Below are 43601 nucleotides of genomic sequence, written 5' to 3' on the forward strand. Positions count from 1 at the left end.
CAGCCGAATCGGCCGGAGCTCGAGAGGTCTACCTGATCGAGGAACCCATGGCTGCCTCCATCGGCGCCGGACTTCCGATCACCGAGGCGTCGGGCAACATGATCGTCGATATCGGCGGCGGCACGACGGAAGTCGCCGTGATTTCACTGGCCGGGATCGTTTATGCCCAGTCTACTCGCATGGGTGGCGACAAGATGGATGAAGCCATTGTCCAGTACATTCGTAAAAAGTACAACCTGCAGATCGGCGAGCGCATGGCAGAATCGATCAAGATCGACATCGGTGAAGCCTATCCAGGTCCCGATGTACTGACAAAGCTGGTTAAGGGGCGCGACCTGGTTTCAGGTATAAAGTCGAGGCACGTTTGCGCAGCGCCAGCGTGTCTCGACTTCGCTCGACACGAACGGGGCATCGGGATCAGACGCGCCCAACAAAAAGGCCGGGAAGCTTGCGCTTCCCGGCCTTTTCTGTGTCTTGAATTGATCAGATCAGCCGGCGTAAACTTCGGCGACGTCGATCTTGAGGCCGGGGCCCATCGACGAGCTGAGTGAGATCTTCTTCACGTACTTGCCCTTGGCGCCGGCCGGCTTGGCCTTGACGATCGCATCGACGAACGCATCGAAGTTGGCGCGCAGCGCCGCGTCCGAGAAGCTCATCTTGCCGATGCCGCCGTGGATGATCCCGGCCTTTTCGACACGGAATTCGATCTGGCCGCCCTTGGCTGCCTTGACCGCTTCGGCGACGTTGGGGGTGACGGTGCCCAGCTTGGGGTTCGGCATCAGGCCCTTGGGACCCAGTGTCTTGCCCAGGCGCCCGACCACGGCCATCATGTCGGGCGTGGCGATCACGCGGCCGTAATCGAGATTGCCGGCCAGCATGTCTTCCATCAGATCTTCGGCACCGACCCTGTCAGCGCCTGCCGCCAGAGCCGCTTCGGCCTTGTCGCCGCGCGCGAACACCGCAACCTTGACGTCCTTGCCGGTGCCCGAAGGCAGCGTGACCATGCCGCGGACCATCTGGTCGGCGTGGCGCGGATCGACGCCCAGGTTGAGCGCGACTTCGACCGTCTCGTCGAACTTGGTGGTCTTGAGATCGCGCAGCGCCTGCAGCGCTTCGCCAATGCCATAGAGCTTCATGTTGTCACCAAGCTTGGTGCCGAGCGACTTTTGCTTCTTGGATTGAAATACCATCGGATCAGCCCTCCACGACCTGGATGCCCATCGCGCGGGCGGAACCTTCGATGATCTTGACGGCGGAGTCGAGATCGTTGGCGTTGAGATCGACCATCTTGGCGGTGGCGATATCGGCCAGTTGCGCACGCGTGATGGTTCCGGCCGAAATCTTGCTCGGCTCCTTCGAACCCGACTTTATGCCCAGCGCCTTCTTGATCAGGAAGGTTGCAGGCGGGGTCTTGGTCTTGAAGGTAAAGCTGCGATCCGCGAACACGGTGATGACGGTGGGGAGCGGGGTGCCCTTGTCCACGTCCTGCGTGGCAGCGTTGAACTGCTTGCAGAATTCCATGATGTTCACGCCGCGCTGACCCAGCGCCGGCCCGATCGGCGGCGCGGGCTTGGCTTCACCTGCAGGAACCTGCAGCTTGATATAGCCTTCGATTTTCTTGGCCACGAAGGGCCTCCTTTCTTCCTGTTGCCCGTCAAGCGAGCTCAGAGTGAGCGGTCAAGCAACGAACCGAAGTTCGCCTCCCGCGGAGATTCGCCAGCGAAAATCGTCAGCGAAGTGCGCGCCGTTAGCGACAGAAGCCGCAAATGGCAAGCTTACTTGGAGAGTTCGACTTCCTCGAAGCCGAGTTCGACCGGGGTCGCGCGGCCGAAGATCGAGACCGAGACCTTGACGCGGTTCTTGTCGAAATCGAGTTCCTCGACCACGCCGGTGAAGCTGGCGAACGGGCCGGCGTTGACCTTGACCGAATCGCCGATCTCGTAATCGACGCTGACCTGGCGGCGCGGTTCGGCTGCGGCCTGGTCGCGCGCGCCGAAATAGCGGGCGGCTTCACGGTCCGAAATCGGCTGCGGCTTGCCCATCGAACCCAGGAAGCCGGTGACCTTCGGCGTGTTCTTGATCAGGTGGTAGACATCATCGTTCATCGCCAGCTTGGCGAGCACGTAGCCAGGCATGAACTTGCGTTCGACCTGGACCTTCTTGCCGCGCTTGACCTCGGTGATCGTTTCGGTCGGCACTTCGACGTCTTCGACCAGTTGGGTCAGGCCCATGCGTTCGGCCTCGGACAGGATCGATTCGCGGACCTTGTTCTCGAAGCCGGAATAGGCGTGGATGATGTACCAGCGGGCCATGGACAGTCTCTCGGCGAAAGGCGTTGAAAGGGTAAGCTGCGCGGGTTACGCGAGCTTGAGCAGGAAGCTGACAATCGCGCCGAACAGCGTGTCGATGCCAAGGAAGAACACCGAGAGGACAACCATCATCAGTCCCACGAAGATCGCGGTGGTGGTGGTTTCCTGGCGGCTGGGCCACACCACCTTGCGCGCTTCGGCACGCACCTGGTTGACGAATTCGCCGGGGCTGGTCTTGGCCATGACTTGTCGGGTTCCTGACAGTTGCAAATCGCGGCTTCCGGCTAGGGGTCATCGCCGCCCCGGACAGATCCGGGAGGGGCTTGGCGATTTTCCGATGTCAGAAGACGAATGTGATCTAGGCCGAGTGCCACAAAAACGCAAGAGGGTGGGGAACACGAGCGCCTGACCTGAAATTCAGCGCCGGTTCCACCAGCCAGGCGGCAGCTTCTCATCGTCGATCCGCCAGCGTTCACGATAGCGGGCGCGGCGGCTGAAATAGTATTGCAGTGCCAGTGCCACGGCGCTCAGCACCAGCACCAGCAGCACGCCGTAACCGACGATCAATCTCATTTCCACAGGTTCATTACCATCGCGCGACCATCGCTTTCGTCTCGGTGCCAATCATGCCGCAGCGCGCGAACATCGTTGCAGCAACGCTTGCGCGCGCAACTCGGCCCTTAAATCTTTTTGGCGAATCTTGGTGATTTTGGCAGGAGTGGAGGGACTCGAACCCACGGCCCTCGGTTTTGGAGACCGATGCTCTACCAACTGAGCTACACTCCTGTGCGGGAGCGTCCCTAGTGGCTTGGTAGGGAATGTGCAAGCGGCGAGGTTGGCACGGCCATCAGGCTGGCCCTTCGACAGCGTAAATCGCGCAAGCCGTTGCCCGCCCACGCACGCGGATGCGATCGACCAGCCGCACCTTGAACCGGCCTTCGACCAGCGAAGCCGTCCGTTCGCATACCAGCAGGTCGATGCTGTAATCGCGCGTCAGTTCCTGGAGCCGCGACGCCAGGTTCACGCTGTCGCCGATCACGGTGTAGTCCATCCGCTTGGGGCTGCCGATCGTGCCCGCGACCACCTCGCCGGTAGTCACGCCCAGCCCGAGCCGCAATTCGGGCGCGCCGCGCGCGCACCGCCGCGCATTGATCGCCACCAGCGCATCGATCATCGCCAGCGCGCTCGATACCGCGTTGACCGCATCGGGCCCGCGCGACAGCGGCGCGCCATATACCGCCATCACACCGTCGCCGAGGAACTTGTCCAGCACGCCATCGTGCGCCGCCACCGCCTCGAACAGTTCGCCGAACAGTTCGTTAAGCGTCTCGACCGTTTCGCGCGCACTCAACCGTTCGGCCAGGCCCGTGAAGTTGCGCACATCGGCGAACAGCACGCTGGCGGTGCAGGCGGTGCCGAACAACAAGCCGTCCTCGCGCCCCATGACCTGATCGACCACATCCTGGGTAAGGAACCTTCGCATTGCGCCCTGGAGGCGTTTTTCGCTGCTGAGGTCCTCGATCACCACCAGCACACCCGACCGGCCGTGGTTCGGCGAATCGCCTTCGAGCGGAACGATCGAGAGGTTCACCGCGCGCACGCCCCCATCGGCGACCACCAGATCGTAATCGAGCAACAGTTTGGATTCACCGCCGCCCAGCACGGCATCGACCTCTTCGACCAGCACGGGGTTGGTGCGGGCCACGAACGGCCGCGCATCGCTGCCCGCAAGCACCGTTTCGTCAAGACCCAGGATCGTTCCTGCGGCGCGGTTGATCTTGGTCACGCGCCACGCCGCATCGATCGCGACCACCCCGCCGGCCATAGAGCGCATGATGTTCTCGTCGAAATTGCGCTCGGCGATCAGTTCGGAAAACAGCCGCGCATTGTCGAGTGCGATGGCGGCCTGCGCACCGAATGCGGCCATCCTCACCACATCGTCTGCGTCGAACGGCAGCCCGTCGAGCCGGTTGAGCGCTTGCATCACCCCCAACCGGCGCCCGTCGCGCGTGGTGATGGGGATGCTCAGCGCGCTTTTGGTGCGATAGCCGGTCTGCGCGTCGATTGCCGGGTTGAAGCGCGGATCGGCATAGGCATCGGGCACCGCGACGATCTCGCCAGTGCGGAAGCTGTGCCCGGCAAGGCCGGTGCCCGAGGCAAAGGCGATCTGCCCGGCGCCGACTCCTTCGGCCACGAGGGCGGCCAGTTCGTCACCCTGAACGGGTCTATTGGGCCCCAGCCGGTGCGGGCCGGTGGCGACATCATCGCCCAGGTCGCCCGCCAGGAACAGCGAGGTGCGATCGGCATGGATGATCCGCGTGGTGACATTGACGATGCGTTCGAGCAGCGGGCGCAGTTGCAGGTCGCTTGTAATGGCGGTGTTGACCGCGATCAGCTCGCGCAGATCGGCGTTGCTGTCCTCGGCGCGCATCACGGCAAGGCTGAACCGTTCGGCCATCAGCAGCATGTGCGAATAGAGCACCATGAGCACGCCGAGCGAGATGAATTCGTAAGCCTGCGCGCGATCTGCCGCGACCCAGCCTTCGACCACCACCGCCTCGACCGCGAACGATGCCACGAACAGTGCGATGCCGAACAGGAACAGCAGAGCGCCCTCGCGCCCGCGCGAGACGGCCCGGACAAGGATCCCCACCACCCAGAACAGCGTCGCCAAAGTCAGCACAATGAAACCGCGCTGGATGTGGCTGGCGGTCAACGTATCACCCAGCACGCCGAACAGCACGATCTGCGCGAGCAGGAAGGCCAGGAACATGCCGATGATCAGGCCGAACATCCGGCGCGGACTTTCGCGCGGATACAGCGTGTTCGCGGTAGCAAGGAAGAACATCATCGCGATCGTGCCGCCCAGATACTGGGTCGCCATCATGGTCGGGAATGTCAGCCCCGGGAACGCGATCAGCAGCACGTTGTCGAAGCCGATGATCGCCGAATTGGGCAGGTAGGCCAGGCAAGCCAAGCCGAAATAGAGCGAAGCACGATCGCGCGGCCGATAGAGAAACAGCGCGATGCCCAACGCCGCGATCAACAGCAGCGAAAGATCATACAGCATCATCCGCGCCCATTTCAGCGCATACCAGTCCTCCATGGGCTGCGTGGCGCCGATCACCGGGCTTTCCTGCAAGCCGTTTTCGCGGTGGAGGATCGAGGCCATCTCGATCCTGACATTCAGATCGCGTCCGATGGACACCAGCGGCACTGTCTGCGAACGAATGTCGTAACGGACAGTGGCCTTGGTCGCGCCGAGCGTGCCGCGCGCCGATTGCACTTCGCCATCGACGATGATCCGGCTCGCGGCGGTGATCGGCGCGAGGTAAAGCTGGTACCGCCCCGGCGGAAGCCCCCGCAGCACGGTCTCGAACCGCACGACGCCCGATTCGGGCAGCCGGCCGCCCGGATAAGCGGCGCCCCGCCACGGACCGGGCACCCGCAGCACGGTCTGCGCGCCAACCACGGGCCGGTTAGCGCCTGTCCCCCCGCCAAGCCAGGTCACCACCCACGAACCGCTCAGTTCGATCGGGCGGTTGAACGCACCATACCCGCTGAAATCGGCGATGCCGGCATGCACCGGCATCGCCGCACGGTCGACCGGATCGTGGAACAGCGGCGCCACCAGCGCAATCATCATGGCCAGCGCGGCCATGGCCAGCAACAGCCGGCCGCGCGCGGTACGGGCTGGCTGGAACCCGGCCAACCTCGACCGCAGGGGCTGTAGCCAGTCGATGACCCTTTGCATGCCCCCAGTCCCTATGCTTGGCCCCTTGCACGGCCGCGCCCGCCGCGCTTGCCCGCGTAACCTATCTGCACGCGCGACGTGCGTCGACCAGGCAATCGGCCACCGCTGGCGAGCGCGATCGAGGCTGGTCCGCACGCCCCCTAGCTGCCGTTAGCGCAATCTTAGCTTTACCGTGTCTAAACCTTTGCAATATTTGACGCTGCAAGAGGATCAGGTCAGCTTGACCGCCCACGCGACCCGCATCGAGAAATCTCGAAAGCGACAGCTTCTGCTGCCGATTGCGGCGCTGACGCTTGGCGGCCTGATCCTGCTTGTGGCGCTGGCGATGTATCTTGTGACACGCTTCGATCGCACTGCGGCAGAGCGCGAGAGCGCCGTCGTGGCGCAGGGCTTCTCGCGCCAGATCGAACAATACGAACTGGGCATGGCGCCCCAATCGGACTGGGACGAGGCCGTCCAGAAGCTCGATCACAACTTCGATGCCGCTTTCGCCGACCGCGATTTCGGCGCTCAGTTCTTCACGTTCAACGGCATCACCCACACGTTCATGATCGATGGTGGGGGCGTGCCGATCTACGCCTCCGTCATGGGCCGGCAACGACCACCGAAGAGCGCTTATCCCGATTTCGCTCCGCAGTTCGGCGCGCTGGTTCGCGAATTGCGACAGCGCGAGGCGCAGCGGCCGCCGATCGTGCCGACGGCCGCAAAAGATACGGTTACGCACCCGATCCAGGCGCATGGCCTGGTCAAGATCGATGGGCAGATCTGCATTCTCATCGCCACATTGATCCAGCCTGACATCGGGCTGATCCTGCCCAAGGGGCCGCGCGCGCCGATCGTGCTGACCGCAATGCCCGTGAACAAGCCGATGATGCGGGGTTTCGCTGCGTTCTACCTGCTCGACGATCTCGATGTTGTCACCTCGGCGCAAGCAGCCCACGGCAAGGCTTACGTCCCGCTGCGCGATATGTCCGGCAAAGAGATCGGCGGATTCGCGTGGACCCCGCGCCAGCCGGGTTCTGCGCTCTACAACCAGATGCGGATCTGGCTTGGCGCCGCGGTGCTGCTGTTCGGGCTGGTCGGCTGGATGATCATGCGGCGCAGCGCGAAAGTGGTCGACGATCTGATCGCAAGCGAGGCTCGCGCCCGCCATCTCGCGTTCCACGACATGCTTACCGGCCTGCCCAACCGTGCGATGCTGTTCGAACAGATGCCCGAACTGCTTGCAGAAGCTGGCCGCAGCCGGCGGGTTCTGGTGGTGATGGCCATCGACCTCGATCGCTTCAAGGAGGTCAACGACACGCTCGGCCACCAAGCCGGCGACGAGCTGCTCAAGGCCGTGGCAAACCGCTTGCTGCAACTGAAGCCCGATCGCGGCAATGCTTTCGCGGCTCGGCTTGGCGGCGATGAATTCGTCCACATGCACCTCGCGCGCGATCCGCAAGCGGCGCGCGAATTTGCCGACTGTGCGCTGGCGCTGATCCTCAAGCCGGTCGACAGCGATTTCGGCCGGCTGGACGTGGGCTGCTCGATCGGGCTGGCGATCATTGCCAGCGGCGCGATCGAATCCTCGAACCTGCTGCGCCAGGCCGATCTCGCGCTCTACCGCTCGAAGGCCCAGGGGCGCGCATGCGTGACCGTGTTCGAACCCGAACTCGAAACCGAATTCCACACCCGCCGCGTGATCGAAGCCAGTTTGCGCGCCGCGCTGAGTGCCCAGGCATTCCACATGGTCTACCAGCCGCAAGTCGATGGCAACGGCACCGTCATCGCGTTCGAGGCGCTGCTGCGGTCGTCGCAGCCACTGCTCAACGACATCTCACCCAGCACGTTCATCGCGCAGGCCGAAGAGTGCGGACTGATCATGGCGATTGGCGAACTTGTGCTGCGGCTGGTGTTCGAGGAAACCCGCCACTGGGCCGGCATGCGCATCGCGGTCAACGTGTCGGCGGTGCAGATGCGCGCGCAGGGGTTCGGCACCCGCATCGCGCAGATGGCCGCGCACGCGGGCATAGACCCCGCGCGCTACGAGATCGAACTGACCGAAACATCTCTGCTCACCGACGAGCCGACGACGGTCGAAAACTTCGCGATCCTGCGCGGGCTGGGCTTTTCGATCGCGCTCGATGATTTCGGCACCGGCCATTCGAGCCTCAGCCTGCTCCACCGCTTCAAGGTCGACCGGATCAAGATCGACCGGTCATTCATCAATGATCTTGGTGCCAGTGATCCTGGTGCCAGTGATCTTGGTGCCAGTGATCTTGGTGGCCCCGGTGGCGAGGCGGTGGTCAACGCGATCATCCAGCTTGCGCACAGCTTCGGGCTCGGAGTGATCGCCGAAGGGGTCGAAACCGAGGAACAACAGCGGCGGCTGGTCGAAGCAGGCTGCGTCGAATTCCAGGGCTATCTGTTTGGCGTGCCGATCCCCGCGTCCGAAGTTGAAGCCCGCTACCTTGGCGCGCCGATGGCGCTGCGGGCGTGAAAGACTGATTGGAAACTCCGCTTGATCTTCGCAACGTGGCGGGCAAGCTGCGGGCGCAATGACAGATTTTTCCACCCCGGCGATCATCCCCCCGGCGCTGCTGATGCAGGCTTATCGCAGCGGCATCTTCCCGATGGCCGATGCGCGCGATGACACCGAGATCTTCTGGGTGGAGCCCAGGCGCCGTGCAATCCTGCCGCTCGACCGATTCCGCTGTTCGCATTCGCTGGCCAAAGTGCTGCGCCGCGATCGTTTCCGCGTGACTTGCAACACCGCCTTCGACGCCGTGGTCAGCGCTTGCGCCGCACCGCGCCCGGCCGCAGATGAAAGCTGGATCAGCCACCGCATCCAGGCCAGCTACGCCGAACTGCACCGTATCGGCCTCGCGCATTCGATCGAGTGCTGGCACGGCGAAGATCTCGTCGGCGGACTCTATGGCGTGGGGTTCGATCGGGTGTTCTGTGGCGAAAGCATGTTCAGCCGCATGACCGACGCCAGCAAGGTCGCGCTGGCATGGCTGGTTGCGGCACTGCGCCAGGCGGGCGCCGAACTGCTCGATTGCCAGTTCCTCACCGATCACCTCGCCTCAATGGGCGCGATCGAGATCACGCAGGCGCAGTACCTCAAGCGCCTGGCAAAAGCTCAGTTGGTGGCGGTGTCCGGCGCTTCGGCAGCCGCCGGACTGGAAACCGGCGCCGGCGCGACTGCGGGCTTGGCGGGCGAAGGTTTCTTGCCGCTGCCGCTCGGTTTCGCGGCCTTGCTCGATGCGGCATCGCCCGGGAGCGCTTCGCCCGGGAAGTGCATCGCGCAATCCTTTACCCACACATCGTAAACCGGGTGCTCGACCACGTTGAGCGAAGGCGAATTCAGGAACAGCCAGCCCGAAAACACTTTGTGCCACGCCAGCTTCTCACGCACCGTGGCGCGTTCCTCGACAAAAAGCTGGACGAAAGCCCCGGTTTCCTGCGGATCTTCCCACGGCGCGGTACGCTCGCAACTCGCCAGCCGCACCACGGTATTGCCGAAGCGCTTCGATTCGCCGGGCTTCAGCGTGAAGGTCTGGGTGATGTTGTTGCGCTTGTTGAGCAGGCCCAGCGTCGCCACCCGGTCCTTGAGCGGGGTTGCGCCTTCGACTTCCATCGCCCCGCCGCTGGCGCTGCCCGCGGGCAAGGCTCTGGAGGCGGTCGCTTCGGGCGGCGGCGGCACGTCCTTGTTGCGGTCGCACCCGCCCAGCAAAGCCAAGCCGGCCAGCGCAGCAATGCGAAGGCTACACCGCAACATCAGTCTTCCGGCGACTTCGTCAGAATGTCGCCATCCGGCGACCAGGCATCGTAATCGCCGGTCGCAGCCGCACGATGTCCGCCCCGTTCAAGCGCGCCTTGGGGGCGATAAGCGCCCACGGTGCCCGTAGCGTTGGGGGTATAATCGACCTCCCAGATGCGTGCTGGCGGCAGGTTGCTTTCGGGCGTGCCGTCGAAATTGCCGTGCAGCCAGCCGTGCCATTCGGCCGGAACGCGGCTGGCATCGTTGGCGCCGTTGTAGATCACCCAGCGGCGTTCACGCCCATCGAACGGACCGCCGTTGGCGGTGCGTTTCTTGGCGCGGAAATAAGCGTTGCCTTGCGCATCGGTGCCGACTTTTTCGCCCGTCCGCGCGCTGTGGAGCAAGGTGCCGATGGTCGCACCATCCCACCACGTGAAGATCTTGCCCAAAAAGCTCATAAAATCTTGACCACTCGTCCGCCGGATTGCCGCCCGCCCTCACGCGCTGCGCTTAGCCGCACAGCGGGGTGAAGGGCAAGCTCGGAACCGATTGCCTACCAGGCCACCGCGTCACCAGTGCCGATCCCGAGCTGCGCAGCCCGTCCCCCGGCAAGTTCGAGCACGCCGATCACCGGCCCCACCGAATAAAGCGGTGTCAGGTCATAAGGCCGCGCGTTGACAGCAATGTTCGCGATCCGGTGATCGGGCCCGATGAAGATGATATCGAGCGGGATCACGGTGTTCTTCATCCAGAACGCCGCGGGACGCGCCGGGCTCATCGGAAAGATCATCCCCTCGGTCGGCCCCAGCGTCTTGCGGAACATCAGGCCTTTTTCCTGCTCGTCGAAGCTGCTCGCCAGTTCGACGCGGAATGCATGCGCTGCCGCACCGTTGCCGACGCGCAATGGGATGACCTTGAGGCCCGAAACAGGATGGCGCGATTCGGCCACGCGCTGCACGGCCGCATTGTGATGAGCCGGCGCCTTCGCCGAAACCGGCGCCGCATTCACGATCATCGCCACCGCCGCGATCGCTGCCGCGATGCGGACATGTGCCTTCATCCGTTCATTCGTCATCGTCTTCGCCAACCCAGTTTTCTGCCGCGGTGATCGTTGCTGCATCGACCAATTCGCGTGCGCTGGCAAGCGGATGACCAGCGCGCAACATCGCCGATAGCTGCTTTTCACGGGCGGCCGGGTCAAGCCGCTGGCCCGGCTGTGCGCTGCGGCTGAACGGCCCGAACCCGCGTTTGCGCGCCATTGTCAGCGCAGCCTCGCGCCGCTCGCGCTCGCTGCCGCGCGCCGATCCGCGCAAATCCTCGTCCACGTCCGCAGCGCGCAGCGTTTCGTCGATCCGCCGCGCACCATAGCCACGCCGCAACAGGCTCGAACCGCGCGCGCGAGCGAACGCTTCATCATCGACGTATCCTGCACGCACCATCCGTTCGACTACGCCATCGATATCGGGCGGAGGTGCGTCCTCGTCGCCGGCCCAGCCGCGCAGAGCCACCTTGCGGCGCAGATATGTACGCAACTTGCCCGCGCTGGTCGCAAAGCGCGCGGCATAAAATAACGCCAGTTCGTTCAGCTTGGCCGGATCGAGCGGGTTGGGCACGCGTTCGCGAGGCTCCCGTTTCGCCGGCTTGCGGTCCGCACGCGAACCGCCTGGTCGGCCCGATGCTGGTGGCGCGCGTTCCATTGCGCCACATTCGTGCCACACTCGCCGCACAATGGAAACATTCGCACAATTTGCCCAAAACCCTCGACGGGCAAAAGCGGGTTGGGCGAATGGCGCGGGCCGGCGCATGAAGACAACTTATGGTGGGTACTTGATGAATCTGGTTTCCAGCGTCCTCGAACACGCTTCTGCGTACGATATGGTCGATATCGGACCCGTCGCGACCCCCAATGACGATGGCGTGCCCCGACGTTACGCCGATTTCGTCACCTTCGGCGAAGCACTGGATTTTGCCGCGGCCGGCGCCAAAGGCCTCAATTTCCACGATCCGCGCGGGCGCCTCACCCGCCCCTACCCGTTCAGCGAATTGCGCGAAGACGCCCTCGCCACCGCGCGCCGGCTGATCGCGCGCGGCTTCGTGCCAGGCGATCGCGTCGCGCTGGTGGCCGAAACCGGCCCGGATTTCGCGGCCCTGTTCTGTGGCGCGGTCTATGCAGGCGTGTGGCCGGTGCCGCTGCCGCTGCCGACCAGCTTCGGCGGCAAGGAAAACTACATCGACCAGTTGGCAGTCCAGCTCGCCAGCTCGGACCCCAAGACGTTGCTTTATCCCGCCGAACTGGCCGAAATGGCCGGCGCCGCTGCCGCCCGCCAAGGCTGCGAAGGCCTGACGTACGAGGATCTCGCCGCCGAAGCAGCGCCGCAAGTGTCGCTCCCCGCCGCCGATCCCGACGCCATCTGCTACCTGCAATACTCCAGCGGATCGACGCGCTTTCCACACGGCGTTGCCGTCACTCACCGCGCGCTGCTGGCGAATCTTGCTGGGCATGCTTACGGCATGGGCTTCCAGGACGGCGATCGCGCGGTGTCGTGGCTGCCATGGTACCACGACATGGGGCTGGTCGGCTGCTTCCTCTCGCCAATCGCCAACCAGATGTCGGTCGATTACCTCAAGACCGAGGACTTTGCTCGCCGCCCGCTGGCGTGGCTCGATCTGATCAGCCGCAACCCCGGCACCACGCTCAGCTATTCGCCCACCTTCGGCTACGACATCTGCGCGCGCCGCATCTCGAGCCAGACCAGCGTGGCCGAACGATTCGACTTGTCGCGCTGGCGCGTGGCCGGCAACGGCGCCGACATGATCCGCCCCGACGTGATGCAGGGCTTTGTCAACGCCTTCGCGCCGGCCGGTTTCAAGGCCGCCGCCTTCCTGCCGAGCTACGGCCTGGCCGAAGCCACGCTGGCGGTCACGGTCATGCCGCCGGGCGAAGGGATCCGCGTCGAACTGGTCGAGGAGGAACGCCTCTCGGGCCAGCCGCGCGACTTGTCGCGCCCTGCCCGCTACCGCGCCATCGTCAACTGCGGCGTGCCAGTGCGCGGCATGGAAGTCGAAGTGCGCGGTGAAGCCGATACCCCGATCGCCGATCACAACATCGGCAAGGTCTGGTGCCGCGGATCATCGGTCATGCATTCGTACTTCCGCGATCCCGAATCGACCGCCGCCTGCATGGTCGGTGGTTGGCTCGACACCGGCGACATGGGCTACATGGCGCAAGGCTACCTGTTCATCGTCGGCCGGGCGAAGGACATGATCATCATCAACGGCAAGAACCACTGGCCGCAGGACATCGAGTGGGCGGTCGAACAATTGCCCGGCTTCCACCAGGGCGACATCGCCGCGTTCTCGGTCGAAGCCGACAACGGTGAGGAAACCCCCGCCGTTCTGGTCCATTGCCGCGTGTCAGATCCCAAGGAACGCATCAAGCTGCGCGAAGCGATCCGCGACAAAGTCCGCGCGGTCACCGGCATGAACTGCGTGATCGAACTGGTGCCGCCGCGCACGCTGCCGCGCACGTCGTCGGGCAAGCTCAGCCGTGCGAAAGCGAAGAAGCTGTATCTGTCCGGTGAAATCGCACCCTATCGGCTGGCGGCCTAGAAGGGCAGCGCGCGTCCGGCGAAGATCAGCGCAAAGGCGCAGCCCAGCACGATCGACGAGCGCGCCAGATCGACCAGCGGCAGTGGCGACGATTCGATCAGGGCGAGAGCTTTTGAGGCCATCCCCGTACCATGGCCCCCAGCCCTTAACGGCTCGTAAAGATCACGCCTTGCTCGCCAGCCATTCGTCGAGCGCAGCCAGGCATTCGCGGCCCAGCAGCATCGAGCGTTCGGGGCTCCAGCCGTAAACCGGATCGGGCAGATCGGCGTTGTCCTTGAACGGCATTTCCAGCGTCATCGCCACGCAGCCATGGCCCAAACCATTGCCCGCTCCGAAGCGTTCGGCGAGCTGGTTGGTCGACATCGACAAGTTGGCACTGCCGGGCCGGGCTTCGGGGTAACCGCGCCGGGTTTGAAAATCGGGCGTGCGGCGTTCGAGGATCGAACGGTAGCGGCGATATTCGGAGCCCTGCTGCTCGGTCCACGACGGGATGCCTTCAAAGCCCGCCAGGAACACCGCCGGAATTGCCTCGTCACCGTGGATATCCATCGCGAAATGCACGCCGGTTTCATCCATGGCGTTACGAATCGCCAGCACTTCGGGCGAGCGTTCCGCGCTGGGAGCATTCCATTCGCGGTTGAGGTTCACGCCGATGGCATTGCAGCGCAAGTGGCCACGCCGCGATCCATCGGGGTTGGCATTGGGGACAATGTGGAAGCGGCATTTCTGCCGCAACCGCCGCGCATGCGGATCGGCCGGGTCGGTCAGCATCGACAGCGCGCCTTCCATCCACCATTCGGCCATCGTTTCGCCCGGGTGCTGGCGCGCATAGAGCCACACTTGCGTCTCGCCCTCGCCCAGTTCGAGGCAATCGATCGGCTGTCCGTCGAGGCTGGTGCCCAGGCAACGGTGCGTGACGCCCTCGCCACCCGCCGCTTCGCTGACCAGATCATGATGCCGTTCGATCGAATAGGGCGCGAAATAGGCGAACCAGGCGATGCCCGAAACGGGAGCGTGACGGATCGTCAGCGTGCCACCGTCCTCACCCGGCTCCCACGCGGTTTCGGCACGGGTCCAGACCTGTCGGTCCTCGGAAACACAGGCCGCATAGTCGGTCCAGCCACCCGGATAGGCCGAAGCGCAAAGGCCCGTAATCCGCAACACCATCTCCTGTCCCGCCGCCGCGCAGGCGCGGAAATGGAACCACTGGAAAAAGTCCGATCCGTTGTCCTTGCGGATTGCAAGCGTGGCGGTTGCAGCATCGATGCGCAGGACTTCGATATTGCCCGAATCGAAATTGGCATCGATGCGGATTGCGTCAGTTACATTTGATGTCATGCCACTGCGATAGACTCGCGATGCCGACCGGGAAAGCCCTTCATCACCGCGCCGCGACCACGGTGGCGCTATTGGGGAAGCCTGCGAACAGCGCCTCGCTCAGCTTGGCCGCGGTCTTGCTGTTGTCGAGGCCGTCTGCGGTTTCATAGGCGGCGGTTTCGGCGTGGCCTTCCCACAGCACCGCGTTGGTTACACGGTCGCGGATGCGCACGTCGAGGCGGGTCGAAATGACCGGGCCCTTGGGCTTGGAAAAATCGAGGTTCAACGCCAGCCCGAAGCCGCTGCCGCGATTGCTGACATAGGTCTCGGCTGCGCCGCTGACCGGCTTGTGGCGCTGTTCGGCGGGGCGGACTTCGGCGTGGCTCAGCGCAATTTCAGCGACTTGGCCCCCGCTTGGGGACTGGCCCTGCGTATCGTAGCCCGCGTGCGCGAGTTGGCTGGCCACTGCCGCTTCGTAGATCGGCAGCCCGTCGGACAAGCCTGTGTTGGCCGGATCGCCCGCGCCGATGACAATGCTGCCGTGTGCGAGCACACCAACGGCTTCGGCCGAGCGCAGCCGAGTGACGGTGACGCGACCGCTCGGCCGTGAACTGTCGGTGCGATGGTCCCGCGCGCTCCAATCACCGCGGCCCATCGAGTCGCCGTGCCCCATCGCTTCGCCACGCCATTGCGCCTGCGCCGGGCCAGCGAGCAGCAAGCCGACAAGAGCCAGCGGGCCAGCGACTGCCATCTGAAGGGTGTGGCGCAGGGTCATGGGGAGCCTTTCGGAATGGAATCAACGGCAAGGCTAGGGCGGATCCGCTTGCGCCATGCTGAACGGTTTGACAGATTTGCACGACCCGCACGCGCGTTAACCACTTTTGGGCGGGGGCGTGATAGCGGATTGCGCATGACAGACCCGAATCCTGCACGCGCTAAAGTTCCCGTCCTCGTAACCGGCGGCGCCGGCTATATCGGCAGCCACGCGGTGCTCGCGCTGCGCGATGCCGGCTGGCCGGTGACGGTGATCGACAACCTCACCACTGGCTTCGGCTGGGCGGTGCCCGACGATGTGCCGTTCTACGAAGGCGATATCGAGGATGCCGCGCTGCTGGCCCGCATCTTCGCCGAGCAAGGCACGCAAGCCGTGATGCATTTCGCCGGATCGATCATCGTGCCCGAATCGGTTACCGATCCGCTCAAATACTACCACAACAACACCGCCAAGAGCCGGGCGCTGATCGCCGCAACGGTCAAGGCAGTGGTTCCGCATTTCATCTTTTCATCGACCGCCGCCACATATGGCGCGCCCGAAGTATCACCCGTCACCGAAGACACCCCGCGCGTGCCGATCAACCCATACGGCATGTCCAAGCTGATGACCGAGGCGATGCTGGCCGATGTCAGCCACGCGCATCCGATGAACCACTGCGCGCTGCGCTATTTCAACGTGGCGGGCGCCGATCCGCAAACGCGCACCGGACAATCGACCGCCGGCGCAACGCACCTGATCAAGGTCGCAGTCGAGGCGGCACTGGGAAAGCGCAGCCATGTCGGCGTGTTCGGCACCGATTACGCCACGCCCGACGGCACGGGCGTGCGCGATTACATCCACGTCTCCGACTTGGCCGCTGCGCATGTGCTGGCGCTGGATGCACTGATCGCCCAACCGGCACGCTCGCTCACCATGAACTGCGGCTATGGGCGCGGATTCTCGGTGCTGGAGGTGCTCGACGCGGTCGACCGGGTGACCAACCTCAAGATCGAGCGCAAGGTCGAAGGGCGCAGGCTGGGCGATTCGGGTTCGCTCGTCTCAGACAACACCCGCATCAGGGCAACCTTGCCGTGGGTGCCGAAATACGCCGATCTCGACACGATCGTACAGCACGCGCTGGCGTGGGAGCGCAAATTGGGCGAGATTCGCGGAGAGTGAGCACCGGCACCGGCCGCGCAATGGTTGACTTTCACCTGTCGTCCCCTTAACCGCGCGGCTTCAATTTTCTGCCGGACCAGCATCCGGCGTGAGGGATATCATGAAGATTCGCAACAGCCTGAAGTCGCTCAAGGACCGCCATCGCGACAACCGCGTGATCCGCCGTCGCGGCCGCACGTACGTGATCAACAAGACCAACCGTCGCTTCAAGGCACGCCAGGGCTGATCTGCGGGTAATGGAGTCGGCGTGCTGACTCCTTCTCCCAGTCTTCCCGCATTGGGCAAGATCGATGCGGTCGTGTTCGATATCGGGCGCGTGCTGGTGAAGTGGTCGATTCGTGATCTTTACGCCAAGCTGATCGATGATCCCGCCCGGCTCGACTGGTTCCTGGCCCATGTCGCCACCGAGCAGTGGAACTTCGAGCACGACGCGGGCAAGCCGCTTGCGCAACTGGTCGCCGAACGCACCGCGCTGTTTCCCGATGAAGCAGAACTGATCGCGATTTACCCGCAGCGCTGGCTCGAAACCGTGCCCGGACCGATCCCCGGCACCGCCGCGCTGGTCGAGGCACTGGCCGCGCGTGGCCACCCGCTTTACGCGATCACCAACTTCGGCGCCGAGACCTGGGCGATGTTCCGCCCGACATTTCCGGTGCTCGACCACTTTCGCGACATCGTCGTCTCGGGCCGCGAGCGGATGGTCAAGCCCGATCCGGCGATCTACGCGCTCGCGCAAGGCCGCTTCGGCCACGATCCCGCACGGATGCTGTTCATCGACGACAGCTTGCCCAATGTGCTGAGCGCGCGCGCCTGCGGGTGGAACGCGCACCATTTCCATGATGCCGAAACGCTCGAAACCGAGCTGCTTGCCTGGGGCCTGCTGGACTGAGCGCCAACGGTACCGGCGCTATCCCCGCAACCCGATCACCGAAATCTGCCGCCCATAGCCCGGCTCGCCACGATGCGTGGCGCGGCGGAAGCTGAAGAAGCGGTCCGCTTGGGTGTAGGTGTCTTCGTCCAGCCGCACGGCATTCTGCACGCCTGCCGCCTGCAACCGCGCCACGACATAGCCCGAAAGATCGAACCACGCGTGCCCTTCGCGGCCGGTGCGAAAGAAGCGTGCATTGAGTGTTTCGGCCATGACGAAGTTGGCCTCGAACGCGTCGTCGACTTCATAGCTCGGCTGCTGAATGCATGGGCCGACCACCGCAGCGATGCGGTCAACGCTCGCGCCCAATTCCACCATCGCGGCCACTGTAGCGTCGGTCACGCCGTCAATCGCGCCGCGCCAGCCGGCATGGGCCGCGCCGATCACACCTGCTTGCGCATCATGGAGCAGCACCGGCACGCAATCGGCGGTGAGCACGCCGAGCAGCAGCCCGGGCCGGTCGGTCACAAGCGCATCGCCCCTGGGGCGATCATCGTCTGGCCACGGCTCGGTGACAGTGAGCGCAACGGCCGAATGGATCTGAAAGGGCGTCACCAGCACCGCGCCAGACAACACCGCATCGCGCGCGCGAGTGCGGTTTTCGGCAATGGCGGCGGGATTATCCTCCGACCCCAACCCCACGTTCAGGCCGTGCATCAGCCCCGCGCTGACACCTCCGCGCCGGCCGAGGAAACCGTGCGCGGCGCCGGCCAGCGAAGGGTGCGTGAGGACTTCGAATCCCTCGATCATGACAACCTCAGGCCAGGCTCTTGGTCACCTGCTCGGTCACGTCGCGCGACAGGCCAGGGGTGGCGGCGATCCGTTCGAGTTCAGCGCGCATCATTGCGGCACGCGTCGGCTCGATCTTCTTCCACCTACCGAGCGCGGGCACGAACTTGGCCGCGGTGTTCGAATTGATCGGATCGAGCGCCAGGATCAGGTCGGCGATCATGCGATAGCCCTCGCCATCGGCCTTGTGGAACGCGGCGGTGTTCCCGGTGAACGGCATGTACAGCGAATAGAGCCGGTTGGGGTTGGTCAGCGCGAAATCGTCGCGCTGCGCCAGTGCCTTGACCTGCTCGATCACATTCGGGTGGAGCGAGCCGGCCTGGAGCATGAACCACTTGTCGATCACCAGCGCGTTGCCGTCGAAGCGCGCGTGGAAATCGGCCAGCGCGGCCTCGCGCTCGGGGCTGTCGAAGCCGACGAGCACGCCCAATGCGCCCTGCCGGTCGGTCATGTTGGTGGCGGCATCGTATTGCGCCTTGGCACGCCGCGCGGTCCCAGGCTTGTCGGCCGCGGCGAGCATGACCAGCGCTTGCGTTTTCAGCGACCGCGCGCCGCGCCCGGCCGCATCGAGAACATACGGAACCGCGCTGCAACGGTCATGCAACGCTTTCCATCGATCGGCCAATGTAGTTGCCAGCATGCGCTTCAACGTCTCGCGCTCCTCACGGATGCGTGACGGGTCGGCCGGGGCGATCTGTTCGAGGATGAAGGTTTCGGTCGGCAAGGACAGCAGCAGCGAGCGCATCTGATCATCGAGCGCGGGATCGGCCAGCACCGACGTGACGGCATTGACGATTGCCTGGCCGAGCGGTTCGCGGCCCGCTTCCGAGGTCTTGCCCGTCACCGCGCCGACCAGATATTGGACCACAAGCTGCTGCATTGCTTCGTAGCGCGCGAATTCATCGTCATCGTGCTGCGCCAGGAAGATCAGGTCTTCGAGCGACTGCGGCGTGGTGATGATGATCGGGGCGGAAAAGCCGCGGTTGATCGACAGCACCGGCGGCCCATTGGAGCCTGGGTCGAAGCCTTCGAAAGTGAAGCTCTGCTCGGCCTCGGTCAGCACCAGCAATTGTTCGGGGTGGTGCTGACCCGTCGCGCGGTCGAACAGCGCGGTCCGCAGCGGGATCACCATCGGCTGCTTGACGGGCTGGCCGGGGGTGGGCGGCACGGTCTGCTTGAGCGTCAGCGTGACCTTGCCCGAACCCGCATCATGCGCCACCGCCACTTCGACCTTCGGCGTGCCCGCCTGCTCGTACCAGCGGCGGAACTGCGTGAGATCAAGCCCGGCGCCGTCCTCGATCGCCTTGACGAATTGCTCGCACGTCGCGGCTTCGCCATCGTGGCGGTCGAAGTAGAGATCGGTGCCCTTGCGGAAGCGTTCCTTGCCCGCCAGCACGGTCATCATGCGGATCACTTCGGCACCCTTGTCATAGACGGTCGAGGTGTAGAAGTTGCTGATTTCCTGGTAGCTGTCGGGCCGGATCGGGTGCGCCAGCGGCCCTGAATCCTCGGAGAACTGGCCCGAGCGCAACGATCGCGCCTCGTCGATGCGGTTGACCGGTTCGCTGCCCATGTCGGCGCTGAACTGCTGGTCGCGCAGCACGGTGAAGCCTTCTTTCAGGCTAAGCTGAAACCAGTCGCGGCAAGTCACGCGGTTGCCCGACCAGTTGTGGAAATATTCGTGCGCGACGACCGCTTCGATCCCGTCATAATCGCCGTCGGTCGCGGTTTCGGGATCGGCCAGCACGTAACGCGTGTTGAAGACGTTGAGGCCCTTGTTCTCCATCGCGCCGGCGTTGAAGTCCGACACCGCGACGATGTTGAATTCATCGAGATCGTATTCGCGGCCGTAGACGTCCTCGTCCCACTTCATCGAGTGCTTGAGGGAAACCATCGCGTGTTCGGTGCGGGTTTCGTCGCCGGGGCGAACCCACACCGCCAGCTTGACCACGCGGCCCGACATTGTGGTGAAAGTATCGCGCTGCGCCAGCAACTCGCCCGCCACCAGCGCGAACAAGTACGACGGCTTGAGCCAGGGATCGTCCCACTCGGCCCAATGTGAACCATCGCCATTGTCGCCTTCGGCCACCAGGTTGCCGTTCGACAGCAGCACCGGGAAGGCTGCCTTGTCGCCCGTCATCCGCACATGATAGCGGCTGAGCACGTCGGGCCGATCGGGGAAGAAGGTGATGCGGCGAAAACCTTCGGCCTCGCACTGCGTGCACAACAGGCCGCTGGTGGCATAGAGCCCCGAAAGCTGCGTGTTGGCCTTGGGATCAACGGTGGTTTGGATCACCAGTTCGTGCCGGTCCCCCGGCAGGTCGATGACGAGATCGCCGTCCTCGATGCGGAAATCGTTGTGAAGCTGGCCGTCGATCGTCAGCGAATCGGGCGTGAGCCCATCTCCATCCATCCGGATCGTGTTGCTGCCCGAACCGGCGGCATTCTTTTCGACCGTGATCGTGCTGGTAACTTTGGTCGCCTCGATGCCGAGCTGGAAATCGAAGTGGATCGTCGGCACCAGCCAGTCGGGCGGGCGGTAATCGAGCCGCTTGACCACGCGGGGTTCGGCTTTTTCAGCGGTGGCGGGCTGGGCGATCGTTTGGGCTGCATCCATCATGGCGCACAGTCTAGGCCCGCTGACAAGGCGATGGAACCGCCAAAACGCGCGCGGCGCAATTATGGCAGTGCAGCATATCCGGCACAAAATGCCTGGCGGCTTGACCGGTGTTCTGCGCAGGCAATACAGTGCTGCATCGGAACGGGGAGCAGCATAGATGAAGCGAGCAATGTGGATGATCGCGCTGGCGGCGGGCGTAGCGGCATTTGCCGTGCCGGCGCTCGCCGAAGCGCCGGTGCCGGTAGCGCCGTTCGACGTTACCGAGGCCACCCGCGCTTACCTCGATACGCTGCAAGGCGCGGCGCGCGCGAAATCCAACGCCTATTTCGAGGGCGGCTACTGGCTGATCCTGTGGGGCGCGCTGGTCTCGATCATGATCGACGGCGCCATCCTGCGCTTCGGCCTTTCCGCCCGGTTCCGCGACATGGGTGAACGCGTGTTCAAGGCGAAGGCCGGCGTCACCTGGATCACTGCGCTGCTCTATACGCTTGTCAGCTTCGTGATCACGCTGCCGTGGTCGATCTACACCGGCTTCGTACGCGAAAAGCAGTATGGGCTGATGAACCAGACGTTTGGTGCATGGGCGGGTGACCAGGCCAAAGGTTTGGCGATCGCATTGGTGCTGGTGCCGTTGATCGTGATGGCAATCTACGCGGTGATCCGCCGCAGCCCGAAGCACTGGTGGATTTACGGCACCGGGGTGGTGGCGGTGTTCATGACGATCGGCGCAATCATCGCGCCGGTTTACCTCGCGCCGCTGTTCAACACTTACAAGGAGCTGCCCGCCAGCCCCGCGCGCACGCGGATCGTCGAGATGGCCAAGGCCAACAATATCCCGGCCGACCATATCTATCTTTTCGATGCTTCGCGACAGACCAAACGCATCTCGGCCAATGTCTCGGGGCTGGGTCCGACGATCCGCATCAGCGTCAACGACAACCTGATCAACCGCACCACACTGCCCGAAACTGCCGCGGTAGTCGGGCACGAGATGGGGCATTACGTGCTCGGCCACGCGCGGCGCGGGCTGCTTTACCTGGTGCTGCTGGCCGCGGCCGCGTTGTGGATCGTGTCGCGTGTCGCACCCGCACTGATCAAGCGGCATGGCGAGCGATGGGGCGTGCGCAACCTGGCCGATCCTGCCTCATTGCCGGTGCTGAGCATCCTGCTGGCCATCATGGGTCTGGTCGCCACGCCGATCACCAACACCATTACCCGCACCGCCGAAAGCGACGCCGATGCGTTTGGGCTCAACGCCGCACGAGAGCCCGACGGGTTTGCCCTGGCGGCGATGCAATTGTCCGAATACCGCAAGATCCAACCCGATCCGCTCGAAGAAATGGTGTTCTACGACCACCCTTCGGGTGCAACGCGCGTGCGCATGTCGATGCAGTGGAAGAAGGACCATGTGCCCAATGCGGTGATGGTCACTCCGCCGCCGATGGTGCCCGACGCGCCCGCCGGTCAGATCACGCCCAGCGCAAAATGAAGCCTCGACTGTTCATCTTCGGGTTGGGCTACACCGCCGGGCGCATCTCGGCCGCGCTGGAGGCAATCGGCTGGGAAGTGATCGCCACCGGCCGCGACGGGCAGTTCTCGTTCGACGACCAAGGCAGCGTGCGGCTCGGGCTGGCCGATGCCAGCCATGTGTTGTCGTCGGTGCCGCCGGGCGGGGAAGGCGTGGACCCCGTCCTCGACCGCTATGGCGATGCGCTGCGGGGCAAGGACTGGATCGGCTACCTCTCCTCGACCGGGGTCTACGGCGATACCGGCGGGGCGTGGGTCGATGAATCAGCCCGGATCGGCACCGGGCGGCGTTCGGCGCGGTCCGAAGCCGATCTGGCATGGCAGGCGCTCGGCGCGCGCGTGTTCCGCCTGCCGGGCATCTACGGCCCAGGCCGCAGCGTGTTCGAACGCGTGGTTGCTGGCACCGCGCAACGGATCGACATGCCCGATCAGGTGTTCAGCCGCGTTCACGTAAACGACATCGTCAGCGGCGTGCTGGCCGCGCTCGATGCTCCGGCCGGCGCCTACAACCTCGCCGACGATTGCCCTACCAGCCAGAACACGCTGATCGAGGCGGCTTGCCGGCTGCTGCGCCGCGATCCACCGCCGCTGCTGACGCTGGAACAGGCCAATCTTTCACCGATGGCGCGCGGTTTCTATGCAGAGAACCGCCGCGTTGCGAACGGCAAGGCGCGGCGGGTGCTGGATTGGGTGCCGCAATTTCCCACCTATCGCGAGGGTTTGGCGGGCCTGTTGGCGGGCTAAGCCGGCTTCCGGGCGTTCAACGCCACCACCAGCCCGGCCAGCGCCAACGCCGCCCCGCTCGCGGCGAGCACACTCCACTGGTAACCCTCGAACACCGTCGATAGCGCCATCGCCACCACGGGCACGAGCACGCCGCTATATGCGGCGCGGCCGGCGCCCAGCGTTCGCAGCAAGTTGAAATAGAGCGGAAACGTGATCACCGAACCGACCAGCGCAAGATAGCCAACCCCCGCCAGATAGCGCGGGTGCCAGTCGATCTGCGGCGGCCCGGCCAGGAACCAGGCGGCGATGGCGTCGATCATCGCCCCGATCAGCATCGCCCAGGCGAGCATCGGCAGCATAGGGACGTGCCGCGCGCGCGGGCTCGATTGCACGATGTTGGCCACCGAGGCAGACATCAGCCCGCCGAGCGCCAGCGCGATGCCCAGCAGCGCATGTGCGCCCGGCGCCGCCAGCCGCGCTTCGTGGAGCATCAGCAACGCAATCCCGGCGATGGCGATGCCCGATCCGACAAGGAACCGCCCCGTCAGCGGCTGGCCCAGGAAAGCGCGCGCCATCAGCGCATTGGGCACCAGCAGCAGCGCATAGAGCACAGCGACAATGCCCGATGTCAGGTGCTGTTCGGACGCATAGACAAACTGGAAGTTGAGCGCGAACTGCGGAATGCCCACCATCGCCGCCAGCAGGAAGCCCCGTCGATCGAGCCACAGCGGCTCGCGCCGCGCTTTGGCGAGCGCGGCCATGGCAATGCCAGCGACCAGAAACCGCCAGGTAGCCGACCAGCTTGGCGGAACCTGCCCGACCTGGTCCTTGATAACCAGCCAGGTCGATCCCCAGATCAGCGAAACCATGAGGAACGGCAGCGCGATGCGCGGCTGCCAGAAATGGACGTGCGGATCGTCGCTCACAGCGAAGCGATAGCGCGGCCGAGCGCCGTGACATGCGCGGGATCGCTGTTCCACGCGGTCACCAGCCGCGCCGCACCCGGATGTCCTTCCCCCGAAGCATTGGCGGGCGCGGGCCAGTCATAAAAGTCGAAGCCCTGCTTGCGCAAAGCCGCGGCCTCGGTCGGCGAGAGCGACACGAAGATTTCGTTGGCCTCGACGGGTTCGAGCTGCCGCGCGCCACAGCTTGCCGCGATCTCGGCGGCGGCGGCGTTGGCGGCATGGGCATTGTCGAGCCACAAATCGCCTTCGATCATCGCCAGCAGTTGCGCGGCCAGGAACCGCCCTTTCGATTGAAGGTGCCCCGCGCGCTTGCGGTTGAGCCGGGTCACGTCCGCCAACGCGGGATCGAAGAACACCAGCGCTTCGGCGTTCATGCCGCCGTTCTTGACACAGCCAAAGCTGAGCGCGGTCACGCCGGCGCGGCTTGTCAAGTCGGCGGGCGCGCAACCGAGGTGCGCCACGGCGTTGGCGAAACGCGCGCCGTCCATGTGCAGGCCAAGCCCGCGCACCTTGGCGAACGCGGCGATTTCAGCCACTTCGGCAGGCGTATAGACCCGGCCAAGTTCGGTTGCCTGCGTGATCGAGATCGCGTGCGGCTGGACCTGGTGGACGCCCGGCCGGATCGGCGCGATCGCCGCCGCCAGCGCGTGTGGGGTCAGCTTGGCGCCTTCGCCATCGACCAGCATCAACTTGGCACCGTGGGTGTAGAAGCCCGGCGCACCGCATTCGTCCTGCTCGATATGCGCGGCGCGGTGGCACAGCACGCCGCCGTGGGGCGGGCACATCGCGGCAAGCGCGAGGCAGTTGGCCGCGGTGCCGCTCGCCACCCACAGCACCGCGCAATCGGCCTCGAACAGCGCCGAAAACGCCGCATCGAGCCGCGCACTCAGCGCATCGCCGTCATAGGCGTGGTCGGCGCCATCGGCGGCGCGCATCGCGTCCCACACGCGGGGGTGGACCTGGGCGGCGTTGTCGGAGAAGAACTTCATGACCTCGAGCGTTTAGGTGGCAGAATGCAACGGTCAAGAAGGAACCCGACGATGACCATTACGATCACCCGCCATGACGCCGGCACCAGCGGCGAATACCATGCCGCGGTCGAAGGCAGCAGCGCCATCGGGCGGCTGACTTATGTGCGGCATAACGATGTTCTCGCCGCCGAACACACGCTCGTTCCCAGGGAAATCGGTGGGCGCGGCGTGGCCGGCAAACTGGTCGAAGCGCTGATCGCCGATGCCCGTGCCGAACATTTCCGCATCGATCCGCAATGCAGCTACGTCGAGGCTGCATTCGGCAAGCATCCCGAATGGGCCGATCTGCGCGCCTGACACCACATGGGTTGCAGATGACGACGGGAATTCTTGGACGCGCCGATCAATTTGGTTATGACAATCGCACTCGCCAGGTTTGGCAGAGCGGGGAAGCGGGCGCTGATGGGGCACAATCGATGACGGTCGAGCTTATGGTCAATGGCCACGCAACGCGCTTCGAGGGCGAATCCGATACCCCGCTGCTGTGGGCGATCCGTGAACAACTGGGGCTGACCGGCACCAAATTCGGGTGCGGGATCGCGGCTTGCGGGGCGTGCACGGTCCATATCGACGGGCAGCCGGCGCGGTCGTGCTCGGTCCCGATCGGCGAAGTTGCCGGCAAGGCGGTGACCACGATCGAAGGCCTGAAATCGCCCGAAGGCGCGCTCCACCCGGTGCAGCAGGCCTGGATCGACGCGCAAGTGCCGCAATGCGGATACTGCCAGTCGGGCCAGATCATGGCGGCCGTCGCGCTGATTGCCAAGGCCGGCAAGCCCACGGCAGCGCAGGTCGATGAAGCGATGACCAATATCTGCCGCTGCGGCACGTACCCGCGCATCCGCGCCGCAATCCTGGCCGCGACCGGTCAAGCGGCCGAAGCTTCACCCCAGCCCGCGACGGGAGCAGCGTGATGGGCGTGAAACGCAGGAGCTTCCTGATCGGCGCCGCCGCGATTGCGGGCGCCGGGGTATTCGGCGTTAGCTACGCCGATCGCAGTGCGCGGCGGGCCGCGATGGGCGCCACGGTCAAGCCGGGCGAAGGCGGCTTTGCAGCCTGGCTCAAGATCGCGCCCGATGACACGGTCACGGTCTATTCGCCGACGATCGACTTCGGCCAGGGCTCGCACACCGCGCTGGCGCAGATGGCGGCGGACGAGCTCGACGCCGATTGGTCGAAAGTGCGGGTCGAACAGGCGCCTGCGCTCCCCGGCTTCGCCAACAGCGCGCTGGTCGAAGGGTTCGGCGACGAAATGGGCCACGGCATGGGCAAACATCTGCCGCAAGCGGTGCTGTCGATGCTGGCGCGCAGCGCGCCGATCATGATCACCGGCGGATCGTCGGCGGTGCGCTACACCGGCCAGATCGCCATGCGGCGCACCGGCGCAGCAGCGCGGCTGGCGCTGATCGAGGAAGCAGCGCACCGGCTGGGCGTGCCGGCGGCCGAACTGACCACGGCCAATTCGGTAGTCAGCCATGCCAGGTCGGGGCGCAGCTTGCGCTATGGCGAACTGGCAGTGGCAGCGGCACAGCGCACGATGGCGGGCAACCCCGCGCTCAAGGTGCCGAAGGATTGCAAGCTGATCGGCCAGTCGCCGGCGCGGCTGGATATTCCGGCCAAAGTCGACGGTTCTGCACAGTACGGCATCGACGTGATCGTGCCCGATATGCGCGTGGCCACGCTGGTGATGGCGCCGGTGCGCGGCGGCAAGCTCGAAAGCGTTGACGACAAGCCCGCACTGGCTGTGCCCGGCGTGGAGCGGGTGATCCGGCTCGACGATGCGGTGGTGGTGGTGGCCAAGGGTTACTGGCCGGCGCGCAAGGGCGTGCTGGCGCTGGCGCCCAAATTCTCCGACGGCGGGCATGGCGCGCTCGATTCGGCGGCGGTTCACGCTGCGCAGGACAAGCTGCGTGCAGGCGACAAGGCCGACAACAGCGGCGGTTCGGGCGATGTGGATGCTGCGTTCGCCGACAAGCCGCACACCGTGGTCGAGGCCGATTACCGCGTGCCGTTCCTCCATCACGCGATGATGGAACCGTTCGCAATGACCGCGCATTACAACGCTGGCAAGCTGGAGCTGTGGGTGGGCCTGCAGGACCCGCTGTCGGTGCGCAAGATGGCAGCAAAGGCAGCGGGCTTGTCCGAGGAAGACGTGACCGTCCACACCACGATCATGGGCGGCGGCTTCGGGCGGCGTTTCCCCGAAAAGTGCGAAATCATCGGCCAGGCCGTGGCGGTGGCGAAGCAGTGTCCGTGGCCGGTCAAGCTGATCTGGAGCCGTGAGGAGGAATTCACTCACGGCAGCTATCGCCCGCAAAGCTCGGCGCATCTCAAGGCCACGCTCGGCAAGGACAAGCGGCTGACCGCCTGGCGCAATGACTATGTCCAAAGCGACGATGCCGAGCAGGAGACGCACTTCAGCTACCAGATTCCCGCCACCTCGCGCCGGCACTTCAAGTACCAGTCGAACCAGAACGACGGGCCATGGCGCTCGGTCAATTCGACGCAGCAGGGCTTTTACAACGAGAGCTTCATCGACGAAATGGCGCACGCCGCGGGTGAAGACCCGTACCAGTTCCGCCGCAAGCACCTCGCCCCCGGATCGCGGCACCTTGCCGTGCTGGACGAGGCGGCGAAGCGCGCCGGCTGGGGATCACCGCTGCCGCAGGGCACCGGGCGCGGGATTGCTCTAGTCGAAAGCTTCAACACGATCGTGGCCGAAGTGATCGAAGCCTCGGTCGATCCCGACGGCAAGCCGCGCGTCCACAAGGTCACCGCGGTGGTCGACTGCGGCACCACGGTGAACCCGCGCAACGCCGAGGCGCAAGTCATGGGCGGGATCGTGATGGCGCTGTCGGTCGCGCTGGACGAAGAAATCACGCTCGACAAGGGCGCGGTGGTCCAGGCCAACTTCGGCGATTACCCGATCCTGAAACTGGCCGACGCGCCACCGGTGATCGACGTGCACTTCATCGAAAGCGGCGCGCCGATGGGCGGGATCGGTGAACCGGGCGTGCCGCCGGCCCCTCCTGCCCTCACCAACGCGCTGTTCGCGGCGACCGGCAAGCGCATTCGGCAGTTGCCGATCAAGGACCAGTTCAAGCCGGCCTAAATCGCGACCGGCTCCACGCCTTTCAGCCGGTGTGTGCAGCCGAGCGTGGCCGGTTCGTCGCCCTCTCCCAGCGCGGCAACGGTGCGCCAGCCGATCGCGCGGAGCCTTGCCGCGGCATCTCGATCATGGCCAAGTGGCAGGAACATCAGGTCCCCCGCCGCTTCGGTTTCGGCCAGTTGCGCAATCAGGCCATCTGGGTAGAGCGAGAAACCCGTGGCAACTTCAGCGGCTTGCAACGTTGCGTTGGCGATCGTGTACGTTCCGCCCCGACCCAGGCTGCCGCGCACGCCATCGGCGTAAAGCATGAAGCCGAACCACGATTGGTATTCGAAGCCGTGCCGCTCGCTCGGGTCAAGCGTGATCCGTGCCGATGTGCCCACCCGCGCCGCGATCTCGCGCAGCGCCGCGATCCGTGTCGCCAGGGCCCCGCCCGCATCGATGGCGTTCAACCGCTCGATCGCGGTCTCGAACTCGCCGGTGGCGTAAAGCAGCGGTACGTAATCCGCGCCTCCAGCATCGACCAGCCCGCCCACATCCTTGGTGTCGAGTTCGCGCCGAACCGCGTCGATCTGGCCGGGCGCGAGCGGCATTGCCTTGGCGGCCAAGGTGTCGACCAGGTCGGGCAAAGTGAAATCGACGCTGATGCCGCGCGCGCCGGCGGCCGACAGCGCTTCGATTGCCACCGAGACGACCTCACTGGCCGCAGCGACGGTATCGGCGCCGATCACTTCCGCGCCGCACTGGCTGCGCTGGCGCCCCGGATCGAGCCCATCGCCCTTGATCGTCACCACTTCGCCGGCATAGCTCAGCCGCAATGGCCGCGCGGCATCGGCCAGCCTGGTTTCGGCGATGCGGCCTATCTGCGGGGTGATGTCCGATCGCAGCGCCATCATCCGCAAGCTGGCCGGATCGACGAACCGCACCATCCGCCGCGAACTGATCCCCGCCATGCGCGTGGCCAAGCTGCGTTCGAATTCGATCAGCGGCGGGGTGACCCGATCATAGCCGTATGAATGGAGCACATCGGCGATCGTGCGCAGCACGCGCGTGGCGGCGGCGCTTTCGCGCGGCAGGCGGTCTTCGAGGCCTTCGGGCAGCAAGTCGGGATCGGAATCGGTCATATCGCGCCGCCGAGTGGCGCAAAGCCGCGCGGGGTGCAAGCGGGACCGCAATCAAGTTGACGCAGAACGAAGCTTTTGTCCGCGCCATCGGTCCCACTTTCGAATTTCAATTCAACCGCTTGCGCCGATTCAGCCGCGCGCGAGCGTGACCTTTGAGAATCGGCCTCCATCAGCGGCAATTCGGGCATCATGCGGTGCATGGTCGCGCTTTAGCCCATTGCCGCAATGTAGGAAAATCGGCAGGATCGCGCGCAGACGGGGCGGGCGGGAGATGGGCAATGCTGCGATTGGCAGGAGCGGTTAGCGGCGGACTTGCCACGTGGATCGTACTCGTCACGCTGCTCAACTTCGGGCTGCGCGCGGCCATGCCCGGCTATCACGCGGCCGAGCCCATGTTTGCCTTCACGCTGTCGATGATGATCGGGCGGCTGGTGATCGCAGTGCTGACCTCACTCGCGGCCGGCGCGGTGGTGCGCGCCATCGCGCCGGGCAGCCAGTTTGCGCCGTGGGTCGTCGGGATCGTGCTACTCGCGCTGTTCATTCCGGTGCACGTGCAGATCGGCGCGCGGCTGCCGCTGTGGTATCACATGGCGTTCCTGCTGACGCTCGCGCCGTTGATTTGGGTTGGGGCAAGGTTGGGGCAGCGGGCGGTGCGAGACTGATCCCTACCGCAAAGTCTGCGACGCCACTGTCAGACTTTGCGAACCGCGCTAACATCCAGGAATCAGCGAATGCGATTTGCCGAAGTTGTGGTTCGAATTGGATCGTATGCGGGCATATGCTTTCTGATGGCCGCGTGCAGCGCATCGAAGGCCACGAACCCAGATGCGGACACAATTTATTTCAGCGGACAGATCGATGCCGCCAGCGTCGCCAGATTTGTACAGGTCTTGCGTTCGCCGAGTGCAGAAGGGGCGCGCTGGATCGAGATCACCAGCGCAGGTGGCGACGCTCCCGCTGGATTTGCAATGGGTCACCTCATCCACGACCGCGGCCTGTCGGTAAGAGTCAAAGGCTATTGCGTATCGGCTTGTGCACAGTATGTTTTTCTGGCTGGAAAATTCAAAAGCGTAGAGCCTAAATCCCTCGTTTTGTTCCATAATACCCTTGGAATGATTGAACGTTTGCACCGCGCAGCAGGCGAGCGCGAAGGTGCTGATGCTTTTGTGCCGGTGGCAAAGCAGGAAACGCAGTTCCTTCACGAAATCGGGGTCGATACGGACCTGACCGCGTTGGCGATGGGTGGCCTCGGTCCGGTTTGTATCACCGTGAACAAGCAGTTCGCTGCATCCGATCTAAAACGCTACGGCTATGGTTCACGCGTGGTCGCGTTCGGCGTTTCAAAGCAGATGATCGAAGGCCTTGCGGGTCCGGTTCAGGGATATTGGCCGACCGACTACCCAGACATCTTCCATACGCTTCGCATATTGCCCTTCAACCGCGCGTTCACCGTAGCGTGGGTTTCCGGGGTTGCAATAAAATCACAAATGCGGCCGATTGCTCCTGCGCTGCCATTTTGTCCTTCAATGACAGTTCCTCGAAATCGCTGACCCACAGTTGATCTGCCCGATTCCCCGCTCAGGCATGCCTGTTTCCGGGAATATTCACACCCGAAACGGCACTTCACCCTCATCCTCGCCATCCCAGTAATGGATGCGCGTCGCGCGGACGCGGATGAGCAGCAGGCCGGGGGTGTCGATGCCCTCTGCGTACCAGCGATCGAGACTGTTGTGCCAATGCTCGGCGAATTGGGCCTTGTCGCGGACAAGTTCGGCGCGGCCTTCGACATGGTAGAATGCGCCCGGTGCGCCGAGCAGGCCCTTGATGCCGGCGCTGCCCTGGTACGACACGCCCACTTGCGGGTTGGCCGCAATGTCCGATGCCATGCGCGTATCGGTGCTGGAAAAGAACCAGATATCGGCATCGAAGGTCACTTCGCGGTTGTTGCTCATCGGCCGCGCGGCGATGGCGCCGCCTTCGGTCACCGTGGCCAACGTGCAAAAATCGATGTCGCGCATCGCTTCGGCAACGTCCTCAATCGTCATAGGCATCGCAACTTCCTGTTCGGGTAAGGGGAATGTCGGTTGAGCGCGCGAGCGCAGCGATTGTTCCGACGCCGGGCAAGCGACACGCAGGATCGCGCGTCTTGCGGGGGCTTCGTTCAGGACTGCCCCTTCAGGCAGGTGCAGGATTTTCGCGTGTCGCGCGGGTGGCCAGGGTCCATCGCAAGAATTGCGGGATCACATGGATGGAGGCCGACCATGAAGCAGATTGTGCGATCGATGTGGGTGGTGGCAGCGATGCTGTCGTCCACGACAAGCGCCCGTGCTGCCGCTGAAGACACCGGCGCGGCGGCGACCCGGGCGCTTGCCGTTGCCCGAGCCGCGAACCTGTCGGGCGAAATCGCGCTGGGGTACGCGGGCGGAGAAGTGTTCGACCAGGCGTTCGGGTTGGCCGACCGCGAGCGTGGCCGGCCCCACCGCAGCGGCGCGCGCTGGCTGTGGGCATCAGTGACCAAGCAGGTAACCGCAACGCTGGTGATGCAGCAGGTGGAAGCTGGACAGATAGCGCTGGATCAGCCGATCCGCGCTTACCTGCCATGGTTTGCGGGGTCTTCGGGCGACAAGGTTACAATCCGGCACTTGCTCCAGCATGTCTCCGGCCTGCCGAATCCCAACGATACCAAGCCGAATGCGCAGGACGTCCAGGCCTTTTACACCAAGACCGGCGCGGCGATCGGCGACACGGCACGCGCGCGCGGGTTCTGCTCGGGGACGCCTATGGCCGCACCGGGCGCCGGATTTTCCTACAACAATTGCGATTATCTGGTGCTCGGCGCAATCCTTGAGCAAGTCACCGGACAATCTTTTGCGGCGTTGGTGGCCGAAAGAATTGCAAAGCCGCTCGGCCTCCGGTCGCTCAGGATGGCTGCGGACAAGGCACCGCGCGGCGGCGGTGCGCCGATCGGTTATACCACGGGCGGCAAGCGCTATCCGGTGATCAACGTGGCAACGTTCGGGGCTGCCGGCGCGCTGACCGGGACGGCGCGCGATCTGGTGAGGCTCGATCTGGCGCTTGTGCAGGGCAAGCTGCTGAAGGATGCGTCGCGGGCGATCCTGTGGAGCGGCGACCCCAAGCTGGGCTACGAAGCCTTGGGGGTGTGGTCGTTCGCGGCGAAACTGCGAGGGTGCGTGGCGCCCGTCGCGCTGATCGAACGGCGCGGCGATGTTGGCGGCACGCAAGTGCGCAACGTGATCGCGCCGGCGCTTGGCCGCGCAATCGCAGTCTTCACCAACGACGATTCGGTCGACTTCGGCGAGGTCTGGCAAGGCAAGGGGCTGTCGTTCGACCTGCTGTCGGCGGCATTCTGCCAAGCGGGCGGTTGAGAACACGCTCCGCCTCGTGATCGTTCACGAGGCGGAGCCGACCTTCACCTCAAACGAACTTCAACGCCATTGCGCGCTTCACGCCGGGCAGCTTGCGCGCGGCTTCGAGCACCGTGGCGGGGACGGCGTCATCGACCGAGAGCAGCAGGATCGCTTCGCCACCGGCTTCGCGGCGGCCAAGGTTGAAGGTGCCGATGTTGATGCCGTTTTCACCGAGCAGCGTGCCGATGCGGCCGATGAAGCCGGGGGCGTCTTCGTTGACGATGTACATCATGTTGCCGGCCAGTTCGGCCTCGACCTTGATGCCGAACAGTTCGACCAGGCGCGGTTCGCTGTTGGCGAACAGCGTGCCCGCGACCGAGCGCTCGCCCGCGTCGGTCTTGACCGAGACGCGCACCAGCGTGTGGTAATCGCCGGCCTTTTCGGTGCGGACTTCGCGAATTTCCATGCCGCGTTCGCGCGCCAGGAACGGTGCGTTGACCATGTTGACCGTGTCCGACTGGCAGCGCAGGAAACCGGCGAGGACGGCGGCGACGATCGGCTTGTTGTTCAATTCGGCCGCGGCGCCTTCGACGTGGATCGAGATGCGCGGGATGGTGCCGGTGGTGAGCTGGCCCACCAGACTGCCCAGTCTCTCTGCCAGCGCCATATAGGGCTTGAGCTTGGGTGCTTCCTCGGCCGAGAGCGAAGGCATGTTGAGCGCGTTCGTCACGCCGCCGTTGACGAGGAAATCGGCCATCTGTTCAGCCACTTGCAGCGCCACGTTGACTTGCGCTTCGTTGGTGCTGGCGCCCAAGTGCGGCGTGCAGATGAAGTTGGGCGTGCCGAACAGCGGCGACGTGTGCGCGGGTTCGGTCTGGAACACGTCGAGCGCGGCGCCGCCAATGTGGCCCGAATCGAGCCCGGCCTTGAGCGCGGCTTCGTCGATCAGCCCGCCGCGCGCGCAGTTGACGATGCGCACGCCCTTCTTGGTCTTGGCCAGGTTTTCGGCCGAGAGGATGTTGCGCGTCTGGTCGGTGAGCGGGGTGTGCAGCGTGATGAAATCGGCCTTGGCGAGCAGCGTATCGAGATCAGCCTTCTCCACGCCCATTTCGATTGCGCGTTCGGCGGTGAGGAACGGATCGTAAGCAACAACCTTCATCTTGATGCCGAGCGCGCGCGACGCCACGATCGAACCGATGTTGCCCGCGCCGATCAAGCCGAGCGTCTTGCCGGTCACTTCCACACCCATGAAGCGGTTCTTCTCCCACTTGCCGGCCTGGGTGCTGAGATCGGCCTCGGGCAACTGGCGGGCGAGCGCGAAGATCAGCGCGATCGCGTGTTCGGCGGTGGTGATCGAGTTGCCGAACGGGGTGTTCATCACCACCACGCCCTTGGCGCTGGCGTAGGGGATATCGACGTTATCGACGCCGATCCCGGCGCGGCCGATGACTTTCAGGTTGGTGGCGGCATCGATGATCGCCTTGGTCGCCTTGGTGGACGAGCGGATGGCCAGGCCGTCGTACTGGCCGATGATCGCGGCCAATTCTTCGGGGGTCTTGCCGGTGATGACATCGACGTCGCAACCACGCTCGGCGAAAATGCGCGCGGCGTTGGGGTCCATCTTGTCGGAAATGAGTACGCGTGGCTTGGTCATGGGATTGGTCCTGATCGTTCGTCATGCTGAACTTGGTTCAGCATCCATCGCGCGTCCGCAAACGTCGGTGCGATGGGGGAAATGGACCCTGAAACAAGTTCAGGGTGACGGTTAAGTTAGGAGTTCGCGGCCTGCTCTTCGGCTTTTACGATCTCGTAAGCCCAGTCGAGCCAAGGGCCGAGCGCTTCGATATCGGCCGTATCGACCGTGGCGCCGCACCAAATTCGCAGGCCAGCCGGGGCGTCCCGGTAACCAGCAATATCGTACGCCGCTCCTTGCTCTTCGAGCAAAGCCGTCATCCGTTTGATCATGTTTTGATCAAAAAGACGCACGAACAAACATACACTGGTCTTTGATCGATATTTTGGATCGTCAGCGAGATGGAAAAGCCAATCTCGCTCCTCCACGATCTTGTCGAGCGCATCGGCATTGGCGGTGCAACGGTGCTGCATGGCGCTTAGACCGCCGAGCGACTTGGCCCATTCGAGCGCGAAGATCGCGTCTTCGACCGCCAGCATCGAGGGGGTGTTGATCGTCTCGCCCTTGAACACGCCTTCGGTCAGCTTGCCCTTCGAAACCAGCCGGAACACCTTGGGCAGCGGCCAGGCGGGGGTGTATTCCTCCAGCCGTTTCACCGCGCGGGGGCCGAGGATCAGCACACCGTGGCCGCCTTCGCCGCCCAGCACCTTCTGCCACGAGAACGTCGCTACATCGATCTTGTCCCACGGCATGTCGTAAGCGAACACCGCGCTGGTAGCGTCGGCGAAGGACAAGCCCTCGCGGTCGGCGGCGATCCATTCGCCATCGGGCACGCGCACGCCGCTGGTGGTGCCGTTCCAGGTGAACAGCACGTCGGTGGACCAATCCACCTTGTCGAGATCGGGAAGCTGGCCATAATCGGCGCGCATCACGGTGGGTTCGAGCTTGAGCTGCTTGACCGCGTCGGTCACCCAGCCATCGCCGAAGCTTTCCCAAGCCAGCGTGGTCACGGGGCGTCCGCCCAGCATCGTCCACATCGCCATCTCGAACGCGCCGGTGTCGGAACCGGGGACGATGCCGATGCGGTGCGTGTCGGGGACTTGCAGCACTTCGCGCATCAGGTCGATGCAAAGCTGCAGGCGCGCCTTGCCGATCTTGGCGCGGTGCGAGCGGCCGAGCGATTGGGTTGCGAGTTTGTCTGGGGAATATCCGGGCGGCTTGGCGCAAGGACCGGAAGAAAAAAACGGACGCGCGGGCTTGGCCGCTGGCCGGGTAGGTTCAGTCATGTAGTCTCTCCTTACAGAGAGCACGCGCGGCGTTGGGACCGCGTGGCCCGGGGGCGCACTTAGGGCCCGAGGGCGGGGTGTCAAGCCAATTCGCCCGGCGTCGTGGCGCAATCGCGGTGGCCTTCGTTGCATTCCGCGCGCAATGGCCGGCGCAAATTTCATCGCGACAACGGCAGCTTGTTGTCCCCGGTCAATGCCTTGCGAGGCTTGGGCGAGCAGCCTTTGCCATGCCCAAGGCAATCGCGCCACGGGCCTGGAGGATGACCATGACCGCTGCGAAAATTCGAAAATCCCGGCTTTGGGGAGACCGGATCGCATGGACCGCGCTTGCCGCCGGACCGCTCGCCATCGCGTTGGCCGGCCCGGCGCACGCGGTGCCGAGTTTCACCGACCAGACCGGGCAGCCATGCCAGGCGTGCCACGTCGGAGGGCTGGGGCCGCAGCTCACCCCGTTCGGGCGCGAATTCAAGATCGGCGGCTATACCATGCGGACCAAGGCCTCGATCCCGGTGGCGGCGATGGCGATTGCCAGCTTCACGCATACCAAAAAGGACCAGAACCCGCCGCCAACCCCGTTCGGCGCGAACGACAACTTTGCGTTCGACCAGGGCAGCCTGTTTCTCGCGGGTGGGTTCGGCCAGCACTTGGGCAGCTTCGTCCAGGTGACGTATGATGGAGTCGCGCACCAATGGCATTGGGACAACCTCGACTTGCGCGCGGTGACGACCGGGCATTTGTTCGGGCAGGACGCGACGTTCGGGCTGACGGTCAACAACAACCCGACGGTGCAGGACCCGTGGAACACCACCGCGGCCTGGGGCTTTCCTTATACGACCTCGGCGCTGGCCCCATCGCCCGGCGCGGCGCCGCTGATCGACGGGGGTCTGGCGCAGAACGTGCTGGGGGTGACTGCCTACACCTGGATCGGGCACAAGTTCTACATCGAGGCCGGCGGTTATTCGAGCCCGAGTGCGGGCACGCTGAGCGCTTTCGGGATCGATCCGCTCAGCCCGGGCAATATCCGCGGGATCGCTCCCTATGGCCGCCTGGCCTTGCAAGTGCCGCTCGCCGGCGGGACCGCAGAAGTGGGCGCGTTCGGCTTGCGCGCCGCGATCAACCCGGGGCGCGATCGGTCGAGCGGGTTCACCGATCGCTACACCGATGTGGGGCTCGATGCCTCGTGGCAGAAGCCCACTGCTGCGGGCGACGTGCTGACCTTCGACATGCGCTACGTTCACGAATCGAGCGACTTGCGCGCCAGTTGCGCGCTGGGGCTGATCGGCAACGGCAGCACGCCCGATTGCGCGAAGACCAGCCTCAACGAAGTGCGTGGCAACGTCAGCTACAGCTTCCGCAACAAGGTGGGGCTGACGCTGGCGGGCTTTTCGACCACCGGCACCAGCAACGCCAACCTCTACGGCGGGCCCAATGCCAGCCCGAACAGCGACGGCGTGATGGGCCAGATCGACTACACGCCCTGGGGCGGCGGCAACGGTCCGCTGGGGCCCCGCTTCAATCTGCGCGTGGGCGTGCAGGGCACTGTCTACGGCCGCTTCGATGGCGCACGCCGCAATTTCGACGGAGCGGGTGCCAATGCGCCCGACAACAACACGGTAAGGGTATTCACATGGCTCGCATTCTGACAATCGGTATTGCCGCGCTGCTGGGCAGCACGCTCGCTCCATCCGCGATGGCGGCGGATAGCGGCGCGCAAGTTTTCAAATCGCAATGCGCGATCTGCCACTCGGGCGCCAAGGGCGCGATCGGGCCGAGCCTGGCGGGCGTGGTCGGCCGCCATGCCGGTTCAGCGCCGGGCTTCAATTATTCGCCCGCGATGAAGCAATCGGGGCTGGTGTGGACCCCGGCCGCACTCAAACTCTACATCGCCGAGCCGGCCAAGACCGTGAAGGGCAACCGCATGCCTTACGCGGGCCTCAAGGACCCGGCGAAGCTCGATGCCGTGGTGGCCTATCTCGCCGCCCAACGCTGACAGCGGACAAGCAAAGGCCGGGATGACCGTGTGGTCGTCCGGGCCTTTGTCTTGCTAGGTCAGGCGATCAGCGTGCGCGGTAGTTGCCGCCGCCGCCGTTGCCGCCACCACTTCCGTTGCCGAAGCGACGCTTCTGGCCGCCATTGGCGCCGGGCGCAGCGGCAGGACGCGGTGCATGCGGCTTGGCAGCGTGCGGCGCATCACGGCGCGGCGCATCCGAACGCGGCGCATCGGCGTGATTGGCAGCAGGACGGGGCCGCTCAGGCATCACGCCGAGCGGACGGACTGCGGCATCAGGCTTGCGCTCGGCACGCGGTTCGCCGCGCACGACGACGTCATTGACGCGCGCCGGACTGCGATGGCGGTTGGGCGAGCCGCGGTCGCCGTCGGGGCGATAGCCACCGCCACCCGAACGTTCGCCGCCACTGCGCTCACCGCCGGGGCGGCCCCCACCCGAGCGCTCGCCACCGCGACTACCGCCGCTGCGGCCGCCGCGACCCATGTCGCGCCGACCGCCACGATCGTCCGATTCGGCCGACTTGAGCGGCAGCGGCAACTTCGAAGCCTGCGCCTGGAAATCAGCGGGCAGCGGCAGCGGCATCAGCTTCACGCCGGTCAGCTTCTCGATATCCTTGAGGTAGGGCTTTTCATCGCCCGCGACGAAACTCCACGCGATGCCATCGGCGCCCGCGCGCGCTGTACGCCCGATGCGGTGGACGTATTGTTCGGCCACGTTGGGCATTTCGAAGTTGAACACGTGGCTGATGCCGGTCACGTCGATCCCGCGCGCGGCGATGTCGGTGGCGACGAGCACGCGGATCGCGCCCGAGCGGAACCCGTTTAGCGTGGCGGTGCGCTGGCCCTGGCTCTTGTTGCCGTGGATCGCCGAGGCGACGACGCCGGCCACGCCCAGGTGGCGCGCGATGCGATCGGCGCCGTGCTTGGTGCGCGAGAACACCAATGCGCGATCCAGCGTGCCGTCCTCGGCAATGGCCTTGAGCCGCAGCGTGAGCAGCGCCTGCTTCTCGCGCTGGTCGATGAAGGTGACGTATTGCTCGACGCGTTCAGCGGTGGTGGCCTGCGGGGCCACTTCGACACGCACCGGGTTGTTGATGAACTGCTTGCCCAGATCGGCGATCGCCTGGGGCATCGTGGCCGAGAAGAACAGGCTCTGCCGCTCCTTGGGCAGCATGTTCGCCACGCGCTTGAGCGGGTGGATGAAGCCGAGGTCCATCATCTGGTCGGCTTCGTCGAGCACGAAGATCTCGACATTGCGCAGCGTCAGCGCGCGCTGGTCGATCAGGTCGAGCAACCGGCCCGGCGTGGCGACCAGCACGTCGCAGCCCGGAACCAGCGCGCGCGACTGCTTGCCCACTGGCACGCCGCCGAAGATGCACTGCACGCTCATCTGGAGGTTCTTGGCGTAGCCGCGCATGTTGTCGGCGATCTGGGCGGCCAGTTCGCGGGTGGGCGAAAGCACCAGCATCCGGCACGAGGCGGGCTGGCGCGGCTTGGGGTTGGCGGCCAGGCGGTGCAGCGAAGGTAGCGAAAACGCCGCGGTCTTGCCGGTGCCGGTCTGCGCGATGCCGAGCAGGTCACGGCCCGCGAGCAATGCCGGGATGGCCTGCTGCTGGATCGGCGTGGGATCGGAGTAGCCCTTCGCTTCAAGCGCGCGAAGGATAGGCTCGGCCAGGCCGAGCGACGAAAAATAGGACATGGGTATTCTTTCAAGTGCTGCCACTGGGCGCAGCCAAAACGGCTCGCCGGGCGGCAAGGGGGTCAAATTGAAGCGACCCTGCGTGACGAAGGAAGCGTCTGTTTCGAGATGGTTGACCCTGGCCTAGAATCCTCGCGTCAAACGCAAGAAAGGCTGTCCTGAGCGGGGGCGCCGTTAAAAACGAACCCTCACGCTGCCCAGGACTGCGGCGGGCTTGGTGCCACGCGCGCCGGTCAATGACGGGCCAATTAGTGTGCGATGCAGCAAAATGCAAGCGATTTCGGCAAGTGGGCTGCGCCGGACACGTTCGGGCATGGCCGAGACGGAGATATCGCAAGAGGCGAATGCCTTTCGAAATCGTAATCGATTGCTTGTTACTGGCATTGCAATCAATGAAATTTCATTATTTCAACAAATCGATTGCATTTTGGTAGTATCGGCTAATTAACCATGTTGTTTAGCGCCCTTTTCAAATTCTGCGGGCCATTGGCAATTCAGCAGAATTTTCAGGGGGATGACAAATGTCAAAGTGGATTGTGAGCGCAGTGGCGCTGGCGGTTATTTGTAGTTCGACAGTACAGGCCCAGACCATTTATCACTGGCCTGCCGCGGTGGGTGCCAGCGAAAGCCAATCGCAAGCCTTTTTTCTTCCAAGTGGCACGCCGATCAAGCTGCGGACATTGACACAAATTTCCTCGCGCGACAGCAAACCCGGCGATCGCGTCTATCTGGAAGTGGCCGAAAGCGTCTCGTTTCGGGGCCAGGTGGTCATACCCGTCGGCTCGCCGGTGTTCGGTGAGGTCAGCGTGATGCAGCGCAACGGGCACTTCGGCCGCAAGGGCAAGATCGGGGTGCGCCTGATTCAGGTCGAAACGCCAAGCGGCCCGATCCGCCTTGGCGGCGACGCCTATAAGGAAGGCCACAGCGGAACCGCTGCCTCGGTCGCCACGATCGTGCTGGTATCGTGGGTCGGGTTCGTCATCCACGGCACCAGCGCGAAAGTCATGCCGGGCAGCCCGGTTGATGCCTTCCTGGCTGAACCGCTCAATTTCGCGTGGGCTCCCGCGAGCAATTCGCGCTTGGGCGCGGCGACAGCAGCTCAACCCGACAGCGCAACCGGCAACCGCCTGGGCATGAACGACCGCGCGCTACTGCCCGCCTTGAACAACTAGGCGAACGTCGCAGCCACAGTTTGAGCCGCGGGTGCACTTCATCGCTCCCGCGGCTCAAGCCGTTGCATTGCGGGCCGATGCGTCGACGCGCTAACCGCCTGTTAACCATCGCGCGGCATCGTGCAGGACATGAGAGGCAGCGCGGCATCGTTGGGACTCGTGGCGCTGTTGGCGGGGTGCATGGCCAGCCCTGTGCACCGCGCGACTGAGCCGATGCGGGCTGCTGCGGCGCCGTTCTCGAGCTTCCCCGAAGGCGGCAAGTGCCTGACCGAACTTGGGCAGGCGCGCGCGAATTTCTCCCCCTTGCCCGATCGCTATTATGGCGCCGGCTGTTCAACCGTGGGCACGGTGCAACTGGCCGGACTGCAGGGCGACACTGCGGTGTTTGCGGTGCGCGGACTTGGCCCGGTGACGTGCCCACTGGCCGAGACGCTGGCGGGATGGGCGCGGTTCGGGGTCGATCGCGCGGCGCGGACGATCCTGGGCAGTCCGCTCGTCCGGATCGAGACCATGGGCAGTTATGCTTGCCGCAATGTAATCGGCAATTCGGGCAGTTCAGGCCGGCGATCAGCGCATGCGACGGCCAACGCGGTCGACGTCGCAGGTTTCGACCTGGCTGATGGGCGGCGCATCCTGGTGACTGCGAACTGGAACGACCCCGATCCGGCGGTGCGCCAGTTCCTGCGCACTGTGCGTGGCAGCGCTTGCAAGCGCTTCGCGACGGTGCTGAGCCCCGATTACAACGCGGCGCACCACGATCACTTGCACGTTGAAGTGGGCGGCAGCCGCTTCTGCAGTTGAGTTGCACGACCCTCAAGCCCACCGCGAAACGGCCGGCTGCCTTCCCTTTTTCGGTCCCCAGCCTTCGCCGCGATGAACGGCAAGCGGCGGGGGTGCGCCCGAAGGGCTTCTAGGCTGGCAGGTTCATTCAGGCCGCAATTTCATCCAGGCCGGTGGCTTCGATGCGCAGGCGGACGGCTTCGGCGGCGTGGCGCGCGCCCAGCTTGCCCATCATTTTCATGCGGTGGATTTCCACGGTGCGCGGGCTGATTTCAAGTTCGCGCGCGATCGCCTTGTTGCTGCACCCGGCGGCCAGCCGATCGAGCACTTCGCGTTCGCGCATCGAGAGCCGCGAGATCCGCTGGCGGGCATCGGCGGCGCGGGCGCGCTGCTGGCGGTGGCCGTTGGCTTCGATCACCACCCGATCGACCGCTTCGCACAGCGGCCCCACATCGAGCGGCAACGCCAGGTAATCGAGCGCGCCGGCCTTGACCGCGGCGACCACGCCGGTTGTTTCAGGCGTTTCGGACAGGGCGACCACGGGCAACCAACTGCCGCGATCCGCAAGGCCCCCAAGGATCTGCGCGACGATATCGCTACCCGGATCATCATGCGCCAGAACGATTCCACCCGACGGCGCGTGATGCAGCAATTCATCGAGCCCGCCATAGATTTCCGCGTGGTACCCGGCGGTGAAGGCCAAGCGGGCAAGCCGTGCGCGGCGAGCCGAGTCAGTGTCAAGGATGTGGAGGATGGTGCGTTCGGTCATGAACAGAGTAAGCGCTGTGGACGCTGCACTAGACCAGCCCGATTGGACCCGAAACCGATGGTTAATTGGTGGCTAATACGCTCGAATGGCCGCAACGCTTGATTGTGCGCGGTCCGAATTGGACTGGAAAGTTCATTCGATTGCAGCGCCGGTTCATCATCAGCGCGGCGACACCCGCTAGACCCGACCGCTCCGCTTGACCAGCCGGTTTTAGCGCTTAGCGTTTTACCGACGGTAAAGTTACGGATGAAAGCTTTTCGGACCAAGCGCTGGCAGCAAGACTAGCCGTTGGGGTTTCCATCCAGCGAATAAGGCGGCAGCGATTCCAACGCATCGCGCATCGCTTCGCCCCAAGTCTGCGAGATCGCCTGGTAATACGGATCCGATGCCAGCACGCGCCGTTCGTGCAGTGGTTCGTAGTTGTCCTTTTCCATCACCAGCAGATCGAGCGGCAGCCCGACCGAAAGGTTGGCGGCGATGGTCGAATCGAACGAGACCATCAACAGCTTGATCGCTTCCTCGAAGCTCATCGCCGCATCGTAGCCGCGCACCAGGATCGGGCGGCCGTACTTGGCCTCGCCGATCTGGAAGAACGGGGTGTCGACCGTCGCTTCGATGAAATTGCCTTCGGGATAGACCATGAAGACGCGCGGATCGCCGCCCTTGATCTGGCCCGCAACGATGATCGTCGCGCCGAAATTGACCCGGCTGGTGCCGCCATCGGGGCGCAGTTCGATCGTGTCGCGCAGCAGGATACCGACTTGTTCGGCCACCTGGAACATCGTTGGCGCTTCGAGCAGCGTGGGATGGCGATCGGGCTTGGCCTTCTGGCGTTCCTCGAGCAGCGACACCACCCGCTGCGTGGTGGCCAGGTTGCCCGCGGTCATGATGCCGATGATGCGTTCCCCCGGCACCGACCAGCAGTGCATCTTCTTGAACACCGAGATATTGTCGACGCCCGAATTGGTGCGGGTGTCGCTCATCAGCACCAGCCCGCGATCCATCAACATGCCAACGCAATACGTCATCGCATTCTCCCCCGCACGGTTCATGCCCGTGACTGCGGCGTGCGACTCGCGCCGGAACCATCCGCCTGTTGGCGTGACGCGCTATTGTTCCATACGCTGCGAGGTGACTGCAAGCTCCACGTTCAAGGATTCTTCAGCGCCGCCGTAATGGATGCCGGTGACGGGCGCAGCTTCGCGGGTGTCGGCGCCGGTGGCGACGCGCACATAGCGCTCATCGGGGCAGACTTCGTTGGGAATGTCGAAGCCGACCCAGCCTAGCCGCTCGACATAAGCTTCGGCCCAGGCGTGGCCGGCGTCCTGGACCGTGCGGCCTTCCATCATCAGGTAGCCGCTGACATAGCGCGCGGGCACGTCCATCGCGCGGGCTGCGGCGAT

42 protein-coding genes, 1 tRNA gene and 2 pseudogenes are annotated in these 43601 nt (G+C 64.7%); 19 read left to right on the forward strand and 26 right to left on the reverse strand.

The window, feature by feature from the left end; translation table 11 throughout:
• Positions 1 to 350: pseudogene (locus Q0R16_RS19620) on the forward strand (rod shape-determining protein); the annotation flags it as partial.
• A gap of 138 nt (positions 351 to 488) precedes the next feature.
• Here the strand turns inward: Q0R16_RS19620 and rplA are convergent.
• From rplA to Q0R16_RS17670, 7 genes are all read right to left on the reverse strand, one after another.
• Complete coding sequence (gene rplA, locus Q0R16_RS17640) at positions 489 to 1190, reverse strand: 50S ribosomal protein L1 (RefSeq protein ID WP_295639260.1); 702 nt, start codon at positions 1188 to 1190, stop codon at positions 489 to 491.
• 4 nt (positions 1191 to 1194) lie between these two features.
• Entirely contained in the window at positions 1195 to 1626 is a 432-nt protein-coding gene (rplK, locus tag Q0R16_RS17645; protein WP_295639263.1) for a 50S ribosomal protein L11, read from the reverse strand.
• 149 nt (positions 1627 to 1775) lie between these two features.
• The gene (gene nusG / locus Q0R16_RS17650; RefSeq protein ID WP_295639266.1) at positions 1776 to 2312 is read right to left on the reverse strand and encodes a transcription termination/antitermination protein NusG; all 537 of its coding nucleotides are present in this window, start codon (positions 2310 to 2312) and stop codon (positions 1776 to 1778) included.
• A 45-nt stretch (positions 2313 to 2357) separates the two neighbouring features.
• Complete coding sequence (gene secE / locus Q0R16_RS17655; RefSeq protein ID WP_295639269.1) at positions 2358 to 2552, reverse strand: preprotein translocase subunit SecE; 195 nt, start codon at positions 2550 to 2552, stop codon at positions 2358 to 2360.
• Positions 2553 to 2726: 174 nt separating this feature from the next.
• The gene (locus Q0R16_RS17660; protein ID WP_295639272.1) at positions 2727 to 2882 is read right to left on the reverse strand and encodes a hypothetical protein; all 156 of its coding nucleotides are present in this window, start codon (positions 2880 to 2882) and stop codon (positions 2727 to 2729) included.
• Between the two features lie 137 nt (positions 2883 to 3019).
• Positions 3020 to 3095: transfer RNA gene (locus Q0R16_RS17665), tRNA-Trp, on the reverse strand.
• A gap of 61 nt (positions 3096 to 3156) precedes the next feature.
• Complete coding sequence (locus tag Q0R16_RS17670; protein WP_295639275.1) at positions 3157 to 6063, reverse strand: adenylate/guanylate cyclase domain-containing protein; 2907 nt, start codon at positions 6061 to 6063, stop codon at positions 3157 to 3159.
• A 220-nt stretch (positions 6064 to 6283) separates the two neighbouring features.
• Here Q0R16_RS17670 and Q0R16_RS17675 point away from each other — a divergent pair, with 220 nt between their 5' ends.
• Together Q0R16_RS17675 and aat are read left to right on the forward strand one after the other, a co-directional pair.
• A complete protein-coding gene (locus Q0R16_RS17675) occupies positions 6284 to 8545 on the forward strand; it encodes an EAL domain-containing protein (protein ID WP_295639278.1) in 2262 nt (753 codons plus the stop codon).
• Between the two features lie 58 nt (positions 8546 to 8603).
• A complete protein-coding gene (aat, locus tag Q0R16_RS17680) occupies positions 8604 to 9377 on the forward strand; it encodes a leucyl/phenylalanyl-tRNA--protein transferase (protein ID WP_295639281.1) in 774 nt (257 codons plus the stop codon).
• 35 nt (positions 9378 to 9412) lie between these two features.
• Here aat and Q0R16_RS17685 read toward each other — a convergent pair.
• The 4 genes and pseudogenes from Q0R16_RS17685 to Q0R16_RS17700 form a co-directional block, all read right to left on the reverse strand.
• A pseudogene (locus tag Q0R16_RS17685) lies at positions 9413 to 9826 on the reverse strand (DUF2155 domain-containing protein); the annotation flags it as partial.
• Entirely contained in the window at positions 9826 to 10266 is a 441-nt protein-coding gene (locus tag Q0R16_RS17690) for an NADH:ubiquinone oxidoreductase subunit NDUFA12 (RefSeq protein WP_295639284.1), read from the reverse strand. The gene Q0R16_RS17690 and the pseudogene Q0R16_RS17685, both read right to left, overlap by 1 nt.
• 95 nt (positions 10267 to 10361) lie before the next feature.
• On the reverse strand, positions 10362 to 10883 hold the full coding sequence (locus Q0R16_RS17695; RefSeq protein ID WP_295639287.1) for a DUF192 domain-containing protein: 522 nt from the start codon (positions 10881 to 10883) through the stop codon (positions 10362 to 10364).
• Entirely contained in the window at positions 10873 to 11421 is a 549-nt protein-coding gene (locus Q0R16_RS17700) for a RecX family transcriptional regulator (RefSeq protein ID WP_295639290.1), read from the reverse strand. Before Q0R16_RS17700 ends, Q0R16_RS17695 begins: the two co-directional genes overlap by 11 nt.
• Before the next feature lie 217 nt (positions 11422 to 11638).
• Here Q0R16_RS17700 and Q0R16_RS17705 point away from each other — a divergent pair, with 217 nt between their 5' ends.
• Positions 11639 to 13417 carry a fatty acyl-AMP ligase gene (locus Q0R16_RS17705; protein WP_295639293.1) on the forward strand — a complete coding sequence of 593 codons (1779 nt, stop codon included), beginning with the start codon at positions 11639 to 11641 and terminating at the stop codon, positions 13415 to 13417.
• Here the strand turns inward: Q0R16_RS17705 and Q0R16_RS17710 are convergent.
• Genes Q0R16_RS17710 through Q0R16_RS17720 form a run of 3 tightly spaced genes read right to left on the reverse strand, consistent with a single transcriptional unit; the run spans position 13414 to position 15509 of the window.
• Positions 13414 to 13539 (reverse strand): hypothetical protein, encoded by a 126-nt coding sequence (locus Q0R16_RS17710; RefSeq protein ID WP_295639296.1) that lies wholly within the window; start codon positions 13537 to 13539, stop codon positions 13414 to 13416. The two genes, Q0R16_RS17705 and Q0R16_RS17710, sit on opposite strands and share 4 nt — an antisense overlap.
• 40 nt (positions 13540 to 13579) lie before the next feature.
• Complete coding sequence (locus Q0R16_RS17715) at positions 13580 to 14755, reverse strand: M14-type cytosolic carboxypeptidase (protein ID WP_295639299.1); 1176 nt, start codon at positions 14753 to 14755, stop codon at positions 13580 to 13582.
• Between the two features lie 43 nt (positions 14756 to 14798).
• A complete protein-coding gene (locus Q0R16_RS17720) occupies positions 14799 to 15509 on the reverse strand; it encodes a DUF4136 domain-containing protein (protein ID WP_295639303.1) in 711 nt (236 codons plus the stop codon).
• Positions 15510 to 15644: 135 nt separating this feature from the next.
• On the opposite strand from Q0R16_RS17720, the gene galE reads away from it, so the two are divergent.
• The 3 genes from galE to Q0R16_RS17735 all read left to right on the forward strand — a co-directional run bounded on the left by galE (position 15645) and on the right by Q0R16_RS17735 (position 17556).
• A complete protein-coding gene (gene galE, locus Q0R16_RS17725; protein WP_295639306.1) occupies positions 15645 to 16667 on the forward strand; it encodes a UDP-glucose 4-epimerase GalE in 1023 nt (340 codons plus the stop codon).
• 100 nt (positions 16668 to 16767) lie between these two features.
• Entirely contained in the window at positions 16768 to 16893 is a 126-nt protein-coding gene (gene ykgO / locus Q0R16_RS17730) for a type B 50S ribosomal protein L36 (protein ID WP_003046794.1), read from the forward strand.
• 21 nt (positions 16894 to 16914) lie between these two features.
• Positions 16915 to 17556 (forward strand): HAD family phosphatase, encoded by a 642-nt coding sequence (locus tag Q0R16_RS17735; protein ID WP_295639309.1) that lies wholly within the window; start codon positions 16915 to 16917, stop codon positions 17554 to 17556.
• Positions 17557 to 17574: 18 nt separating this feature from the next.
• Here the strand turns inward: Q0R16_RS17735 and pgeF are convergent, their stop codons facing one another.
• Positions 17575 to 18345 (reverse strand): peptidoglycan editing factor PgeF, encoded by a 771-nt coding sequence (gene pgeF, locus Q0R16_RS17740; protein ID WP_295639312.1) that lies wholly within the window; start codon positions 18343 to 18345, stop codon positions 17575 to 17577.
• Between the two features lie 7 nt (positions 18346 to 18352).
• Positions 18353 to 21001, reverse strand: a complete 2649-nt coding sequence (pepN, locus tag Q0R16_RS17745) for an aminopeptidase N (protein ID WP_295639315.1) — start codon at positions 20999 to 21001, stop codon at positions 18353 to 18355.
• A 160-nt stretch (positions 21002 to 21161) separates the two neighbouring features.
• On the opposite strand from pepN, the gene Q0R16_RS17750 reads away from it, so the two are divergent.
• The gene (locus Q0R16_RS17750) at positions 21162 to 22493 is read left to right on the forward strand and encodes a M48 family metallopeptidase (RefSeq protein WP_295639318.1); all 1332 of its coding nucleotides are present in this window, start codon (positions 21162 to 21164) and stop codon (positions 22491 to 22493) included.
• On the forward strand, positions 22490 to 23275 hold the full coding sequence (locus Q0R16_RS17755; RefSeq protein WP_295639321.1) for an SDR family NAD(P)-dependent oxidoreductase: 786 nt from the start codon (positions 22490 to 22492) through the stop codon (positions 23273 to 23275). Before Q0R16_RS17750 ends, Q0R16_RS17755 begins: the two co-directional genes overlap by 4 nt.
• On the opposite strand, the gene Q0R16_RS17760 is transcribed toward Q0R16_RS17755, so the two are convergent.
• Positions 23272 to 24183 (reverse strand): EamA family transporter, encoded by a 912-nt coding sequence (locus Q0R16_RS17760; protein WP_366857959.1) that lies wholly within the window; start codon positions 24181 to 24183, stop codon positions 23272 to 23274. The genes Q0R16_RS17755 and Q0R16_RS17760 overlap by 4 nt on opposite strands.
• Positions 24180 to 25211 carry a beta-eliminating lyase-related protein gene (locus tag Q0R16_RS17765; protein ID WP_295639324.1) on the reverse strand — a complete coding sequence of 344 codons (1032 nt, stop codon included), beginning with the start codon at positions 25209 to 25211 and terminating at the stop codon, positions 24180 to 24182. The genes Q0R16_RS17760 and Q0R16_RS17765 overlap by 4 nt, the downstream gene beginning before the upstream one ends.
• Positions 25212 to 25262: 51 nt before the next feature.
• Here Q0R16_RS17765 and Q0R16_RS17770 point away from each other — a divergent pair, with 51 nt between their 5' ends.
• The 3 genes from Q0R16_RS17770 (at position 25263) to Q0R16_RS17780 (ending at position 28362) form a co-directional block, all read left to right on the forward strand.
• Positions 25263 to 25550 carry a GNAT family N-acetyltransferase gene (locus tag Q0R16_RS17770; RefSeq protein ID WP_295639327.1) on the forward strand — a complete coding sequence of 96 codons (288 nt, stop codon included), beginning with the start codon at positions 25263 to 25265 and terminating at the stop codon, positions 25548 to 25550.
• A gap of 119 nt (positions 25551 to 25669) precedes the next feature.
• Positions 25670 to 26164, forward strand: a complete 495-nt coding sequence (locus Q0R16_RS17775; protein ID WP_295639330.1) for a (2Fe-2S)-binding protein — start codon at positions 25670 to 25672, stop codon at positions 26162 to 26164.
• 5 nt (positions 26165 to 26169) lie between these two features.
• Complete coding sequence (locus Q0R16_RS17780; RefSeq protein WP_295639332.1) at positions 26170 to 28362, forward strand: molybdopterin cofactor-binding domain-containing protein; 2193 nt, start codon at positions 26170 to 26172, stop codon at positions 28360 to 28362.
• Here the strand turns inward: Q0R16_RS17780 and Q0R16_RS17785 are convergent.
• The gene (locus Q0R16_RS17785; RefSeq protein WP_295639336.1) at positions 28359 to 29483 is read right to left on the reverse strand and encodes an ATP phosphoribosyltransferase regulatory subunit; all 1125 of its coding nucleotides are present in this window, start codon (positions 29481 to 29483) and stop codon (positions 28359 to 28361) included. The genes Q0R16_RS17780 and Q0R16_RS17785 overlap by 4 nt on opposite strands.
• A gap of 278 nt (positions 29484 to 29761) precedes the next feature.
• Between Q0R16_RS17785 and Q0R16_RS17790 the strand changes: the two genes are divergently transcribed.
• On the forward strand, positions 29762 to 30145 hold the full coding sequence (locus tag Q0R16_RS17790) for a hypothetical protein (protein WP_295639339.1): 384 nt from the start codon (positions 29762 to 29764) through the stop codon (positions 30143 to 30145).
• A gap of 69 nt (positions 30146 to 30214) precedes the next feature.
• Positions 30215 to 31033, forward strand: coding sequence for a hypothetical protein (locus tag Q0R16_RS17795; RefSeq protein ID WP_295639342.1), 819 nt, complete (start codon positions 30215 to 30217; stop codon positions 31031 to 31033).
• Positions 31034 to 31087: 54 nt separating this feature from the next.
• Here the strand turns inward: Q0R16_RS17795 and Q0R16_RS17800 are convergent, their stop codons facing one another.
• Positions 31088 to 31534 carry a pyridoxamine 5'-phosphate oxidase family protein gene (locus Q0R16_RS17800; RefSeq protein WP_295639345.1) on the reverse strand — a complete coding sequence of 149 codons (447 nt, stop codon included), beginning with the start codon at positions 31532 to 31534 and terminating at the stop codon, positions 31088 to 31090.
• A 210-nt stretch (positions 31535 to 31744) separates the two neighbouring features.
• Between Q0R16_RS17800 and Q0R16_RS17805 the strand changes: the two genes are divergently transcribed.
• Positions 31745 to 32869, forward strand: coding sequence for a serine hydrolase domain-containing protein (locus tag Q0R16_RS17805; RefSeq protein ID WP_295639348.1), 1125 nt, complete (start codon positions 31745 to 31747; stop codon positions 32867 to 32869).
• Positions 32870 to 32918: 49 nt separating this feature from the next.
• Here Q0R16_RS17805 and serA read toward each other — a convergent pair whose 3' ends face one another.
• Together serA and Q0R16_RS17815 are read right to left on the reverse strand one after the other, a co-directional pair.
• Complete coding sequence (serA, locus tag Q0R16_RS17810) at positions 32919 to 34505, reverse strand: phosphoglycerate dehydrogenase (RefSeq protein ID WP_295639351.1); 1587 nt, start codon at positions 34503 to 34505, stop codon at positions 32919 to 32921.
• A gap of 116 nt (positions 34506 to 34621) precedes the next feature.
• Positions 34622 to 35770, reverse strand: coding sequence for a phosphoserine transaminase (locus Q0R16_RS17815; RefSeq protein ID WP_295639354.1), 1149 nt, complete (start codon positions 35768 to 35770; stop codon positions 34622 to 34624).
• Positions 35771 to 36030: 260 nt separating this feature from the next.
• On the opposite strand from Q0R16_RS17815, the gene Q0R16_RS17820 reads away from it, so the two are divergent.
• Both Q0R16_RS17820 and Q0R16_RS17825 read left to right on the forward strand, forming a co-directional pair.
• Positions 36031 to 37413: a hypothetical protein gene (locus Q0R16_RS17820; RefSeq protein WP_295639357.1), complete on the forward strand. Its 1383-nt coding sequence runs from the start codon at positions 36031 to 36033 to the stop codon at positions 37411 to 37413.
• Complete coding sequence (locus tag Q0R16_RS17825; RefSeq protein ID WP_295639360.1) at positions 37398 to 37760, forward strand: c-type cytochrome; 363 nt, start codon at positions 37398 to 37400, stop codon at positions 37758 to 37760. Before Q0R16_RS17820 ends, Q0R16_RS17825 begins: the two co-directional genes overlap by 16 nt.
• Positions 37761 to 37827: 67 nt before the next feature.
• Here the strand turns inward: Q0R16_RS17825 and Q0R16_RS17830 are convergent, their stop codons facing one another.
• Positions 37828 to 39477: a DEAD/DEAH box helicase gene (locus Q0R16_RS17830; RefSeq protein ID WP_295639363.1), complete on the reverse strand. Its 1650-nt coding sequence runs from the start codon at positions 39475 to 39477 to the stop codon at positions 37828 to 37830.
• Positions 39478 to 40157: 680 nt separating this feature from the next.
• Here Q0R16_RS17830 and Q0R16_RS17835 point away from each other — a divergent pair.
• Together Q0R16_RS17835 and Q0R16_RS17840 are read left to right on the forward strand one after the other, a co-directional pair.
• Entirely contained in the window at positions 40158 to 40649 is a 492-nt protein-coding gene (locus Q0R16_RS17835) for a hypothetical protein (protein WP_295639366.1), read from the forward strand.
• Between the two features lie 180 nt (positions 40650 to 40829).
• Complete coding sequence (locus Q0R16_RS17840) at positions 40830 to 41450, forward strand: extensin family protein (protein ID WP_295639369.1); 621 nt, start codon at positions 40830 to 40832, stop codon at positions 41448 to 41450.
• Positions 41451 to 41577: 127 nt separating this feature from the next.
• On the opposite strand, the gene Q0R16_RS17845 is transcribed toward Q0R16_RS17840, so the two are convergent.
• The 3 genes from Q0R16_RS17845 to Q0R16_RS17855 all read right to left on the reverse strand — a co-directional run.
• The gene (locus Q0R16_RS17845; RefSeq protein WP_295639372.1) at positions 41578 to 42132 is read right to left on the reverse strand and encodes a LuxR C-terminal-related transcriptional regulator; all 555 of its coding nucleotides are present in this window, start codon (positions 42130 to 42132) and stop codon (positions 41578 to 41580) included.
• Positions 42133 to 42479: 347 nt separating this feature from the next.
• Positions 42480 to 43226, reverse strand: a complete 747-nt coding sequence (locus tag Q0R16_RS17850; RefSeq protein WP_295639375.1) for a peptidase — start codon at positions 43224 to 43226, stop codon at positions 42480 to 42482.
• An 81-nt stretch (positions 43227 to 43307) separates the two neighbouring features.
• Positions 43308 to 43601, reverse strand: a 294-nt coding sequence (locus tag Q0R16_RS17855) for a transglutaminase family protein (RefSeq protein ID WP_295639378.1), incomplete at its 5' end; no start/stop codon positions are given.

The organism is Novosphingobium sp., assembly GCF_025351285.1.
In the GTDB taxonomy this organism is placed as follows: domain Bacteria; phylum Pseudomonadota; class Alphaproteobacteria; order Sphingomonadales; family Sphingomonadaceae; genus Novosphingobium.

Coding starts and splice junctions, on each gene's coding strand:
- Q0R16_RS17710 (WP_295639296.1), bottom strand. CDS start 13,539: ATGGCCTCAAAAGCTCTCGCCCTGATCGAATCGTCGCCACTGCCGCTG.
- Q0R16_RS17830 (WP_295639363.1), bottom strand. CDS start 39,477: ATGTCCTATTTTTCGTCGCTCGGCCTGGCCGAGCCTATCCTTCGCGCG.
- Q0R16_RS17695 (WP_295639287.1), bottom strand. CDS start 10,883: ATGACGAATGAACGGATGAAGGCACATGTCCGCATCGCGGCAGCGATC.
- secE (WP_295639269.1), bottom strand. CDS start 2,552: ATGGCCAAGACCAGCCCCGGCGAATTCGTCAACCAGGTGCGTGCCGAA.
- Q0R16_RS17820 (WP_295639357.1), top strand. CDS start 36,031: ATGACCATGACCGCTGCGAAAATTCGAAAATCCCGGCTTTGGGGAGAC.
- ykgO (WP_003046794.1), top strand. CDS start 16,768: ATGAAGATTCGCAACAGCCTGAAGTCGCTCAAGGACCGCCATCGCGAC.
- Q0R16_RS17755 (WP_295639321.1), top strand. CDS start 22,490: ATGAAGCCTCGACTGTTCATCTTCGGGTTGGGCTACACCGCCGGGCGC.
- rplA (WP_295639260.1), bottom strand. CDS start 1,190: ATGGTATTTCAATCCAAGAAGCAAAAGTCGCTCGGCACCAAGCTTGGT.
- Q0R16_RS17670 (WP_295639275.1), bottom strand. CDS start 6,063: ATGCAAAGGGTCATCGACTGGCTACAGCCCCTGCGGTCGAGGTTGGCC.
- Q0R16_RS17750 (WP_295639318.1), top strand. CDS start 21,162: ATGAAGCGAGCAATGTGGATGATCGCGCTGGCGGCGGGCGTAGCGGCA.
- galE (WP_295639306.1), top strand. CDS start 15,645: ATGACAGACCCGAATCCTGCACGCGCTAAAGTTCCCGTCCTCGTAACC.
- Q0R16_RS17770 (WP_295639327.1), top strand. CDS start 25,263: ATGACCATTACGATCACCCGCCATGACGCCGGCACCAGCGGCGAATAC.
- nusG (WP_295639266.1), bottom strand. CDS start 2,312: ATGGCCCGCTGGTACATCATCCACGCCTATTCCGGCTTCGAGAACAAG.
- Q0R16_RS17840 (WP_295639369.1), top strand. CDS start 40,830: ATGGCCAGCCCTGTGCACCGCGCGACTGAGCCGATGCGGGCTGCTGCG.
- Q0R16_RS17800 (WP_295639345.1), bottom strand. CDS start 31,534: ATGCCTATGACGATTGAGGACGTTGCCGAAGCGATGCGCGACATCGAT.
- Q0R16_RS17690 (WP_295639284.1), bottom strand. CDS start 10,266: ATGAGCTTTTTGGGCAAGATCTTCACGTGGTGGGATGGTGCGACCATC.
- serA (WP_295639351.1), bottom strand. CDS start 34,505: ATGACCAAGCCACGCGTACTCATTTCCGACAAGATGGACCCCAACGCC.
- Q0R16_RS17785 (WP_295639336.1), bottom strand. CDS start 29,483: ATGACCGATTCCGATCCCGACTTGCTGCCCGAAGGCCTCGAAGACCGC.
- Q0R16_RS17850 (WP_295639375.1), bottom strand. CDS start 43,226: ATGACGTATTGCGTTGGCATGTTGATGGATCGCGGGCTGGTGCTGATG.
- pgeF (WP_295639312.1), bottom strand. CDS start 18,345: ATGATCGAGGGATTCGAAGTCCTCACGCACCCTTCGCTGGCCGGCGCC.
- Q0R16_RS17795 (WP_295639342.1), top strand. CDS start 30,215: ATGCGATTTGCCGAAGTTGTGGTTCGAATTGGATCGTATGCGGGCATA.
- Q0R16_RS17715 (WP_295639299.1), bottom strand. CDS start 14,755: ATGACATCAAATGTAACTGACGCAATCCGCATCGATGCCAATTTCGAT.
- Q0R16_RS17790 (WP_295639339.1), top strand. CDS start 29,762: ATGCTGCGATTGGCAGGAGCGGTTAGCGGCGGACTTGCCACGTGGATC.
- Q0R16_RS17825 (WP_295639360.1), top strand. CDS start 37,398: ATGGCTCGCATTCTGACAATCGGTATTGCCGCGCTGCTGGGCAGCACG.
- Q0R16_RS17805 (WP_295639348.1), top strand. CDS start 31,745: ATGAAGCAGATTGTGCGATCGATGTGGGTGGTGGCAGCGATGCTGTCG.
- Q0R16_RS17660 (WP_295639272.1), bottom strand. CDS start 2,882: ATGAGATTGATCGTCGGTTACGGCGTGCTGCTGGTGCTGGTGCTGAGC.
- Q0R16_RS17705 (WP_295639293.1), top strand. CDS start 11,639: ATGAATCTGGTTTCCAGCGTCCTCGAACACGCTTCTGCGTACGATATG.
- pepN (WP_295639315.1), bottom strand. CDS start 21,001: ATGGATGCAGCCCAAACGATCGCCCAGCCCGCCACCGCTGAAAAAGCC.
- Q0R16_RS17815 (WP_295639354.1), bottom strand. CDS start 35,770: ATGACTGAACCTACCCGGCCAGCGGCCAAGCCCGCGCGTCCGTTTTTT.
- Q0R16_RS17775 (WP_295639330.1), top strand. CDS start 25,670: ATGACGGTCGAGCTTATGGTCAATGGCCACGCAACGCGCTTCGAGGGC.
- aat (WP_295639281.1), top strand. CDS start 8,604: ATGACAGATTTTTCCACCCCGGCGATCATCCCCCCGGCGCTGCTGATG.
- Q0R16_RS17765 (WP_295639324.1), bottom strand. CDS start 25,211: ATGAAGTTCTTCTCCGACAACGCCGCCCAGGTCCACCCCCGCGTGTGG.
- Q0R16_RS17720 (WP_295639303.1), bottom strand. CDS start 15,509: ATGACCCTGCGCCACACCCTTCAGATGGCAGTCGCTGGCCCGCTGGCT.